Source organism: Comamonas sp. NyZ500, assembly GCF_016772095.1.
In the GTDB taxonomy this organism is placed as follows: Bacteria; Pseudomonadota; Gammaproteobacteria; order Burkholderiales; family Burkholderiaceae_C; genus Comamonas; species Comamonas thiooxydans.
Window position 1 is genome coordinate 1 of record NZ_JAEIJE010000011.1, and the last position, 56,614, is coordinate 56,614.

The following is a 56,614-nucleotide window of genomic DNA, read 5'->3' on the forward strand; positions in this document are numbered from 1 at the left end:
AGAAACTGCTCGCTGCCGGGGTCGCCATGCAGGATATGGTTCTCACCGCCTTCTTCGTAGTTCAGCACGAACTGAACGGCCACGCGGGCTTTGCCGGGCCATTCGAGATGGGGCGTGTTGCGGCCGTAGCCAATCAGGTCGCGTGGGTAGGAGGCGGTGGAATCGTAAGTCATAGGGATACGGATGAAAGTGCCATCGACAAATCGTGCGTTGGCAAAGTACGGTTAAAGGACAGACCTTCTTCCATGTGATCGAGGTGCAACTGCATCAGCTGCACCGCATGTTCGGCATCGCCCGCAGCCAGTGCGGTCACGATGTCGGCATGTTCTTCGTGCGAATGCTCGGCCGCCGATGCAGACTGGTACATCAGGGTGATCAATGCGCAGCGGGAAATCAGCTCGCCCAGCAGTTGAGCCAGCACCTCGTTGCCCATGAGCTCTGCCATGCGCACATGGAAGTCGCCCAGCAGCTCGGTGCACTGGCCCACGTCATTGGCTTCCATGGCCTTTCTTTCGGCCGCCACATGCGCTTTGAGCTCCAACAAGCGGGAGGGTATCTGCTGCGCGGCGAAATTGCGCACCATTTCGGCTTCGAGCATGCGACGCACAGCAAAGACCTGGCGCGCTTCTTCGACCGAGGGCGTGGCCACAAAGGCACCGCGCGTGGGCTCGAGCGTGATCAGCCGGTTCTGTGATGCCTGAAACAAAGCCTGGCGAACCAGAGTGCGGGAAACACCAAAATGATTGGCCAGCTTCTGTTCCGACAACTTGGTGCCGGGCATCAGTCGATGTTCAACAATTGCTTTGGTCAGACTTTCTGCAATGGACCAGGTGAGTGAGGTTTCCATTGCTTCATCATAAATCTTGAACTCAACACTTGTATACAAGGTTGATTGAGGAAAAGCTAGGTGTTCTCCCTTAAGGTATATCGGACGTTTCTTGAGGCAATCGCAGGAGAAGAAAGACGAATAGCCCGCCAGGCATATTTAACTTACGCTCCTCCTTCAGCCAGCTCCGCAACATGCTCTCTGGAGCGCAAGATTTATCACCTGCCATTGCGGGCATGGTCGAATTTATTGACTCTTCCTATCCTCAACTTCGTAACAGCTCGGTCGCATAAAATCAATTTAATGAGTACTCCAGTCATCACCAAAACCAAGATCGCCGAGCGTCTCATAGAGTCGATCCTGACAGCCAAGCTTCGTCCGGGAGAGAAACTGGGTGAACAAGACATTGCGGACTTGTTTCAGGTCAGCCGCACCCTGGTCCGCGAGGCCTTGATGCACCTTCAGACCCGGGGATTTGTGGAGGTCCGCTCCAGGGTTGGCTGGTATGTTGCAGAGCCTTCGTTTGAGGAGGCTCAGGAAACCTATGCAGCGAGGCGCGTCGTTGAGCCGGGCATGCTGCGTGATGCTGGTCAACCCTTGCAGGCAACACTGAAACGCCTGCGCAAGCACATCGCCGAAGAGCGCAAAGCCATTGCCTGTGGGGACGCAGAAGCCCGCAGCTGGCTGCTGGCCGACTTTCATATTTGCTTGGCAGAGTGTCTGGGCAATCGGTTCCTGACTTCTATGATGGTCGATCTCTCGGCACGGACAACTCTTATTTCAGATCTATACCAGTCGAAGACCGAGGCCAGAGTCTTCAATGACGATCACGCCGCCATTGTTGAGGCGCTGGCGGCTGGAGACAATCTGCGGGCTGAACAATTAATGATTGCTCACATCGATGCATTGGCATCGCGCCTTGATGAAAGCCTGATCGGTCGTCGCGGAGCACGCAACCGACTCCGCTCCATTCTGGCTCCTGAAGATTCGTCTTCAGCCAAATAGGCGTTTCAAAGTCGATGGGAGTCCTTGGCGGGATCCGGCCTGGTTGAGCCGCTCGGCCGCTTTGCCGATCTCGAGCTCCCAACACTTTGCGGCGAGCCAATATTGAGGCTTGAAGTGCTTGTCCCTACCAGGGAGCGATTGAGCTCGCCATCTGTGCCGGTGATGACTTACGCATTCGCTGATCGTGCCCGGCAGCATTCATCAAGGAGCCGCCTCGGCCCATGGTGATCATGGCACCGGCGCTATGCCAGTTCCTCGACCAAGACCTGGAATGGCTCGCGTTGCGGATAGACGCCGGAACGGTTTCAATCAGGGCCATGAAACCACATGGATAGCCATTGCATCGTGGAATGCTCTTCCAGCAAGAATTGCCAACGCCACCGATCGCAACAAAGCGCTGCTCTCCGCATTGCCCGCCAAATGGACTATCCATCTATCTCGACTGCTGCCGCCCTTGGTGAATGCAGCGGTCATTGTCCTGCCCGGCATCGCAACGGATCTCGAAGCCATGGGAGCATCAGCGCCGATTGCTCATTGGCGAGCGATATTGCTGCGATGGATGCGGGCTGAATGCCGGCTTTGCAACAACTGAGCAGTGACTACTGGTACTCATTCCGGTGTGTGACTTCGAGAGTATTTTCTATGGCCTCTTGATACGCACAGCAACCTGGCTTTGCTCAGCGCGGATCGTGGAGAGGTTCATAGATAGGTATCTACGCAAAACAGCCATGATCAAAGTGTAGGTTTCAGCACCTCGCCCAGGAAAGAAATGCACGCCAGGGCTTGCTGCGCCTGCTACTGACCGTTCGTCCTCCCATCTGAGGACTCCATCGAATCAATGTCTCTGGCCTATAGAACCAGGGTTCCTACTAGCATCTTGAATTCATGTCTTGTATACATTGCATGCATGTCAGTGATGTGTTCAAAGCATTTATGGACAAGCTTGCTGAAGCTGTGGACATGAGGCAGATTCGATTCGCTTCATAAGCATCACAGCTCTTCAGCAGCGAAAACATGGCTGCAGGCCTGCGTCGCCCGTAGCCGCTAATAACGGTAGACAAGCATGACCTGCTCAGCCGAAATGAGGTCATGGCAAAGGGGCTCCACGGAGCACCCTGATGGAAGGCGGCATATGAACAACCTAGTACTGGACACCCATGGTGAGTCATTAACCTCGGGGGCCAACACCACAAGCTCAAAGCGAGATAAAGGCTTGCCGGCCGGAGTTTCTCCGGCGCTGTACAACCACGATCTGGCACCTACCTCGAAAGAGGGTCGTACCTGGGGGAGCTACAGCCTGTTCACTCTTTGGGCCAACGATGTACACAGCCTCGGCAACTACGCGTTTGCCATTGGTCTTTTCACGCTTGGGCTGGGAGGACACCAGATTCTGATGGCGCTTCTGCTGGGGGCGGCATTTCTGTTCGTGCTGCTGTCCCTCTCGGGCTTTATGGGGACCCGTACAGGGATTCCCTTTCCGGTGATGAGCCGCATCAGCTTTGGTACACGCGGTGCGCAGATTCCAGCATTGATCCGCGGCGGAGTCGCCATTGCGTGGTTCGGCATTCAAACCTACCTGGCATCCATGGTCCTCGACGTGATGCTGATCACGCTGTTTCCCGGCTTGCAGTCGCTGAAAGAGCAAGTCGTGCTGGGCCTGCCATTGCTGGGCTGGATCAGCTTTTCCATCCTGTGGATAGTGCAGGTTCTCATTGCCTGCTGGGGCATGGAGAGCATCCGAAAGTACGAAGCCTTTGCCGGACCTGTAATTCTGTTGACTTTCATTTCCCTGGCAGGATGGATCTTCTACAGCGCCAAATGGACTCTGCATTGGTCTGCCCCATTTGCAAGCAGTGGCGGAGCCATGTGGCTGCAGATCCTGGGCGCTGCTTCGCTATGGGTGGCGATCTACGGCACCTTCGTGCTGAACTTCTGTGATTTCACACGTGCAGCCACCTCAAGCAGTGCCGTGGTGAAAGGCAATTTCTGGGGCATTCCGATCAATATGCTGATCTTTGGCTTGATCGTGGTCATCCTGACAGGCGGCCAGCTTGCCATTGATGGCACGCTGATTCAAAGCCCGACCGACATCGTCCAGAACATTCCCAACAAGCCGCTGTTGATGTTGGCCAGTCTTTCGCTGCTGATTTTGACCATCGCCGTGAACCTGATGGCCAATTTCGTGGCTCCTGCCCTGGCGTTGGCAAACCTCATGCCCCGGCATCTGAACTTCCGCCGGGCAGCGCTTGTCAGTGCGGTTCTCGGTTTCGTGATCCTGCCCTGGAATCTCTACAACTCTCCGCTGGTCATCGTCTACTTCCTGGGAGGGCTGGGTTCATTTCTGGGACCGCTGTTCGGCATCGTGATGGCTGACTACTGGCTGATCCGCAAACAGCGCGTGAACGTTCCGGCTCTCTATACACACGACCCTGCAGGCCCTTATCACTACCGCAATGGCATCAACCCCAAGGCAATTCAGGCCCTGATTCCTTCGTCCCTGATCTCGCTGCTCTTTGCATTCCTGCCGACGCTGCAATCGCTGTCCCAGTTCTCCTGGTTCATCGCAGCCGGACTGGGTGCCTTGTTCTATTGGATGGTTGCACCGAAAGGTCTCACCTACGAAGACCAGGATGGCGAAGCCATTTCCGTAGCCTCCGCCAAACACTGAGAAGGAAAGTTGAAAATCATGCGCATTTTGATCGTGAACGTGAACACCACTGAGTCGATGACCCATGCCATTGGCATGCAAGCTCGGAAGGTTGCTGCGCCTGGAACAGAGATAGTCGCGCTGACCCCGCGCTTTGGTGCCGAATCGGTCGAGGGGAATTTTGAGAGCTATCTTGCCGCGGTCGGCGTCATGGATGCCGTGATGAGCTATGGACAACCCTTTGATGCAGTCATTCAAGCCGGCTACGGTGAACATGGCCGCGAGGGCCTGCAGGAGTTGCTGGACGTTCCCGTGGTGGACATCACCGAGGCAGCGGCCACCGCGGCCATGTTCCTGGGCCACAAATACTCGGTGGTCACGACGCTGGATCGGGCTGTGCCATTGATCGAGGATCGGCTCAAGCTTGCCGGCCTGGACGAGCGCTGTGCATCGGTTCGCGCCAGCGGCATGGCTGTGCTGGAGTTGGAAACTCAACCCGAGCGCGCGGTTGAAGCGATTGTTCGTCAAGCCAGCCTTGCCGTCAGCGAAGACCATGCTGAAGTCATTTGCCTCGGCTGTGGAGGCATGGCTGAACTGGATGCCAGGATTCGTGAACTGACCGGTGTACCAGTGGTCGATGGAGTAGCCGCGGCCGTGACCATTGCCGAGTCGCTCGTGCGCCTGGGCCTGAGCACTTCCAAGGTCCGTACCTACGCTCCCCCCCGAGCCAAGCGCGTGACCGGCTTCCCATTCACTAGCCAAGTGGCAGGATGAATTGCCCGGAGTTGTGTAAATTGTCCTGGCCCCTTATTTCCATGCAAATAAGCGTTCCTTGTGAGCAGCCAATGCTATCTCGAAGAATTTGGCGGTGAAGCGTTGAAACAGATCCGGGCAGGCCTGCCGGTCAGCGATGATGAGTCCTGACTTGGCCTCATAGTTCCGTCACGGCCTGCTGCAGGCAGGCCAGCAATGCCTGCACCAGCGGATTGGCCGGTGTACGCCGCCACATGGCGAGCATCTCTGATGATGGGTGCGAGCCTTTGAGCGGGCGGAACACCAGGCGCGGCATGCCCACGCGTGTCAGCGCCTGGGGTACCAGTGCCACGCCCTGACCCAGCGAAACCAGCGAGATCACCGACAGCCAGTGCCGTACCTCGTGGCGTACTTCGGGTGCGAAGCCATGGGCCAGGCACATCTCGTAGATGCGCTGGTGATAGGTAGGCGAGACCAGGCTGGAGAACAGGATCAGACGGTCGTTTTTGAGTTCGGCCAGATCGATGGCGGCGCTGGCCTGCAGCGGGTGGCGGTCGGGCAGGCAGACCACGAAAGGCTCTTCCATCAGCAGCCGGCTGGCAATTCCTTCGGGCGGCTGTATGGAGTGGACCAGGGCCATGTCCAGCCGCATTTGCTGCAGGTCCAGGATTTGCTCTGCGCTGTTGGCCTCAAGCATGTCCACGCGCACCAGGGGGTGGTCGTGCTGGAACCGCTCCAGCGCCTGTGGCAAACCGCGGTACAGGCTCGACCCCACGAAGCCCAGGCGCAGATGGCCGCGCGTGCCCTGGGCCACGTCGCGCGTTTCCTGTGCGGCCTGCTGACTCAGAGCCAATAGCTGGCGTGCCTTGTCCAGCAAATGTTCACCGGCCGCAGTCAACCGTACGCCCTTGCTGCTGCGCTCGAACAACTGGGCCTGCAGTTCCTGCTCCAGCTGCTTGATGGCAACGGACAGCGGCGGCTGGGAGATCGACAGCCGCTGCGCCGCACGGCTGAAATGAAGTTCTTCGGCGAGGGTGACGAAGTAGTGCAGCAACCTCAGTTCCATGATTTATTGATATTTAAAAAGTATTGATAAAGATTTTAATAATATTTGACGTGAATATATGAGGGTGCTGAAATTCGTGGCAGTCCTTGCCTCAATTGCCGGATTTGTGTGCGGTACATATCGCCTGAATTCGTCATGGCCGAACCCAGAGACGGCAAGCAAGGTAAGCCCTGTAGCGAGGTTGTCGTCCTCTTTCCGATGAGAGGGGGCTCAGCTCCTCAGGGATATTCGAATTCAGCAGGAGACGTTCATGTCCGCCAACGATAAGAGCCAGGTGCATGCCGTGGCCCAGGCTGTCCGCGCTGCAGCCCATCCCGTGCCTGATCGCCACGGTGCCAATTTCTACGCCACCGATCCTGAGTTGCAGTCGCTGCTGGCGCTTTATCTGCCAGCCGATCTGCTGGCCCATCTGCAGCCCTATCTGCAGCGCATGGGTGAGCTGGCCGGTGGGCGCATCGACGAGCTGGCCGGCGTTGCCGACAGGAATCCGCCCACGCTTGAGCATCGCAGCCGCGCGGGCCAGGACAGCCAGCGCATCATCAAGCATCCAGCCTATGAAGAGCTTGAGCGCATCGCCTACGGTGAGTTCGGTCTGCAAGCCATTTCGCACCGGGAAGACATGCTGGGCTGGAGCGGCAAGATGCCGCCCATCGTCAAGTACGCACTGACCTTTCTGTTCGTGCAGTCCGAGTTCGGCCTGTGCTGCCCGTTGTCCATGACCGATTCGCTCACGCGCACGCTCAAGAAGTTCGGCGCGCCCGAGCTGGTCAAAAAATACCTGCCGCAGCTGCTGTCGCTTGATTGGGACGAGCAGGCCCAGGGCGCCATGTTCATGACCGAGCAGGCCGCCGGCTCCGACATCGCCAACACGCTGACCGTGGCCCGCCCGCAGGCCGATGGCTCCTGGCTTCTCTCCGGCGACAAGTGGTTCTGCTCCAACCCCGACGCCGAGTTCGCCATGGTGCTGGCGCGCGTGGAGGGCGGCCAGCCGGGCATGAAGGGCATCTCGCTGTTCCTGCTGCCGCGCTACCTCGATGATGGCAGCGCCAACCACTACCGCATCGTTCGCCTGAAGGACAAGATGGGCACCAAGTCCATGGCCAGCGGCGAGATCCGCATGGACGGCGCCGTGGCCCACCTGGTGGGCGAGCAGGGCAGGGGCTTCGTGCAGATGGCCGACATGGTCAACAACTCGCGCCTGTCGAACGGCGTGCGCTCCGCCGGCATGATGCGCCGCGCTGTGGCCGAGGCCGAATTCATCGCCCATGAACGCATTGCCTTTGGCAAGCGCCTGGAGCAGATGCCGCTGATGCAGCGCCAGCTGGACAAGCTGCGCGTGCCCGCCGAGCAGGCGCGTACCATGGTGTTCCAGACCGCGCAGACGCTGATGCGCTCCGATGCGGGCCAGCCGGATGCCTATGCGCTGCTGCGCATTCTGACGCCGCTGATCAAGTTCCGCGCCTGCCGCGATGCACGCAAGGTCACCGGCGATGCGATGGAAGTGCGCGGCGGCTGCGGCTATATCGAGGAGTGGAGCGATCCGCGCCTGGTGCGCGATGCCCACCTGGGCTCCATCTGGGAAGGTACAAGCAATATCGTGGCGCTGGACGTGATCCGCGCCATCAAGCGCGAAGGCTCGTTGCCTGTGCTGCAGCAGTATCTGCATGGCTTGCTTGATCATGCCCGCCTGGTGCTCGGTTACCGCCAGGCGCTGGAAGATGCATTGGCCCGCGCCAGCATCCTGGCCGACAGGGCCGCTCGGGACGGCGGCGAAGTGCTGGCCCGCCAGGCCGCCACAGCGCTCTACAACTGCACCACGGCCATCGCCATGGCCTGGGAAGCAGCACAGACCGGATCAAACGAGCGCCTGCGCCTGTCGCAACTGGTGCTGCTGCACCGTGTGCTGCCGCGCGATCCGCTGGACGATGCGGCTGCCGTGCCGGCGCAGTGGCTGGAGTGATTGCCGGCGGCCTTGAAATAAGTAAAAGAAACGGCTGAAACGCTTCGTGAAAAGGCGTTATCGGCTCTCGGATTATTTCTGCAAGGAGACAAATATGCGCAATCACGCAAGAGAGCGCCGAAGGCTGCTGGCCGCAGCCTCGGGAGCAGTGCTGCTGGCGGCAGCCCATTCGGCCGCACAGGCTCAGGGTGACTCCTATCCGGCTCGGCCGATACGCCTGGTGGTGCCCTATGGCGCTGGCGGACCGACGGACGCGCATTTGCGGGTGGTGGCACAGCAAGCCTCGCAGCTGTTGGGGCAACTGGTGGTCATAGAGAACAAGCCAGGCGCCAACGGCACGTTTGGTGCGGTGGAGCTGGCGCGGGCTCAGCCGGATGGCTACACCCTGGCGGTGCTGCCTGCCAGTGTCTATCGCGAACCGTATCTGAACCGGGTGAGCTTCGACCCCCTGAAGTTGAGCTACGTGATCGGCATGACCGACTACACCTTCGGGCTGGCTGTGCGTCGGGAAGCACCGTGGAAGAGCTGGAAGGAGTTTGCCGAAGATGCGAGCAGGCGTCCCGGCCAGATCTCCGTCGGTGCGGCCGGTCCGGTGCAAACGCCCAGCATCGTACTCAGTGAGCTGGTGCAGTCCACGGGCCTGCAGCTCAATCGCGTGCCCTACAAGGGAGACTCGGAGCAGGCCAGCGACCTGCTGGGCGGCCACATCGATGCGGGCGTGCTCTCCGGCGTAGCCTCCCAGCATATCCAGTCGGGCCGATTGCGCTACCTGGCGATGTTCACGTCCAGCCGTGTTCCGCAGTTCCCTCAGGTGCCCACTTTGAGGGAGCTGGGCGTGGACGCGGTGATCGAGTCGCCCTATGGCATTGCCGCCCCTGCCGGCCTGGCACCGGCGCGGCTGCGCATCATTCATGACGCCTTCAAGGCGGGGCTGGAGTCGGCGCAGGGGCGCAAGATCCTCGAACAACTCAATCAGCCGCTGAACTACCGCAGTCCGCAAGAGTTCGAGCAGTACGCGAGGAGCGCCTACGCACGCGAGAAGACGCGCATGGAGCGCTTCAAGGCCGTTGCCAGCGGCACCCCGCAGTGATTTTCCCGGTTCATCGGCAACACCCTTCCAAGGAGACAGACATGCATAAAGCCAGACGCGCAGCGCTGGGCCTGATGGCATCCGCCGCCCTGTCGGCAGCACTGCCCGCACTTGCCCAGGAAAAATACCCGACACGCCCCATCACGTTCCTCGTGCCGTTTCCGCCTGGCGGCCCAACCGACGCCATGGCACGCATTCTGGCTGCCGAGCTGACCAAGGAGCTGGGCCAGAGCGTGATCGTGGAGAACAAGGCCGGCGCCGGCGGCAATATCGGAGCGGACTTCGTGGCACGTGCCAAGCCTGACGGCTATACGCTGATGTTCGGGACTTCGGGTCCGCTGGCCATCAACAAACCGCTGTACAAGTCCATCAGCTACGACCCGCGCACCAGCTTCACGCCCATCATCTACGTTGGCTATCTGCCCAATGTGCTGGTGGTTCGGCCGGATTTGGGCGTCAGCAACGTCAAGGAGCTGATCGCGCTGGACAAGAGCAAGCCCGGCAAGCTCAATTTCGCGTCTTCGGGCAATGGCGCTTCATCCCATCTGGCGGGTGTGCTGTTCAACGGCCTGGCCGGCACCCAGCTGCAGCATGTGCCCTACAGGGGCACCGGGCCGGCGCTTAACGACCTGCTGGCCGGTCAGGTGGACATGAGTTTCACCGACATCCTCACGGCCATGCCCTATATCAAGGCCGGCAAGGTCAAGGCCCTTGGCGTGGCCACGGCCAAACGCTCCAGCGCCATGCCCCAGATCCCCACGATCGCCGAGCAGGGTCTGGCCGGCTACGACGTGAGCGTGTTCTTCGGCGTGGTCGGCCCCAAGAGCATGCCGGTGGAGCGGGTGGAGTTGCTCAATCAGGCCTATGCCAAGGCGCTGGATTCCGAGAATGTGAAGAAAGCCTTTGCGGCCCAGGGCCTGGAGCGCGGCGCGGATACCCAGCCCGCCTATCTGGCCGGCTTCGTGAAGAGCGAGCTCGACAAATGGAGCGAGGTGGTGCAAAAGGCCGGCGTGAAGCTTGACTGATGGCGCTGTCGGCAGACATGCCATCGAAGGGTGGACGTGTTAGAACTTTTCGAAACTCCTCGCCTCGGCCGTGAGGAGGACACTGTTGCGCACTGCCTGCCATTGCCCGAGAGCCCACGCAAGACATGAGCCCGGGTATTTCAACTATCCATAGCCATGACTTCTTCAACTTCCCTTCTGCTCGCCCAACTGCAGTCCGTTGCTGCCGAGTTCGTGGAGATCCGCCGCAGCATTCATGCGCATCCCGAACTTGCCTTCGAAGAGACGCGTACCAGCGATATGGTGGCCGAATCCCTGGCTCGCTGGGGCTATGCCGTGCACCGCGGCCTGGGTGTCACCGGTGTGGTCGGCGTGCTCAAAAAGGGCTCGGGAAGCAAGTCGCTGGGCATACGCGCGGACATGGATGCCTTGCCTATCCATGAAAGAACAGGCCTGGACTACGCCAGCCGCCTGCCCGGGAAAATGCACGCCTGCGGTCATGACGGACATACAGCCATCCTGCTGTGCGCGGCAAAGTACGTTGCCGAGAAGCTTGATTTCAACGGTACGCTGAACCTGATCTTCCAGCCGGCCGAGGAGAACGAAGGCGGCGCCATGCGCATGGTGGACGAGGGCCTGTTCGAGCTGTTTCCCTGCGACGAGATCTATGCGCTTCACAACGCACCGGGCCTGCCCGTGGGCCAGATGGCCATCAGCCAGGGACCGGCCATGGCCTCGTTCGACCGCGTGACCGTTACGCTGCGCGGGCGCAGCGCCCATGGCGCCATGCCGCATCACGGCATAGACAGCATGCAGTGCGCGGCCAGCATCGTGCTGGGTCTGCAATCCATCATCACGCGCGAGATCGATGCCCAGCAGGCGGCCGTGATCACGGTGGGCTCCATCCAGGCCGGCGAGGTCTTCAACATCGTGCCTGAAAGCGCCGTGCTCAAGATCGGCGTGCGCGCCCTGCACCCGGACGTGCGCAGTTGGGTGGAGACGCGCATCAAGGCCTTTGTGCAGGCCCAGGCCGAGAGCTATCAGCTCAGCTGCGACATCGACTACGTGCACAAGTACCCGGTGCTCGTGAATTGCGCAGCCCAGACCGAATACGCGCGGCAGGTGGCCATACGCCTGCTGGGCGAGGACAAGGTGGGCGAGCGCACGCCGACCATGGGCAGCGAAGACTTTGCCTACATGCTGCAAAAGCGCCCCGGCGCCTATATCCGGCTGGGCAATGGCGTGGGCGAGGACGGAGGCTGCATGGTGCACAACCCACTGTACGACTTCAACGACAAGGCCCTGCCCATAGGTGCGGCCTTCTGGACGCACTTGGTGCAAAGCTATCTGGCCTGAGCGGTCGCACCTTGAACGGGAGAGAAGAGATGAACACATGGAACCGCCGCGGCTTTATGCGGCACACGCTATGGCAGACGGCTGCCCTGGCGGCAGGTTCGAGCTGGGTCCGGGCTGCAGAAAGCTTTCCGGCCAAGCCTCTGGTCCTTATGGTGCCTTTTCCCGCAGGCGGGGCCAGCGATGTGGCGGCGCGCATCTTTGCCGAATCCATAGGCCGCAGCATCAGGCAGCAGGTGGTGGTGGAGAACCTGGGCGGAGGCACGGGCCTGATTGCCGCAGCCAAGGTGCTCAACGCGCCTGCAGACGGCTATATGTTCTTCCATGGTTCGGCCAACGAGATCTTCCTGGCGCCCATGCTCAATACGGCAGCGCGCTACAAGCCGGGCGACTTCACGCTGGCCGCTCCCACGACGGAGTCGCCCATAGTGCTCATGGTCAAGAGCGGGCTGCCGGTCAACAGCTATGACGAGTTCATCGAATATGCACGCGCCAGCAAGAACGGCCCGCTGACCTATGGCACGGTGGGAGTGGACTCCATGTACAACCTCATGGGCGATGCTCTCGCAGCCAGACTGAGGCTGCCGTTTTTGCATGTGCCCTACAAGGGCGGCGCGCCGGCCCTGCAGGACCTGGCAGGAGGGCAGGTGGACTTCGCCATCCTGCCTTATCAGGCAAGCTTCGAAGGCATGGCCAAGCAGGGGCGCCTGAAGATTCTGACCAGCTTTTCCAAGGTCTTGCCCAAGGAGCTGACCCATGTGCCGCTGATATCGCAAAGCCGCCTCAGCCCCGACTTCGAATACACGGTCAGCGCTGGCTACTTCGTGAAAAAGGGCACCCCTGCCGACCGCGTGGCCGCGCTGCGCAGCTCCATAGGGCAGGCGCTGGTGAATCCGGAAATCCGCGCCAAGCTGGAACTGGAGGGCAAGCACCTGCGCCAGCCTGTTGCCTCGCAGCTAGAGGCGGACCAGAGCTTCCATGCCATCCATCAGCGCCTGAGCGCGCTGGTGCGCAGCGTGGGCCGAAAGCCTCTGGCCTGAGACATGGGCTGCCGCGACTGGCGGTGCAAGCCCACGAGCAATCTTTGATCAACACGCAGGCCATGGGCCCGCATTCTGTCGGAAAGTGAAACATGCACAATCCAGCCACGATTGGCGCCGGAGCCCTACAGGGCGTCAAGGTGCTTGATCTGTCACGCATTCTCGGCGGGCCGTTCTGCGGCCAGATACTGGGCGACCATGGCGCCGATGTGCTCAAGGTGGAGCCGCCGCAGGGCGATGACACCCGCACCTGGGGGCCTCCGTTTCGCGACGGCGTGGCCTCCTACTACTTCGGCTTGAACCGCAACAAGCGCCTCCAGTTTCTCGACCTGTCCGCGCCCGAAGGCCAGCAGCGCGTGCGCGCCTTGATGGCCGAGGCCGATGTGGTGGTGGAGAACTTCAAGGTCGGCACCATGGAGAAATGGGGCATAGGCTATGAGCAGATGCGCGAAGAGCTGCCGCATCTGATCTGGTGCCGCGTCACGGGCTTCGGCGCCGACGGCCCTTTGGGAAGCCTGCCCGGCTACGACGCCGCCATCCAGGCCATGGCCGGCATCATGAGCATCAATGGCGAAGCCGACGGCGACCCGCTGCGCGTGGGACTGCCGGTGGTGGACATGGTGACGGGGTTGAATGCCACCATAGGCGTGCTGCTGGCCCTGCACGAGCGGGGGCGCAGCGGACAGGGGCAACTGGTGGATGCCTCGCTCTACGACTCCGGGCTGTCGCTGCTCCATCCCCATGCGGCCAACTGGTTCATGGGGCGCAAGCTGCCGCAGCGCTCGGGCAACGCACATCCCAATATCTATCCCTATGACGTTCTCAGCACAGGCGGTGCCCCCATCTTTCTGGCCGTAGGCAACGACAGGCAGTTCCGGTTGCTGTGCCAGCATGTCGGGCAGGAGGGACTGGCGCAGGACGAGCGCTTTGCCAGCGCAGGCCAGCGCTCCGTCCATAGAGCCGAGCTCAAGCCCTTGCTGGAGCAGGCGTTTGCGCCCTTAGATGGCTTGAAGCTTGCCGACGAGCTGATGGCCATCGGCGTGCCTGCCGCGCCGGTGCTCGATGTAGCTCAGGCGCTTGAGCATCCGCATACCGTACACCGCGAGATGGTGGTGACGATGGGCCAATACCAGGGGCTGGGCGCTCCGGTCAAGCTCAGCCGCACGCCGGCCAGCTACCGCTTTGCGCCCTTGAGCGAAGGAGAGGAGTTTCTGCCGGACGCCGGCGCCTGAGATTGCTTCGGCGCGACTCCAGCCCGCCCCGCGCGGGCTTTCTTTTCTTGCGCCCATGTGAGCCGGTTTGCGTTGCCGGCGCCCTGTCCCACCCTTTTCATGGGCATTGTGTGCACAATGGAATGCAAAAGCGTTTTCCCTGTGTTCTGTCCATGGAGAGTCTCACGATGTCGCATGCTTTTGCCAAAACCCTGAAGTCCTTTGAACTGGCCGAGGGCAAGAAGGGCAAGTTCTATTCCTTGCCGGCCCTGGCCAAGCAGTTCCCGGAGATCAAGCGCCTGCCGGTCTCGATTCGTATCGTGCTCGAATCGGTGCTGCGCAACTGTGACGGCAACAAGATCACCGAGGAGCATGTGGCGCAGCTGGCGCGCTGGCAACCCAAGGCCGAGCGGGTCGACGAGATTCCGTTTGTCGTCGCGCGCGTGGTGCTGCAGGACTTCACCGGCGTGCCCTTGCTGGCCGACCTGGCCGCCATGCGCAGTACGGCTGCCAAGCTGGGCAAGAAGCCCAAGTCCATCGAGCCGCTGGTGCCCGTGGACCTGGTGGTGGACCACTCCATTATGGTGGACTACTTCGGCACCAAGAAGGCGCTGGACCTGAACATGAAGCTGGAGTTCCAGCGCAACCAGGAGCGCTACCAGTTCATGAAATGGGGCATGCAGGCCTTCGACACCTTCGGTGTCGTGCCGCCGGGCTTCGGCATCGTGCACCAGGTCAATCTGGAATACCTGGCGCGCGGCGTGCACAAGGCCAGGAGTGGCAAGGGTGATGCGGTGTACTACCCCGACACCCTGGTCGGCACCGACAGCCATACCACCATGATCAACGGCATAGGCGTGGTGGCCTGGGGTGTGGGCGGCATCGAGGCCGAGGCGGCCATGCTGGGCCAGCCCGTGTACTTCCTCACGCCCGATGTGGTGGGCTTCGAGCTGACGGGCCAGTTGCGCGAAGGCGTGACGGCCACCGATCTGGTGCTCACCGTCACGGAGCTGCTGCGCAAGGAAAAAGTGGTCGGGAAGTTCGTCGAGTTCTTTGGAGAAGGAACGCGCAGCCTGTCGCTGCCGGATCGCGCCACCATCGGCAATATGGCTCCTGAGTATGGGGCGACCATGGGTTTCTTCCCAGTCGATGAAAAGACCATCGAGTACTTCAAGGGAACGGGACGTACCAAGAGCGAGATTCAGGCCTTCGAAGCCTACTTCAAGGCCCAGCAGCTGTTTGGCGTGCCCAAGGCCGGCGAAATCGACTACTCGCATGTGGTCAAGCTGGATCTGGGCAAGGTGGCCCCGAGCCTGGCCGGGCCCAAGCGCCCGCAGGACCGCATCGAGATCGGCCATGTGGCAGGGCAGTTCGACGAGCTGTTCAGCGCTCCCGTGGCCCAGAATGGCTTCAATCTCCCAGCCGATCAGCTGGTGCGTCGCCACGTGGTGAGCCCCGATGGTCCCGAGGCCTTGCAGCCCGAGAGCAAACCCCTGTCGGCCGGTGCGGAGCGCAACAAGGCCGAGATGGTGAGCAACACGCCCGAGACCGGCAAGGTCGAGGCCAGTGCGATTGCTGTTGATGCCAGTCATGCGGTTGCAGCGCCGGAAAAGAGCTTCGATATCGGCAGCGGCGATGTGCTGATTGCAGCCATCACCAGCTGCACCAATACCTCCAACCCCAGCGTCATGCTGGCGGCGGGCCTGCTGGCCAAGAAGGCGGTGCAGGCAGGCCTCAAGGTCAAGCCGCATATCAAGACCTCGCTGGCCCCGGGCTCTCGCCTGGTCACCCGCTATCTGACCGAGGCGGGCTTGCTGCCCTACCTGGAAAAACTGGGCTTTGCGCTGGCAGGCTACGGCTGCACCACCTGCATCGGCAATGCCGGTGATCTCACCCCCGAGATCAATGCCGTCATCACGCAGAACAATCTGGTCTGCTCGGCCGTGCTCTCGGGCAACCGCAATTTCGAGGCCCGCATTCACCCCAATATCAAGGCCAACTTCCTGGCCAGCCCTCCGCTGGTGGTGGCTTATGCGATTGCCGGCACGGTGCGCAAAGACCTGATGACCGAGCCCGTGGGCAAGGGCAAGGGCGGCAAGGATGTGTATCTGGGCGACATCTGGCCCAGCAGCGAGGAGATTCAGGAGCTGCTCAAGTTCGCCATGAATGGCAAGGCCTTCCGCAGCAATTACGAGCAGGTGGCCAGTGAGCCGGGCAAGCTCTGGGAAAAGATTCGGGGGGTGACGGGCTCCACCTACACCTGGCCCGAGAGCACCTATATCGCCGAGCCGCCGTTCTTTGCCGACTTTGCTCTGGATTTGAAAGCGCCATCCGCAGATGGAGAAAGCGCTGCAGGTCAGAAAGGCTCAAACTCCAGCGCGGTGCACGGTGCCCGCGTCATGGCCTTGTTCGGTGACTCCATCACCACCGACCATATCTCGCCTGCAGGCTCCATCAAGGAGTCTTCGCCGGCAGGCAAGTGGTTGCTCGAGCATGGCGTGCAAAAGGCCGACTTCAACAGCTATGGCTCGCGCCGGGGCAACCACGAGGTGATGATGCGCGGCACTTTTGCCAATGTGCGTATCAAGAACCTGATGATCCCCGCCGCAGGCGACGGCTCGCGCGAGGAGGGCGGTGTCACCCTGTTCCGCGACGACCATGGCCGGGCCGAGAAGATGGCCATTTACGACGCGGCCATGAAATACCAGGCCGCAGGCCGTGCCACGGTGGTGCTGGCCGGCGAGGAATACGGCACGGGCTCCAGCCGCGACTGGGCGGCCAAGGGCACGCAACTGCTGGGCATCAAGGCCGTGGTGGCGCGCAGCTTCGAGCGCATTCACCGCTCCAATCTGGTGGGCATGGGCGTGTTGCCGCTGCAGTTCAAGGGCAATGACAGCTGGCAAACCTTGGGTCTGACGGGCGAGGAGTTCATCGATGTGATCCCGGCCGCCGACCTGGCGCCGCAAAGCGATGCCCAGCTGGTGATCACCAGGCCCGATGGCAGCAAGAAAACCGTGACCGTGAAGCTGCGCATCGATACTCCCATCGAGGTGGACTACTACCGCCATGGCGGCATCCTGCCTTATGTGCTGAGGCAGCTGCTGGCTTGATTGCGCCCGCTTGCCAGGCAAAAAGGCCTGTCCTCCTCGGAGGCAGGCCTTTTTCGTGGGCTGGCGCGAGCCCTATTTCATCGAGTGCAGGCCAAACATATTGCCTTCGGTATCGATGGCCAGGGCAATAAATCCATAGGGGCCTATGGAGACTTTGTCGCGGTGCAGGCTGCCGCCGTTGCGTGCAACGCGGGCGGCCTGCTCGGCGCAGTCTTCACAGACGAAATAGACCAGCGTGCCGCCGCCGCCAGAGGGGCATTCCGGCATGCGGACCAGCGCTCCGGTGGCACCAGCGTTATCCGGCTGCCCTGGGAAGGCCCACATCTCCATATCGGGGTGCTCGCCGCCTTCCGGCATGGCCAGCGCTTGCAACTGACAGCCCAGCACGGCTTCGTAGAAGCTCCTGGCGCGCGACATGTCCTGCACGTAGATCTCGAACCAGCCAACGGGATTCATAGCCATCTTCAGCTCCTTGTCTGCTCATCGGTGGAATTACAGATGCTGAGGCCGCAGAGGCTGTGATGCAAGCAGACCCGGCCCTTAACAGGGGCTTCGAACCTGGAACATGGGGCAAGGGCCGGGCGCAGGCTGCAGGGCGCCGGCCCGCGCTCTCAGGGCTTTCTCTGGGCGGCAAGCTTTCTGGCCTTGCGGCGATGCCACCAGAGCCAGATTCCGCTGATGCCCAAGCCGCCCAGCACCAGGCCGTTGAGGCCGGCCAGGATTTCCATCAGCACGCCACCCAGCTCGCCCGTGTGCAGCGGATAGGCCACGGCCACCGCCGCAGCGCCGGGGTCGAGTTCATTCCAGCGCCTGACGTCCAGCACGGCACCGTTGCGCGGGTCCAGCCATACCGAGCTGATGCCGTTGGGGTGCGGCTCGCCCGGGGCGCGAAAGCGGATGCGTACGGCCTGCTTGGCATTGGGCGGCAGCTGCACGAAGCTGGCCTGGGCATCGGGCATGGCCGCGCGGGCCGAGGCCAGCATGGCATCCACATCGGCTGGCAGCGCTTGGGCGGCGCCTTGCACAGCCAGTGCGGGCAGCTTGGGTGGCTTGACTGCCGTGCTGCTGCTGAGCACATTGAGCCAGTCGCCCAGCGGTCGCCATGCCATATAGGCACCGGTGATGACCGACACCGCGATCAGCAGGCCCATGATCACGCCGCCGATGCGGTGCATGTCGAACAGGGCGCGCACCAGGCTTTTGTTGAGTTCTATGTGCCAGTTGCCCGGCCAGCGCTTGGGCCACCAGAGAATGACGCCCGTCAGCAGCAGAAGCACGTAGGCCAGGGTGGTCCAGGCCAGTATGGCCTTGCCATTGGCGTCGAGCAGCAAGGTGCTGTGCAGCTTGAACAGTGTGTTGACAAAGCCCTCGGTCTCGCCGCGGCGGCCCTGCTCCGCTCCGGTGACGGGGTCCAGGTAAATGGTGCCGCGCCAGTCCGCCGCCTGAACGCGCAGCCACAGGCTGTCCTGTGTCTCCTGAGGCAGCCGGAAGCGCAGAGTGGCCTTGCTGCCGAACTCCTCATGGGCTCTTGCCAGTATCGGCGTCAGTGCTGCGGCCTGCTGCGCATGCGTCGTGCGGGCCTGGAACAGCTCGGGGTGCGCCATGCGGTCCAGTGGCTGGCCGATGATGAGCAGGGTGCCGGTGAGCCCGGCCAGAATCAGAATCCAGCCCAGGCCCAGGGCAAACCAGCGATGCAGCCGCAGCCACAGAGAACGTAGCGAAGTCATTGCGCGTGATGGTGTGATGCCCCGCGAGGTGGACTCGCGGGGCCGCCGCTTAGAACGGCAGGGTGGCCTGAACGTACAGGGTGCGTGGCATGCCCACGTATTTGCCACCGCCGTTGTTGTCGGTGGAGCGGGTGAAGTAGCGGCGGTCAAACACGTTCTTCATGCCCACGGTCAGGCGCAGATTGTTCAGCTCCTTGCCGGCCTGATAGCTGGTGCGCAGGCCCAGGATGGCAAAGCCCGGGATATCGCCCAGATTGCCATTGGCGTCTTCCTGCGTGATGTAGGGATTGGGCTTGGCGCTGGTGCCGGGCGTGCCGGGCGAGCGTTGCTTGGACTGGGCGTTCAGATCGGCATTGAAGGTCCAGCGCTCCATCGCGTAACGTGCCGACAGGCCGGCCGTGTGGCGCGAATAAAGCGGCAGGTCGCGGCCTGCGAAGGGACCGGCCTGGCTGGTGGCCTGGGTGAAGGTATAGCTCATGCCCAGCGACAGGCCCTTGAGTGCCGGGTAGTTCTTGCCGAAGTCATAGCGCAGCGCCGATTCCAGACCACGGTGGCGCGTGGCACCCAGATCGGTCCAGATGCCGTTGCCGGTGCCGTCGCCCGGGCGGTCCAGGAACAGCTCCTTGTTGAAGTCGATGTTGAACAGCGTCAGTTCGCCATTCCAGGTGTCGCTCTTGTAGTGCGTGCCCAGCTCGTAGGTCTTGGCCGATTCGGGATAGAGCTGGTTGTTGGACGACTGGGCCAGCTGTGCGTACTGCTGGGGCCCGAAGGACTTGCCGGCATTGGCGAACACCGACCAGTGGCTGTCGACGCGGTAGAGCACCGACAGCGTGGGCAGCCATTCGTTGGCGGCCGCCGTCGGGTAGATGGCCGCTGCGGTCGCGCCCTTGTAGTCCACCACATTGTTGAAGGAGCGGATGCGCTCGTAGCGCACGCCGGGCGTGATGGTCCAGTTGCCCACATCGATGCGGTTGTCGATATAGAAGGCATTGGCCGTGGTGCCGCCCTGGCTGGTCTGGGTGGTGTTCAGCGGCAGGGCCATGGCATCGACCTGGCCGGGCACATAGAAGCCCGAAGTGGCCAGCGCCGTTTCTGAGCTCTTTTCCTTCAGGTAGCGATAGCCAACGCTGACTTCCTGCACCACGGAGCCGGTCTCGAAAATGCGCGAGTAGCGCGGCTCCACGCCGTAGTAGCTGTAGTCGCGCGGTGCGGCCGTGAGGCTGCGCTTGCCGGCATTGGCGCCGGTGGCATCGCGTTCGATATAGCTGCCGCGGAAGGAATCCACGTAGTAGCTGAGCACTTCGAAGTTGTTGCGACCGTCCTTGTAGCTGTACTTGAGCGAGCCGTCGGTGCGGCGGCCCGTGAACTGGTCATAGTTGCGCGTGCTCTGGAACGGGTCGGCGGCGTACTGGGCCGTGGTCAGACCGCCGGGCATCTGGCCCTTGCCCTCGAAGTGGTGCAGCGAAGCGGAAATGCTGCTGTTGTTGCTGAGCTTGTAGCTGCCCTTGACCAGCAGATCGTCGATGTCGGTCTTGTCGTTGCTGCTGCGCCAGCCCTTGCCGTGCGTGCCCGAATACAGCACGGCCAGGCCCAGGCCCGACTCGTTGGTGCCGCCCACAAAGAAGCTGGGCGTGGTCTTCACGTTGCCGCCGTGGCTGTAGATCTCGGTGCCGATGGAGGCTTCGGCCGCAAAAGTCTTGGGAATGGCGCGCGTCGTGAAGTTGATGATGCCGCCCACATTCTGCGGGCCGTAGCGCACCGAGCCTGCGCCGCGCACTACGTCGATGGAGTCCAGATTGCCCAGCGCCACGGGCGCCAGCGACAGCTGGGGCTGACCGTAGGGAGCGTAGGAGACGGGCACGCCGTCCTGCAGCACATAGGAGCGTGGCGACAGGCGTGCGGTCAGACCGCGCACGCTCAGGTTCAGAGAGATATCGCTGCCGCCCGTGCCGTTGCTGTCCTGAACCTGCACACCGGGCACCAGGCGCAGCGCTTCGCGCAAGGTGGCGGCACCGCTTTCCTGGATGCGCTCGCGCTCGACGATGGTGCGGGCGCCTGGATGCTCCAGCACCTTCTCGGCGCTGGACATATCGCCATCCAGCCAGTTGCCGGTGACGGTGACCGAGTCCAGGGCGGCTTCGGCAGTGGCGGTGCTGGCCGTCTGTGCATGAACGGGGCTGGCGAGCACGCCAAGGGCTGCGGCAACGGCAGCGGCGGCGCTGCTCAGGCGAAAAGCGGGGGAGTCGGAAAGATGGAGGTTAGCCATGGGTGTTGTAGGGGAGTGCACACAGCACCTGGCTGGCATGAACAGCGCGCTGCCCCAGCCTTGCGCTGGCGGCATCTCTTGTCTTCAGTCGGGGCCGGAGGGGACTATGTGGCGTTTATTGGCAGGCGCAGATATTAATGAGAATTGCTGTCATTTGGCTGTATGTGGTTATGTTGAGACACAAAAAAAACAGCCTCCCTGTCCGGCAATCTGGCCGTTCGGGGAGGCTGCGTGCGGGAGCTGGACGCTGGCACGGCCCTGCGAGGGCTCAGACGTATTTCCCTGTCAAGCCGCCGTCGGCCACTATTTCCGTGCCCGTGATGTAGCTGGCGGCATCCGAAGCCAGGAAGGCGCAGACGTTCGCCACCTCCCACGCAGTCCCCATACGTTGCAGTGGCACCTGCTGTGCCCGCGCAGCCTTGGCTTCGCCCAGGCCGTCGGAGAACATATGTGCCACATTGGCGGTCACGCGTGGCGTATCGATCAGACCGGGCACAACCGTGTTGGCTCGAATTCCGTGCGGCGCGTACTGCTGTGCAATCATGCGCGTCATCTGGATGACGGCAGCCTTGGTCGTGCAATAGGCGAGATGCGGATAGCCGAGATAGCGCAGTCCCGCGACCGAAGCGATCGAGATGATGGTGCCGGAGCCACGCTGCACCATCGCCGGCAGAACCGCCTGGCAGCTCAGCATCAGACTTTTCACGTTCACGCTGTGAATGCGGTCCAGGTCATCTGCGCTTGTTTCCAGCGGTCCACCCGTCTTGCCTATGCCTACGTTGTGATGGAGCACGTCGATGGCCTGGTGCCTGGCAGTTATGTCTCTGAAGGCCGAGAAGATGTCCTCTTCGCGCGCCATGTCGGCCTGATAGGCAAAGGCGCTGCCACCTTCGGTTTCGATCAGGCGCACGGTCTCCTTGGCAGAGGCAAGATCGCGGTCGATCACGCATACCGTCGCTCCCTGTCGTGCATAGGTGATGCACGAGGCTCGGCCGATGCTCCAGCCAGGAGCGATGGAGCCGCCACCGGCGACGGCGACCGTGCGGCCAGTCAGATCAAGCAGTGCGCGCAAAGGTGGTGCCGTATCGGGAGTTGTGTCGGACATTTCACTGTTTCCCTGCCGCAGCGGGGCTTATGTATGCAATGGCATGTTCGACGGTTTCCCAGATGAATCGGCCCGAAGGGTTCTGCTGCTCTTCGGCGATATGCGCAACCAGTCCTGCCGCGCGCGAGATCACGGCAAACCCGCGCATGATTCTGGTGGGCACGCCGATCTCCCCCAGCAGGGCAGCCACGGCGCCCGTGGCATTGATGGTGATCGCGCGGCCGGCACTTTCGTCCACGGCCTGGGACAGCATCTCCAGGGCGCGAATCCTGTCACCTTTCAGATCCGCCTCCTCGCGTCCCATCTCCAGCAGCTTGTAGGCGCGGGGGTCGACCGGCTTGTGAAGGTGGTGTCCGAATCCGGGGACGGGCGACTTCTGCGACTGGTAGTGACTGGCGATGCTGCGGGCTTCCTCCATGGGACTGGAGGCCGCGATGATGCGGTCGAGCAGTCTCGAGCAGTTCTCCATGGTGCCGACAAACGAGCTGCCCACGGCCAGCAGGCCCGCAGAGACGGCTCCCTGCAGATTCTCCGGTGCGCTCATGTAGACGACGCGGGTGGCAATGGCGCTGGGAGTGAGGCCATGCTCCATCAGCACGATCAGCACCACATCGGTGATGCGCAGGTCCACGGGGCGTGGGCTGCGTCCGAGGATCTGCATGAGCATCACTTCCGTGAACGTCTTCTTGCCCATGAGATCCTGCACGAGATCGGCATCGCCGTAAGTCAGGCTGGTGAGCGTATGCGTGCACAGGCTGGTGGTAGGGGGCTGTTTCATTTGCTTCATGGCTTGCTTTCTTCAGGTGTTGCTGCCGCTGGCAATGGCGAGGTCGCGCACGGCATTCTTGAGAACCTTGCCCACGGGAGAGCGTGGTAGTTCGCTCATGAAGTGGATGCGTTTCGGGGTCTGGACGGGGCCGAGCCGTTCGCGCAGAAAGGCCGCGAGATCGGCTTCGGTGGCCTGTTGCTCGGGTCGCAACTGGACGGCCGCCTGGACGCTCTCACCCCATTTGTCGTCGGGAATGCCGAAGACGGCGCATTCATGCACGGCCGGGTGCTGGGCGAGGGCGTTCTCGACCTCGATCGGGTAGACGTTGAAGCCGCCCGTGATCACCATGTCCTTCAGGCGATCCTTCAGATAGAGGTAGCCGCGTTCGTCGAACATGCCGCGGTCGCCGGTGTGCAACCAGCCGTCGACCAGCGTCTCTGCCGTCTTCTCGGGCAAGTTCCAGTACCCGGTCATCACCAGCGGCCCGCGCGCGACGACCTCGCCCACCTCGCCGGTTTCAAGCAAGAGTCCATCGGGAGACATGATGGCCACGTCGCTGTACCAGGTGCGTCGTCCGACCGCTGCCCAGTTGGCTTCTTGCTCGAAGTCTTCAGGGCGCATGACGGTCAGAATCTGGGGGGCCTCGGTCTGTCCGTAGGTGGTGCCCAGCACGGGGCCGAAGAAATTCCTGACCTCGCGGATCTTCTCCGGGGGCATAGGTGCACCGCCGTAGATCAGACGCTTGAGGTGAGGGAAGTCGGCGCGCGTCGTGTCTTGCAAGCCCATCAGCATGTACACCAGGGTTGGCGGCATGAAGCACACCGTGCCGCCGCGATGCTTGAACGTGTCGCGCACCGCCTGTGCACCAGTGCCGTCCATGATCACGTGGCAGCCCCCCTGCGCAAGAATCGGAAGCACATAGGTCGAGGTGCCGTGGGTGATGGGGGCGGCCATGACATAGCGGTCCTGTTCATCGAATGACCAGGCATGGATCTGATTGACGATGTTCGCCATCCACGCGCGGTAGGGCTGCATCACCCCCTTGGGCGCTCCGGTAGTGCCTCCCGTGAACTTGATGGCTTGCGTTGCGTCTTCGTGTAGATCGAAGCTTGGAATCGGTGCGCCTGCGTGCCGGGATATCAGCTGTGCCAGAGTGGGCTGCTCTGCCTCGGCCGTGCCGATCAGGATGCGCCGAGCCCGTGCATCGCTGACCAGATCCCCGTAGCCCGCCTCGACAATCAGGATGCTGGCGTCGACGATGTCGGTGATGCGGCGGATCTCGGATTGCGTGCTCTTGGGGTTCAGGGGCACCCACACCTTGCCGCAGGCCAGCACGGCCAGAAGTGCAACGATATGCTCGGCGCTGTTGGTGGCACAGATGGCCACGCGCGATTGCGGTCTGGGGTCCAGCGCCAGCAATCCGCTGGCCGTGGCGCAGACCTGCTGTGCCAGTTGTTCGAAGCTCAACTGCTCACGCGGCGTGTCGATGGCGATGCGCTGCGGCCAGCGCTGCACCGCGCGCCAGAAGAAATCGATGGGATACATAAGCCTTGTCCTGGTGAGTTAGTTCGCCTTGGCGCCCGATGCCTTCACGACCTCGCTCCAGCTCTTGAGTTCGCTGGCGACGAATTTGCGCATGTCGTCGGGCGTTCCTGGTGCCGTGGTCGCAACCAGTTCAGCCAGTCTTTGCTTGATGCCGGGGTCTTTCAGTGCCTGGTTGAGTGCGGTGTTCAGACGCTTGATGACGACTTCCGGCGTGCCAGCCGGAGCGGAAATGCCGAACCAGGATTGCACTTCGAAGCCGGGGAAGCCCGATTCGGCCAAGGTCGGCACATCGGGCAGCAGGGGGGAGCGCTCCTTACTGGTGATGGCCAGTGCGCGCAGCTTGCCTGCCTTCACATGCGGCATGGACGAGGGCGAGTTGTCAAACATGGACTGCACCTGCCCGCCAAGCAGGTCGGAGACAGCTGGCGCACTGCCCCGGTAGGGAACATGCAGCATGTTCAGCCCGGTCTTCATCTTGAACATCTCGCCGGAGAGATGGATGGAGGAGCCGCTACCCGAGGAGGCGAATGTCAGGCCGTCGCTGGAATTCTTCGCGAACCTGACATAGTCCTGCACCGAGTGGATCGGCAGGCCCGGATTGACCACCAGCAGATTGGGAATCTTGGCGATCAGGCCTACGGGCTCGAAGTCCTTGACGGGGTCGTAGCCGAGCTTGTTGTACAGCGATGCATTGATGGTGTTGGCGATCGTGTAGACGTACAGGCTGTACCCGTCGGCAGGAGCGCGGGCGACGATTTCTGCGCCTACATTGCTGTTGGCGCCGGTACGGTTGTCCACGATGATCGACTGCCCCAGCTCCGTGCCCATCCGGTTGGCGACTAGGCGCGCAACGACATCGGTGGCGCCGCCGGCCGCATAGCCGACGACTAGCTTGAGGGGCTTGGTGGGCCAACTGGTTTCCACGGCCGGTGCCGCTGATGCCAGGCATGAGCCCAGCGTTGCGGCGATGGCGATGCAGATGTTTCTGCGATGCCTTTCCTGCTTCATCATTGTCTCCTTGAAAGGGTTATGGGGGGTCTTCAGCGCTGTCGAACCCCATATGCCGAGAGCCATGGCTTGTTGGCGATTGTTTCAATGAAGCGGGGAAATGAATGAATGAAAACGTCTGCCTGCCGGACGAAATCACTAGGCGAAAACCCTCTGCAGGAGAGGAGAGCAAGACCTTGAGCCGTGGCTTGGCGGTGATGGATGCCGTGCTTGCCGGGCCGCAGGAGGGGATGCGTGTGGCCGAGCTGTGTCGTCAGACCGGTCTTGAGCGCGCCACCATCTATCGCCTGCTGGCGGCATTGCAGGAGGCTCGCTATGTGACGCTGGTCTCACGTTATCGCTACGGGCCCGGCGAGCGCTGGAGGGCGCTGGTGCCCTGCAGCAAGCAACGCGAGGATCTGGCGCAGCGGCTTGCGCCGGTTCTGGCCGCCATCAGCGAAGGGTGTGGGGATGCCGCATTTGCCGTGGTGCGCGACGGTGGTCTGTCCCACTGTATTGCGCGGCATGTGGGCAGCTATCCCATCCAGATTCTGGTGATACAGGTGGGGACGCGCCAGCCCCTGGGGGTCGGTGCCGCCGGGCTGGCGCTGCTCTCGGCGCTGGCAGACCGCGAAGTGGAAGCGGTGCTCGACGTCAACGCGCCAGCGCTTGCCTTGTACGGCGGCATGACCCAGCAGCGCCTGAGGCTGCTGGTGCAGGCCACGCGGGAGCGGGGCTGGTCACTGGTGGGCAACCATGCGACCCAGAATGTGCTGGCGGTGGGCATGCCGGTCTGCGATGCCAGCGGCGATGTGCTGGCAGGTATCAGCGTGGCTGCCACCGAAAACCGCATGCCGCGCGAGCGCCAGCGCCGGATCGTGCAGCTCATGCGCAAAAGCCTGCGCGCCCATGGTTTCGACGCGTTCTGAGCGGCAGGCAGGGGCCATCGCAGCTGCTGCGGCTTAACCCTGTTCGGCCAGCAGGTCCTGCAAGGTCTTGACCTGCAGGCGCAGGCGCTCGTTCTCGGCTTCCAGCTCGGTGACGCGGGCCTGCAGCTCTTCGGGGCTGGCGGCTGGCACGGCTTCTGCCGATTCTTCGGCTTCGGGCTTGGCGGCCTTGGGCTTTTTCTTGGCATCGCGCACGCGCTTGGCGGCCTGCTTGAGGGCGTCGGCACCTTCGGCGGCCACGGCTTGCTGCTCTTCCTCGGGCAGGGTGGCGACCACGGCAGCGGCATTGAGCGAGAGTTCGCCGGCCTTGACCGCGGCCACGACTTCGGGCGCGGCCTTTTCCTGGATGGTCTCGATCATCTTGACCTGACCGGCCGACAGTCGGGCGGCGCGTGCCAGGGCTTCACGTGTGTCCAGCGCTTCGTCGGGCACCTTGGCCACGCTGGCCAGAGCCTGGGCCACCACGGGGTCGGTCTCGCCTTCCCAGGGGGCTTCCTCGCTGGCTGGCTGGGCGGCCTTGGCGGCGTTCACGGCAGCGGCTGCCGCAGCGCGTCGCTCGGCAATGATCTCGCGCTTGCGCAGCGCCAGCACGCCGCGCTGGAAGTCGGAGACAGAGCGGCGGCCCAGATGCTGGTCGATCATCCACAGATGCACGTCGTCCATGTTCTTGAACTGCGTGGCCTGCACGGTGTTGAAGGGCAGGCCGTGCTTGCGGCAGATGCCGTAGCGGTTGTGGCCGTCGATGAGCAGATCGCCCCAGACCACCAGGGAGTCGCGGCAGCCTTCGGAAAGGATGCTGCGCTCCAGCGATTCGTGCTCGTCCGGGGTCAGAGGGTCGATATAGGCTTTCAGGCCTTCGTCAATCTTCAGTTCCATGTGTGTTCTTCAAATTGAGGAGCTGCTTGCGCTTGTTGTCGTTGGGTCTCAACATGAATTCAATTTGAATCCAAGAGAAGACGAGCGAAAGCAGCTATAGAGAAAAGAGCAACGCCCCAGCGTATGGGGCGTTGGAAAAGCAAAGCCGGTCGAGCTTACAGCAGACGCGAAATCAGCGCACCTTCCACAGGGCCTTCCAGCGGAATGCGCACGCGCACGGGGTTGCCTTGTGCGACTTCCACGGGCTGGCCTTCGAGGTTGAACATCTTCTCCAGCTTGACTTGGCGGTTGCCCTGGGGATGAATCACTTCGATGGTGTCGCCCACGGCGAAACGGTTCATGGTTTCAATCTCGGCCATGCCGTCGGCATAGCCGCGCACCGCGCCCACGAAGTGGCTGCGCTGCAGCACGCTGTGGCCGGTTTCGTAGTTCTGGTAGTCGTTGGCAGGGCGGCGCTCCAGCAGGCCGCCGGTATAGCCGCGGTTGGCCAGACCTTCGAGTTCGGTGATCAGATGCGGGTTGAACGGACGGCCGGCCACGGCGTCGTCGATGGCGCGGCGGTAGGTCTGGGCCGTGCGGGCCACGTAGTACAGGCTCTTGGTGCGGCCTTCGATCTTGAGCGAGTCCACGCCGATCTTGGTCAGGCGCTCCACATGCTCCACGGCGCGCAGGTCCTTGGAGTTCATGATGTAGGTGCCATGCTCATCTTCCATGATGGGCATCATCTCGCCGGGGCGGCCTTTTTCCTCGAGCAGATAGATGGCATCGGCCTTGGGGTGGCGTTGCTGGTCGCCGCAGGTGCTGGTGAACTGGTTGTCCAGATCGTTCTTGGCTTCTTCGAAGTTGAAGCCGTTTTCCATGGTCTGGCCCAGCGCCTCGCCGGTGTTGGGATCCACGGCCGCGTCATGCGTCTTGTAGTCCCAGCGGCAGGCGTTGGTGCAGGTGCCCTGGTTGGGGTCGCGGCGGTTGAAGTAGCCCGACAGCAGGCAACGGCCCGAGTAGGCGATGCACAGCGCGCCGTGCACAAACACTTCCAGCTCCATGTCGGGGCATTCCTGGCGGATCTTCTCGATCTCGTCCAGGCTCAGCTCGCGCGACAGGATGATGCGCGAGACGCCCATCTTCTGCCAGAACTTCACGGTGGCGTGGTTGGTGGTGTTGGCCTGCACGGACAGATGGATTTCCTGCTCGGGCCATTTTTCCTTGACCATCATGATGAGCCCGGGGTCGGCCATGATCATGGCGTCGGGCTTCATGGCGATGATGGGTTCGATGTCGCGCAGATAGGTGCGGACCTTATCGTTGTGTGCAATCAGATTGCTGGTCAGGAAGAACTTCTTGCCGCGTGCATGCGCCTCGGCAATGCCCTGGCCGATCTGCTCCAGGCGGAATTCGTTGTTGCGCGCGCGCAAGCTGTAGCGCGGCTGGCCGGCGTAGACGGCGTCGGCACCAAAGTCGTAGGCGGCGCGCATCTTGTCGAGCGAGCCGGCAGGCAGCAGCAGTTCGGGGGCTTTGAGGGTCATGATGGCGCTATTGTCCCGCATAGCGCTTTTCACCGTGGCTTGCTAAGGCTACGCGGTCTGTAGCAGCTGCGCGTGCAGTTGCCGCGCAGGCAAGGACAGCGATGCCGACCCAGCCGGCGTGCACAGCAGCAGCTGGCGCTGCGCCCAGGCGTCGGACAGCGGCACGGCCGCCACGCCGGTGGCGGCGCCGTGACGCTGCACGGCAGCTAGCGGCAGCACGGCAATGCCGACGCCCTGGCCCACGAGCTGGCACAGACCTTCGAAATGCTGCAGCTGGACCTGGATGCGCAGCAGCCGGTCATTGATCTGCAAGGCCTGTTTCTGCAGCAGCTGCTGCAGGGCGGATTCGCGTGGCAGGCCGACCCAGTTCTCGTTCAGCAGCTCGGCCAGTTTCAGTTGCGAGCGTCCGGCCAGCGCATGGCCCAGCGGCAAGGCGGCGGCCAGCGGGTCCGGCCTCCAGGGCTGGCAGTGCAGGCCAGCCAGCGCCGCCGCGTCTTCGGCATCCCAGGCGGCCACGCCGATATCGCACAGGCCCTGGCGCAGTCCGGCCAGCACTTCGCTGCTCGGGCATTCCTGCAGCTCCAGGGCAATCTGCGGGTGCTGGCGCAGAAAGCCGCTGACGGCCAGCGGCAGATGCTCGCGCACGGCCGAGGTATTGCCGCGCAAACGTATCTGCCCGGCCAGGCCGGCGCCGAATTCGCCCATGGCCCCGCGCAGGAGCTGCATCTGGCTGAGCACCTGGCGTGCATGCTGGCCCAGGGTGTGACCAGCAGCCGTGGGCTGCACGCCGCGTGCCTGGCGAATGAGCAGCGCCGTGCCCAGAAGCGCCTCCATGCCGCGCACGCGCTCGCTGGCCGAGGCCAGCGTGAGATGGCTGCGCTGTGCCGCTGCCGTCAGCGTGCCGCTGTCGAGGATGTGCACAAACAGCTGGAGGTCGGTCAGGTCAAAGCGCATGGGATTCAAGCCTAAGGTTTATACGAAGTCTGGATTTGAATAATCCCGTTGGTAAAGAGTCTTGTGTCGAAGGATTATCAGCGCTAAGCAAGAGAAAGATAGATCTTGCCGGTGTTTAAAGATTCGGATAATACGAAGGATTGATGATGTGGAACGAAGGCTGGATGGCTGCGGCAACCATTGCCGTGTTTGGCCTAGCGGGTTGTGTCAAAGGCGTGGTGGGTCTGGGTCTGCCCACGGTTTCCATGGCCTTGCTGGCGGTGTTCATGCCGCCTGCGCAGGCAGCGGCCTTGCTGCTTTTGCCGTCGCTGGTGACGAATCTGGTGCAGATGCGGCCCGTGGCGGGTTTGCGTCCCCTGCTGCAGAGACTGGGCTGGATGCAGCTGGGCATTGTGCTGGGCACGCTGGGCGGCGTGGCCCTCTGGGGCGGAGTCGGCAGCCTGCCCGCAGCCAGGCCGGCTCTGGGCCTGGCGCTGGTGATGTACGCCCTGTGGGGGCTGTCGGGCCTGCGCTGGCAGACGCCGGCGCCGCACCAGGCCTGGCTGGGCGCGGCATGCGGCTTGCTGACGGGCGCCATCACGGCGGTTACCGGTGTCTTTGTCGTGCCAGCCGTGGCCTTTTTGCAGTCGCTGGGCCTGTCCCGTCCCGCACTCATGCAGGCCATGGGCCTGTGCTTTACCACTTCCACGCTGGCCCTGGGTGCTGGTTTGCTCTGGCAGGGTCAGGGCCTGGGTGCGCAGGCGCAGGAGATGGGACTGGGACTGGGACTGCTGGCTTCGGCCCTGATGCTGATTCCGGCGCTGGCCGGCATGCACTGGGGCGAGTTGCTGCGCGAGAAACTCTCGCCCGAGCTTTTCCGGAAGCTGCTGATGCTCAGTCTGCTGGTCCTGGGGGTCTACCTGTGCTTCTAAGTGGCCGGGGCAGCAGCGACATTGCCGCCGCCCCGGCGTTCGGGAGGAGGGCGGCAATGTCATCTCGGGGCGGTTAAAGGCGGAAGACCTTGACGGCCTGACCGCGCTCGACCTCCCAGTGCTGCTGGCTGCGCAGGCGCTGTGCCTGCCCCTCGCTGCGCGCATTGTGCTGTGCCAGCTTGATGGCCAGCAGCTCGCGCGCCAGCCGTTTGTTGGCATGCTGGCTGCGTTCGCTCATGACCTTGACGGCAATCCCGCTGGGCACATGCAGGGCGTGGACGGCCGAGTCCGTGGTGTTGACATGCTGGCCGCCCTTGCCCGAAGCCTTGCAGGACTGGAACTGGATCTCGCCGTCCATGGCCAGCTGGCGCGGGGGCTCGCAGCGCTGCACGGCGACGAACCAGTTCTTGCGCGGATGCCGGGGCCGGAAGGGGCTGGCGAAGATCCACTGGATGGTGCCCAGCCATTCGCGCAGGGCAGGTGTCTCGCGCTCGCAGCGCAGCAGCACCGACCTGTAGCCGGCCGGGGTGCGGAACTCCTCCAGCACCTCGACCGCGAGATCCTCGGCGGCGCAGGCCTGCAGCAGCTTGCGCAGGGTCAGCTGCAGCGCGTATTCGCACTCTGCGGGACCGTGGGCCGAGCTCAGTTGCATCAGCAGCATTGCAGGGCTCCCTTCTTGTAGGTCAGCAAGGGCTTGAGGCGTGCAACCAGCTCTACCAGGCCGGCTTGTTGCAGACTGGCGACCACGGAATCCACATCCTTGTAGGCCTGGGGGGCCTCCTCGTAGACCAGCTCGCGGTCGGCGCAGACCACGGCGCTGCCAAAGCGCGTGCGCAGCAGCTCGTCCAGCGTGAAGCGGGGCCGCAGCCGGCCCATGCAGTCCGTGCGAGCCCATTTGCGGCCGGCGCCGTGGGCCAGCGAATCCAGGGCCTCGTGCCGGCCGGCGACGGGCCGCACCAGATAGCTGTAGTCGCCGCGCGAGCCTGGAATGACGACCAGGCCCCGGTCTGCCGGTGTGGCGCCCTTGCGATGCAGAAAGCCATCCTGGCCCTGCCAGTGGTGGGCAAGCACATGGTTGTGCGTGATGTCGAGCACGGCCTCGCCCTGGCTGCGGATCGCGCGCAGCAGGCGCTGGGCGATGCTGCTGCGGTTGAGCCGCGCATAGTCGATTGCGGCATCGTGCTGCAGCAGGTATTGCCTTGCGGCTTCGCTGCCGGCGGCCAGGCCGTCGTGGCTGAAGCGCTGCACATGCTCGCGCAGTATGGAGCCGCCAAGGCCCCGCGAGCCGCTGTGCACCATGAGGTGCACGCGCTTTTTGTCGAGCGCGCCTTCCTCGTAGAGGGTCTCGACCTGCTGTAGTTCGGCAAAGTGGTTGCCGCCGCCTATGGTGCCCAGACTCTGCAGCAGATAGGCCGGATCGGCGACGCCGCTGGTCTGCGCAATCTGCTGCAGCTGCCCCATGTCCACGGTCTCCAGCAGCTCCAGAGGCAGAGGGCCGTCGATATTTCCCACGGCTTTTTCGAGCTTGGTAGCCGAAGTCCTGTGCACGGCCAGGTCGGTCGCGTACAGGGACATGCCGCAGCCTATATCGCCGCCGACCAGGGCCGGGTAGAAGCGTTCTGTCGAGAAGAATGCCGCGCCCACGGGATAGCCCCGGCCCGGATGCAGGTCGGGAAGACCCACGGCGGCGCGGATGCCGTCCAGATTGGCGGCGGTGGTGTGAAGTTGCTGGATGGCAGCGTCCTCGATCCAGACGCTGCGGTTGGCGAACACCTTGATATAGGTGTCCGAAAAAGAATTGCCCATGAATGGCCCTTGGTCGAATGCATGAAATCAGCGATGGGGCAGTCGCGACATGCTCGGCCGAGGGCATCCGGGAATTCACGCGCAGCACAAGGCCTGGCCCCATGTCGTTCCATGGGCCGGGCGAGGTCTGCAGCGTGGCGGGAAGCGCTAGAAGGCTTTAGGCGTGCACGACTGCAAAGGGATTTGTCGTCTGGGACATGGCTCTCTCCTTTGCGTGAGTGGGTGAAGCGCGCAATCCTGCATGGAGTGCGGCAAAGAAAGGCATGCTATGGACTGGCGGGCGGCGGCGCAAGCCATGCAGCTCGGTGCGTTGCGGATTGGCCACAGATAGAGAAAAGCCCCGCAGGCCGTGCCTGCGGGGCTTGGGGGACAGCGCGGGGTCCAGTCCTGCTTCAGTCCTGAGGTCTGAAGCCGATTACCAGATCCGAGGGCACCTTGCCGTCGATATCGCGCGGCAGCTTGTCGGTCTTGTGCAGGGCGCGCACCACGGCCTCATCCCAGGCCGCGTTGCCGCTGGACTTGGAGATCGTGGCACTGGTGATGGTGCCGTCCGGTGCCGTGCGCACGCGGACCTCGGCACGCGGATTGCCGCTGACCGCATCGGGGTAGACGATGTTGGGCTTGACGCGCGCGGCCACCTTGGCGGCATAGCCGGCCGACGGTCCGCCGCTGGCACTGCTGCCCGCGCCGCCCGTGCGGCTGCCGCCGCTGCCGGCCTGATCGCTGCCGCCGGAGCCGCCGGCCAGTCCTTGCAGGCGTGCCAGCTCGGCCTTGCGACGGTCATCGGCTGCCTTGGCATCCCTGGCGTCCCTGGCCGCCTTCTCCTTGGCTTCCTTGGCGGCTTTTTCCTTGTCGGCCTTGTCCTTCTCGGCTTTTTCCCTGGCAGCCTTGTCCTTGGCGGCTTTCTCGGCTTTCTCTTTCTCAGCCTTTTCCGCTTTTTCCTTCTCGGCCTTGTCCTTGGCCACCTTTTCGGCCTTTTCCTTTTTCTCGTGCTCGAGCTTTTCCTTGCGTTCCTTCTCCGCCTTTTCAGCCTTCTCGGCCTTTTGTTTTTCCAGCTGCGCCTTTTCGGCCTTTTCCTTCTCGGCCTTGTCCTTTTCGGCTTTTTCCTTGCGCTCTTTTTCGCGCTGTTCGCGGGCTTCCTGCTCGGCCTTTTCCTTCTTCAGCTGCTCCTGCTTTTTCTTTTTGGCCAGGGCAATCTCGGCCTCATGATCGTCGTCATGGGCCTGAGCCTTGGGGGCAGGCGCAGGAGGAGGCAGCGGTGCCACCACGGGCTCCGGCGGAGGTGGTGGCGGCTCGGGAGCCGGAGCCGGCTCCGGCGTGGGCTCCGGAGCGGGAGGCGGCGGTGTCACGGCGGCTGCGGAAGCCGGGGCGGAACTGCTCCAGACCTCGGCTTCGACCATGGCCTCGTCGGCTTCTTTGGGGGGGCGCACCGTCCACAGCAGGGCCGCGATCAGCAACCCGTGCGCGGCCAGGGCGAGCGACCATGAGCGCGCCCGGCCTTTGGGGCGGGGCGGGGCAAACTGATCGCGATCTTGCTGGTTAGGCATGGTGAATTGGTGGTCTGCGCGGGCTGCGGCTTCAAGGCATCAAAGTCGCGGCCGGCGGCAGAGCTTCCTGTAGGGGATCAATTGCTGGAAGAGGAAACGACGCCGAAGGCAATGCGCTTGACGCCGGCCTTGGACAGCGTGGTGTGCGCCTTCATGACGTCGTCAAAAGGCAGACCCTTGTCGGCGATGATCTGGATGGCGCTGTCCTCGCCCTGGCCTTGCTGCCAGGACTGGGCCAGACCCTTGAGGTCGTCGAGCTTGATGGTCTGGTTGTTGCTGCCGTTCTTGAACTGGATGCTGCCGTCCTTGTCGAGCAGCACATAGGCAATGTTCTTGGTCGGCGGGCGCGAGGACTTGCCCGCGCTGGGTACGTTGATGGAGCCCGGCGTGAGCATGGGGGCCGTCACCATGAAGATGATGAGCAGCACCAGCATCACGTCGATGAAGGGCACCATATTGATTTCGTTGACGGTGCGGCGATTGCGACCGCGTGAACTCATGGCTGGCATGGATCACACTCCTTACAAATAGGCTGCTTGGCGCGCAGCCGTCCTGCTTGCGCGAGGCTCAATCCAGAGGCGCAGTGCAAAGGCCCGCGGGCCTTGTGTCCTGTCAAGGCCAGAGGCCTGAAGCGACTCGGGAACCGTTTCATCTCAATGGCCGGAGGCGGAGCCGCTGGCGGTGGCACCGACATTGCGCTGCAGGATATTGGAGAACTCCTCGATGAAGGTCTCTTCCTGGCTGGCGATACGGTCGATGTGGTGGGCGTAGCGGTTGTAGGCCGTCACGGCGGGGATGGCTGCAAACAGACCCATGGCGGTGGCGACCAGGGCCTCGGCAATGCCGGGGGCCACGGTGGCCAGCGTGATCTGCTCCATATTGGCAAAGCCGGTGAAGGCGTGCATCACGCCCCACACGGTGCCGAACAGGCCGACATAGGGCGAGACCGAGGCCACGGTGCCCAGGAAGGACAGGCCGGATTCGATCTCGTCGAGTTCGCGCTGAAAGCTTGCGCGCATGGCACGGCGCGTGCCGTCCATCAGCGTGGCGACATCGCCGATGCGGCGCTCGCGCAGCTTCTGGTACTCACGCATGCCGCTGGCAAAGATGCGCTCCATGGGGCCGCCGGTCTTGGCGTTCTGCGCGGCAGAGGCATAGAGGTCGTTGAGGCTGGTGCCCGACCAGAAGTCCTGCTCGAAGTTGTCGTTGAGCGAGCGCACTCGCTTCAAGGTCTGGGCCTTGCGAAAAATGGTGGCCCAGCTCGCTATGGATGCGATCACCAGGATCAGCATGACCAGTTGTACCACCCAGCTGGCCTGCATGATGAGGCTGAGGATGGACACGTCTTGGGAGTTCATGAAAGTTGCTCCAGGATATGGTTCGGAATTCTCGCGGGGCGCATGGTCTTGCCATCCACCCACCCAATTCGGATGGAGCCCGTGCACAGCGGCGTGGGCTCTTGGGCGTGACTGTCGGAATGGACCAGCAGCGCCTGCTGCTCGATTGTGAGCGAAGCGCGGCCGGCACTTTTCAAGCTAGCGGTAACAAAGAGTTGGTCATCGAGTCGCGCCGGGTGCAGATATTCAAGCTGCGCAGACGTTACGACAAAGATGCCGCCGGTTTGTTCCCGCAACTTTTGCTGGGCGATGCCCAGCGAGCGCAACCACTCGGTGCGGGCACGCTCGAAGAACTTGAGGTAGTTGGCATAGAACACGGCGCCGCCGGCATCGGTGTCTTCCCAGTAAACGCGCATCGGGAATGTGAACACCCCGGCTGCGGCGGCTTGCATGGCATCGGCCCCGTCAGGCAAAGGCGCTGGTTGGCTCTGCATCATCACGGATTCAGCAGAAGAGCTTTTTCATGCGAGCAATGGCTTCCTGCAGCTGCTCCATGGAGTTGGCGGTGGAAAAGCGCACATAGTTCGCCGTCTCGGCCTGACCGAAGTCGCGGCCGGGGGTGATGGCCAGGTGAGCCTGGTTCATTAGCGCATAGGCAAAGTCCCAGCTGCCTTTCACGCCGAGCTTTTCGGCGGCAGCGCGGCAGTCGGCCCAGGCGTAGAAAGCGCCGTCGGGCTTGACGGGCACGGGCAGGCCTATCGATTCGAGAGCCGGGATGAAGTAGTCGCGGCGGGCCTTGAACTCGGCGCGGCGGCGTTCGTATTCGGCAATGCTCTCGGGCTCGAAGCAGGCGAGGGCCGCATACTGCGATACGGTGCAGGCACAGATGAACAGATGCTGGGCCAGCATCTCGATGGGCGCGACCAGCGACTCGGGCACGACCATCCAGCCCAGGCGCCAGCCCGTCATATTGAAATATTTGCTGAAGCTGTTGATGGAGATGATGTCATCGCCCAGCTTCAGGGCCGATTGGCCAAAGGCTTCGTCGTAGGACAGGCCCAGGTAGATTTCGTCGACGATGGTCAACCCGCCTTTGGCGCGCACGACGTCGTGGATGCGGCGCAGCTCATCGGGAGCAATCGAAGTGCCCGTGGGGTTGGACGGCGAGGCCAGCATCACGCCGCGCGTGCGCTCGCCCCAGGCTGCTTCGACCTTGGCGGCGCTGAGCTGGAAGCGCTCCGCCGCCGAGGAGGGGATGAGCACCGGCTTGCCCTCGGCCGCCGAGACAAAGTGGCGGTTGCAGGGGTAGCTGGGATCGGGCATCAGCACCTCGTCGCCCTCGTCGATCAGAGCCAGACAGGCCAGCTGCAGCGCGGCCGAGGCGCCGGCCGTGATGATGATGCGGCGCGCCGGCACATCCACGCCGAAGCGGCTGGCGTACCAGGCGCTGATGCGCTCGCGCAGCTCGGGCAGGCCTGGTGCCTGGGTGTATTGCGTGCGGCCGTCGCGGATGGCGCGCTCTGCCGCTTGCTGCACCAGAGGCGGGGCGCTGAAGTCCGGCTCGCCAATGTTCAGATAGATCATGGGCGTGCCGCTGGCGCTGGACTGGCGGGCCACTTCCTGCGCGTGCTTGGCCATTTCCATGACGTAAAAAGGCTCGATACGTTGGGCGCGGCGGGAAAGCTCGATGACGGACATGGACGACGTTATTCTTTCAATCAATCAGCGTTCGGGTGCAGTCTGGTGCCGGAGGATGCAGCCGGTATAGCAGCCTGGCACCCATAAAAAAACTGCAACCAGCCAGCCGGTGCACGATAGCACCTGCGGCCCTGTTGCAGTATTTGCATTGACTATGCATGTGGCGCCAGCAGGGCCGCGCAGGCACGGCGCTGCAGCTCAAGCGGTTCAGCTGGCGGACTTGTTGGCGCGGTCATGCGCCACTTCGGTGGCGCGCAGCTCGGGAGCCAGTCCGTTGAGCACGGCGTTGACATACTTGTGACCGTCGGTGCCGCCGAATTCCTTGGCCAGCTCGATGCACTCGTTGAGCACCACGCGCCAGGGCACGTCGGGGCAGTTCTGGAACTCGTACACACCAATCCACATGCAGGCATGTTCGATGGGCGAGATCTCGGTCAGGCCGCGATCGAGCTTGGGCGTGATCAGTGCGTCCAGTGCAGCTTCGTTTTCCACGCAGCCGCGCAGCAGTGCATCGTAGTGCACCACGTCGGCCTTGTGAAAGCCGGCCAGATCGCGCGTGAAGCGGTCGATGTCGAGCACCGCATTGCGGCCCACGATGTGCTGATACAGGCCTTGCAGTGCGAACTCGCGTGCGCGGCTGCGATTGGATTTGGAGCCCGCCTTGCGTGCGCCGGTGCTGGTCAGGCCGGTGCGCTTCTGGGGAGGGCGGCGCGAGCCGGACTCGCTGGATTGTTCTTCACTCATGATCGTCGTAGGAGTTGAGCAGATTGGCCATTTCCACGGCGACCTGGGCGGCGTCGCGGCCCTTGTCTACCTGGCGGGCAATGGCTTGCTCCATGTTTTCAGTGGTGATGATCGCGTTGGCGATCGGCAGGCGGTAGTCCAGGGACAGGCGTGTCACGCCTGCGCCCGATTCGTTGGCTACCAGCTCGAAGTGGTATGTCTCCCCACGGATGATGCAGCCCAGCGCCACCAGGGCGTCGTACTGATCGGTGTCGGCCAGTGTTTGCAGCGCCACGGGCACTTCGAGTGCGCCGGGGACGGTGACATGGTCGATGTTCTCGCTCTTCACACCCAATGCCAGCAGCTCATCGCGGCAGGAGGCAAACAGGGTGTTGGTAATGCTTTCGTTGAAGCGTGCTTGCACGATGCCGATCTTCAGTTCGGCGCCGTTGAGGTTCTGGCCTTGGCCTTTTTCTGCGTTTTGCATCTGGTGTTCCGTCTCTTATTCTTTGGGGATGTAACCCGTGATTTCCAGGCCGTAGCCCGCCATGCTGGGCATGCGGCGGGGCTGACCCATGAGGTGCATCTTGCTCACGCCCAACTCGCGCAGGATTTGCGCGCCCACGCCATAGGTGCGCAGGTCCATGCGGCCACGCTCCGGCGCCTGGGCCGAACGGGCCTTGCCTTCGAACTGGGTCAGCAACTGCTCGCCGGACTCGCTGCAGTTGAGCAGCACGGCCACGCCCTGGCCATTGCCGTTGATGTACTTGAGGCTTTCGTCCAGGCACCAGGAATGCTGGTTGCGGCCGGTTTCGAGCGCATCGAGCACCGATAGCGGCTCGTGCACGCGCACGGGCACGGTGGTGTCGGGCTGCCATTCGCCCTTGACCAGTGCCAGATGCACGGAGCCGCTGGGCACGTCGCGGAAGGCATGGGCGATGAATTCGCCATGAGCCGTCTGCATGGGGCGGCTGCCCACTTTCTGCAGCAGGGATTCGTTGCGGCTGCGGTATTCGATGAGGTCGGCAATCGTGCCGATCTTGATACCATGCTCGGCGCAGAACAGCTGCAGATCGGGCAGGCGGGCCATGGTGCCGTCGTCCTTCATGATCTCGCAGATCACGGCCGAGGGCGTGCAGCCTGCCAGCGCGGCCAGATCGCAACCAGCCTCGGTATGGCCGGCGCGCATGAGCACGCCGCCGTCCACGGCCTGCAGCGGGAAGATATGGCCGGGCTGCACCAGATCGCTGGGCTGGCTGTTCTTGTTCACGGCCACCTGGATGGTGCGCGCGCGGTCGGCGGCCGAGATGCCGGTGGTCACGCCTTCGGCGGCTTCGATGGAAATGGTGAAGGCCGTGCTGTACACGGTGCCGTTGCGCGCGGCCATGGGCGGCAGCTTGAGGAATTCGCAGCGCTCGCGGGTCAGCGTCAGGCAGATCAGGCCACGGCCGAAGCGGGCCATGAAGTTGATGGCCTCCGCCGTGACATGGTCGGATGCCAGAACCAGATCGCCTTCGTTCTCACGGTCTTCTTCGTCAACGAGAACGACCATGCGGCCGGCACGCATTTCCGCCACGATTTCTTCGACGGGCGAGATGGGCACAGGTTGGAGGGAGCTGTTCATGGAATGCCTTCTTGGACGTGAACTGGATGCGATGCACTGCAGTCGGCGGCTGGCGCATGACACGCACCAGTGAGGCATTGCCGACGCCGCCATGGGCGCAGGCAGGACTTCCAAAGAACGTGTGAGGCGGGAGGCCGCCTGGGCGGAGCCGCTTTCTGCAGGACAAGGCCTTGCGGAAAGCGCTCATTCTATTGCAGAGCGGGCTTTGAGCGCGCAAGCCGACCCTGAAACCATGATGCAGTGCAAGAACCGGATGCAGTTCCAAGGCGTGGCATCCGGCAAGAGCCGCCCCGCCGCATGGCCCGCCCCAGCAATGATGCCGTCCCCCTTGGGGGGAAGCGGCAAGGCTGCTCAGGGGGCTTACAAATACTCATGATCCTTGAGCACCACATCGCTGTCGGGATAGGCACAGCAGGGCAGCACATAGCCTTCGGCCTGCTCTTCGGTAGTCACACCCGGCCACTCGATGTCGTAGTGCACGCTGCCCGACACCAGCTGGCCCATGCAGGTGCGGCAGGTGCCGTTGCGGCAGGAACTGGGCCAGTTCACGCCGCCGCTCTCCAGCGAGTCCAGCAGGGACTGGTCGGCCCAGGCGTCGACCTGCTGGCCGCTGGGCTCGCACTTGGCGATGAAGAAGGGAGGGGCAAAAGCAGAGTCGTTGGACATGAGGCGCTGTAGTGATTCTTTGCAAAACCCGTTGTTTTAGCCGGTTTTCCAAGGCCGTGGGCCCGGTGCGGATTGCCTGTTTTTTCAGCGCTGAAAAATGAACCTTTTGAAATCAATGACTTGCCTGACTTATTCATGGGGCGAGTGCAGTTGTTCACAAGGATGTCCAGCGTAGGACGGGATAAGTGGCTGGTTGTCGGATAGGATCTGATCAAAAAACAGGCAGTTTGAAAAATTCAATATAAATCAATTGCTTGAGCCATTGCTGCAAAAGCTATTCAGGCTTGTCCACAGGCTTGTTGAGAAAAATTGGGGAAAAGCCCGTCGCTTGTGGATGACTGATTTTTGCTATTAATAGAAGAGCTTGTAGCGAATGCAGGCATTGAAATTTGAATAGTTTTAATATTGAAACCAAGTTATTTTTTGCGGTAAATGCTCCCGGATTGATAGCATTCTCCAGACTTACCCGCAGGCAGTCGCAAACGCTACGCTGCGCTGCAGCATGGGCGCTTAAAGTGGCTGCATCAATGCACAAGCAAGGAGCAGCACATCATGGCAATGGATTTTCAAGGTCGTGTGGCCATCGTGACGGGAGCGGGCGGCGGTCTGGGGCGTCTGCATGCGCTGGCCCTGGCCAGGCGCGGTGCCAAGGTGGTGGTCAACGATCTGGGCGGCGCGGTGGACGGCTCGGGCGGTTCGGCCACGGCGGCGCAGCAGGTAGTGGATGAAATCCGCGCGGCGGGCGGCGAGGCGATTGCCAACGCGGCCTCCGTGACCGACTTCGACGCCGTGCAGGCCATGGTCAAGCAGGCCATCACGGCCTGGGGGCGCGTGGACATTCTGGTCAATAACGCCGGCATTCTGCGCGACAAGAGCTTTGCCAAGATGGACATGGCGGACTTCCGCCTGGTCGTCGACGTGCACCTGATGGGCGCGGCCAATTGCTGCAAGGCGGTCTGGCCCTATATGCAGGAGCAGAACTATGGCCGCATCGTGATGACGACCTCGTCCACGGGCCTCTATGGCAATTTCGGCCAGGCCAACTATGGCGCGGCCAAGCTGGCCCAGGTGGGCCTGATGCAGACGCTGGCCATCGAAGGGGCCAAACACAATATCCGGGTCAACGCGCTGGCCCCCACGGCGGCCACACGCATGACGGCGGGTCTGCTGCCCGAGCCGGTGCTGGAAGCCTTGAAGCCGGAGGCCGTGGTGCCTGCCATGCTGGTGCTGGCGCATGAGAGCGCGCCCACGCGCACCATTGTCTGCGCCGGCGCAGGCGGTTTCGAGGCCGCTCATATCACCATGACCGAAGGCGTTTATCTGGGCATGGGTGAGACCGTTCCCGAAGAGTTGGCCGCGCGTCTGGCTGAAGTCACGGCCAGCGAAGGCCAGCAGGTGCCGGCCAGTGGCGCCGTCCAGGGACAAGTGGAAGTGGGCAAGGCCATGAAAGCGCATGGACATTGATCAAGGCCAAGGTCGCTGAATTTTCTGCCCTGTGAGAGTGGCAAGAGCGGCAGGCGATTGCGATTAGCACAGCTGAAAAAAAGCCCTCTCGCGAGGGCTTTTTCTGTTTTGGAGTGAGCATGTGCTCATGTTTGGGTTGCTGTTAACCTGACAAATTTCTGGCAGAGGCCCTGGCTCTTGGCGGCTCAACAGGCCGAAAAACGTGGTTAAGCGGCCAGCCGCCATCGCGTTGCGTCTTGTTTCTCTATCATTCGCCGTCTGGGCGCGATTGGGCAGACGAAGTTTGTCGTCAGCGTCTTCACTAAGAAGGTAAGAACAATGAAGACATCGCAGGCCGCCGTGAACATGCCCACCGCCGAAAGGCTGCTGGGCATTCGTCGCGGCATCGAGAAAGAGGGACTGCGGGCATTGGCCACGGGCTCGCTGGCCCTGACGCCGCACCCGGCGGAACTGGGCTCGGCTCTCACGCACCCGCACATCACCACCGATTACAGCGAGTCCCAGCTGGAACTCATCACCGGCGCGCGCCTGGGTGTCGAGGAATGCCTGGACGAGCTGACCGAAGTCCATCAGTTCGTGCTGCGCAACCTCAGCGAAAGCGGCGAGCTGATGTGGAACTCCAGCATGCCCTGCCGCCTGCCCACCGACGAGACGATTCCGCTGGGCCGCTATGGCAGCTCGCACTCGGGCCGTTCCAAGAGTGTGTACCGCATGGGTCTGGGCCATCGCTATGGCCGCCGCATGCAGACCATCTCGGGGATTCATTACAACTGGTCGCTGCCCGGAGTGAGCAGCGACCAGTACTTTGCGCTGATCCGCAACTTTCGCCGCAACGCCTTTGTGCTGCTGTATCTGTATGGCGCCTCTCCCGCGCTGTGTCCCTGCTTTGTGGAGGGGCGCGAGCATCGCCTGCAGCCGCTGGGCGACGGCAGGCATGCGCTGTACCTGCCCTATGCCACATCGCTGCGCATGGGGCGCCTGGGCTATCAGAGCGACGCGCAGTCCAGCATCAATGTCAGCTACAACGGACTCGACGGCTATGCGGACTCGCTGCACGAGGCGCTGACCCGTCCCTATCCGGCCTACGAGCAACTGGGCGTGCGCAACCCCGGTGGCGACTACAACCAGCTGGGCACGGGCCTGCTGCAGATCGAGAACGAGTTCTACGGCACCATCCGCCCCAAGCGTACCGTCAAGAGCGGCGAGCGCCCGCTGCACGCGCTGCGCGAGCGCGGTGTGGAATATGTGGAAGTGCGGCTCATGGATATCGATCCCTATGAAACCGTGGGCATTGCGCCGGCCACCATGCGCATGATCGACGTCTTCCTGCTGCACTGCCTGCACAGCGACAGCCCCGACGACACGCCCCAGGAAATTGCCGACCTCAAGCACAACCAGCATCTGGCTGCGGAACAGGGCCGCGAGCCGGGCCTGAAGCTGGTGCGCAACGGCCAGCAGGTGCTGCTGACCGACTGGGCACAGGAAGTGCTCGAGCAATGCCGTCCCTATGCCCAGGCGCTGGATGCTGCTCATGGCACAAGCGACTACAGCGCTGCGCTGGATCAGGCCCTGGCCCGCGTGCAGGACGCGCAGTCCACGCCCTCGGCCCATGTGCTCAAGGAGCTCACCAGCGCCTATGACAATCGTTTCATAGACTTCATGACCACGCAGTCCGCCAAGGCGCGCGATGCCTTGCTGGCCATGCCCTGGACGGCCGAGCAGCAGGCGCGCTACGAGCGGATGAGCCAGGAGTCGGTGACCGCGCAGCAAGCCATCGAGGCTGCCGACACCATGACGTTCGAAGAGTGGCGCCAGCGCTATATGGATCCAGCCAGCCTGCTGTAATTCTTGGAATTTGATAGCTGGGAGCGCTTGCAATCTCTGGGTTGCAGGCGCTTTTTTATTGCATTCGGTGCTGCGGCTGTCACGTCACTGTCATCTGTGTTTCATATCGTAACGATCAGCGGAGCACTGCGCTCCGCGCTTGATCGGCGGTGTGCTCATGTTGTTGAAGAAATTCCAGAACCTTTCGGTGGCTCGCAAGATGTGGGCCTTGTTCCTGGGGCTGTTGCTGTGCAATGTGCTGGTGGCAGGCGGCCTGTTCAGCTATCTGCAGAATGTGGAGCAGCGGGTCAGCGCCGCTGTTCAGGCCACGGACAAGCGCATCAATCTTGCGCTGCGCTGGCAGGCGCTGACGCTGCAGAGCGTGGAGGCTGCGCTGGCCAGCGTGCTCTCTTCGGAAGAGCATCTGATTGCTCAGCTCTCGCAGAAAGCTCGCGGGCTGATGCAACAGGCCGGTGGTCTGCAGCAACAGGTGCAGGCCGATGCTCAGAGCGAAGTCGATCGAAGCGGCCTGGCCAGGGTGGAGCAGGAACGCAAGGCAGTGCTCGATATCTACGAGCAGGCCTATCAGGCGCGTGATCTGGGCAAGGCCTGGGAGGCGCAGAAGCTGGTGGACGAACAACTGATTCCCGCCTCCAGGCGCTATGTCCAGGCGCAGGATGCCTTTATCGAGGCTCAGCAGCAGCAGCGTCTGGACGCCGAGCAGCATGGGCGCGAGCAAACTGCCATCGCCAAGCGCATGGCCATGGGTGTGGGCCTGTTCATGGGCCTGGTGGGGGCGTTGCTGTCGTTGACGACGATTCGCTCCATCACCACGCCCTTGAGCGAGGCGGTGCAGCTGGCGCAGACCATTGCGGCGGGCGATCTCAGCTATGCACCGCCGGCGGCGGAGCGCGGCGACGAGCTGGGTCGGCTCATGCAGTCGCTGGCGCTGATGACTAGGCAGTTGCGCGGCCTGGTAGGCGAGGTTCAGGGGGGTGTGGAGGCCGTGGCTGCCGCATCCAGCCAGATGGCGCAGGACAACAGCGATCTCGCCGATCGCACAGCCCATGCTGCAGAGCAACTCAAGGCCACGGTCAGCAGCATAGAAAACATGGTCACCCTGGTCACCCATTCGGCTGACAGTGCGCGCCATGCCGACCAGAGTGCGCGCAGTGCCGCCGAGGCGGCGGCCAGCGGAGGCAGCGTGGTGCAGGAGGTGGTTCGCAATATGGAGCACATGGCGCAAAGCAGCCAGCAGGTGGCTGCCATTGTGGGGGTGATTGACGGCATTGCCTTCCAGACCAATATCCTGGCGCTGAATGCCGCCGTGGAAGCGGCGCGGGCAGGCACTCAGGGCCGTGGCTTTGCCGTGGTGGCGGCCGAGGTGCGTGAGCTGGCCCAGCGCAGTGCCGAAGCGGCCAAGCAGATCCGCCAGCTCATGGAGCACTCCACCAAACAGATGAAGTCGGGACAGACATTGGCGCTGCAGGCCGGCCAGCGCATGGAACATATCGTGCGCGATGTGCGCACGGTCAGCGGTCTGATCGCCTCGATCACCGAGGCTGCCCAGGCCCAGAACCAGGGTATCGCCCAGATCAGCGAGGCGGTGCAGGCACTGGACCATATGACTAGCCAGAACGCGGGTCTGGTGGCCGAATCCAGCGCAGCAGCGCGCGAGCTATTCCATCAGGCGCAAAGGCTGGAGGCAGGGGCGGGGCGCTTCCGTATCGACTATCAAGCGCTGGATAACGAGATCGCCGATATCGAGATGGACGTCATGGAAAAAGAAGTCCATGTGCCTCGCCTGGCTGCGCTGGAAGCCGAAATGGCATGAGTCCCGGGTAGCGGGTTTCGGGTCTCGGTCAGGCCTCGGTCATGGCTTGGGCCGCATCCTCCAGCCAGAAAGTCAGCGCGCCGTAATAGCCTTCCCAGACGCAGCCGTTGCAGCCGCGCCCGCAGCAACTCGTGGGCTCGGGCGGCGGCTGGCGCAGCGTCACCGCCGCTGCTGCTGCGCGCTGCTGCCACAGCGCAATCTGGCTGCGCGCCTGTGTCAGCGGCTGCAGCAGGGCTGTGTCGCTCATTTCTTGAAGCGAACCCAGAGAAACTGGGCTATGAAGGCCAGACCCAGCACCAGAGCAAACCAGCCCACGATATGGGACTGGGCAAACAGCTGGGCAATGCCGCTTTCAGGCTTGAACACAGGGGCCAGCAAGATGATGATGCCGATCAGTGCAATCGTCAGGCCCTTGATCAGAATTTCGTTGCGGGCTTTGGACTTTTGGGGGGCGGAGGGCAAGGGCATAAGCGAGCTGGCAGGTCAGAAAAGCAGAGGGAGATTATCCTTGCGCGCCTGAATTCACTGACATAAAAGGGTGTTTGCGCCCATTGCGTGCTCGCACCCTGCAAAAAAGAAAGATCTCCGCTTATGGCCATCCAATGGTTTCCCGGTCACATGCATCTGACGCGTCAGGCCATCACGGAGCGCGTCAAGGAAATCGATGTGGTCATCGAGGTTCTGGATGCGCGCTTGCCCGGCTCCAGCGCCAACCCCTTGCTGCAGGAGATGACGGGCCACAAGCCGCGCCTGAAGATACTCAACAAGCAGGATATGGCCGATCCGGTCCAGACCAAGGCCTGGATGGACTGGTACAACGCCCAGAGCGAGACGCGCGCCATTGCGCTGGACGCCTCGGAACCTGCTCCCACCAAGCGTCTGATCGAGCAGTGCAAGCTGCTGGCGCCCTCGCGTGGCGGTCTGGCCAAGCCCATGCGGGTGCTGATCTGCGGAGTGCCCAATGTGGGCAAGTCCACGCTGATCAACTCCATGAGCGGCAAGACCCAGGCCAAGACCGGTAATGAGGCCGGTGTGACCAAGCTGGAGCAGCGCATCGTGCTGGCCGATGACTTCTACCTCTGGGACACGCCCGGCATGCTGTGGCCGCGCATCATCGTGGAGAAAAGCGGCTACAACCTGGCGGCCAGCGGCGCCGTGGGACGCAATGCCTACGACGAAGACCTGGTGGCGCTGGAGCTGCTTTTGTATCTGCAAAAGCACTATGCCACCATGCTGGAGGCGCGCTACAAGCTGGGCATTTCGGCCGATGAAATTGCGGCGTTGCACGATGACGAGTTGCTGACAATGATCGGCAAAAAGCGTGGCGCCGTGATGAGCGGCGGCCGCGTGAACCTGCAAAAGGCGGCCGAGCTGGTGCTGACCGACTTCCGTGATGTGAGCATTGGCCGCATCACGCTGGAGACTCCGGCCGAATTCGAGGTCTGGCTTGCCGAGGGCCAGCAAAAAGATGCGGAGCGCCAGGCCAGGAAAGATGCGCAGACCAAGGCACGCCGAAGCGCGCGGCGGCAGCAGCAGCGTTAGGCTGCAGGCGACAAGCCCGATGCGGCGAGGGCTTGCATGCACTCAAGCCGGGCAGGCCGCGCGTCTGGGCTTTCAAGACCTGGCTCGCCGGACGATTGAACTAATTGGCAACTGCCCCTAGCATTCATCATTCAGTCTGAATGCCAAAGGGCTTGCATGCAGCGTCACTTCGTTGAGGCCAGATACCGGTTGCCCATGCGCCGCATGGTGTGGCTGGGCTGTCTCTGGATGTGGGTCCTGGGCGCTGCAATGAGTCTGGTCTGGTTGCTGATGCCGGCGATGGACGACATGGATCTGGCGCTGTCCGGCGGCGTCATGCTGCTGTCGCTGTTGTGCATGGGCCTGGCCAAGGCCAGGCAGTGGGTCTGGGCCGTGTCCTGCTTTGTCTGGGGCAACTGGCTGTTGAGCTTGCTCTGGGTTTGGCACATGGGAGGGCTTTATGGGCCGGCCGTGATGGCATTTCCTGCCTGGCTGGCTGTTGCGCTCTGGGTGCAGGGCACGCGTGCCGCCCTGACGATGCTGGGGCTGTCCTCCATCGTCGTTGCCGCTCTATGGTGGCTGGCGCCACATATCGGCACGCCATTTGCAGCTCTATCGGCAGCCGAGCATCTGCTGGCGATGGTTCATTTGCTGGGCATGATGATGCTGGTGCTCATCATTTGCTTGCAGGCAAGAGCCAGCCTGGGGCGGCGCGTGCAGAAAAGCCAGGAAATGCTGGCCGCACTGGAGGCCAGCCAGAACGAGCTGCGCAAGTTCTATCGGGCGGTCGAGCAGAACCCCGAGAGCATCGTCATCACCGATCCCGAGCTGAAGGTCATCTATGTCAACGAGGCCTTTCTGCTGCGCTCGGGCTATGCGCGCGAGCAGGTGATCGGCCAGTCTACCGAGCTGGTGTCCACCATGGGCATGGACCGCAGTCACCGCCAGCGCGCGCTCAAGCAACTGGCCAAGGGCACGCTATGGCGTGGCGAGATGACCAATCGCACGAGCAAGGGTGAGGCCTTGCGGGAGTCGGTGCTGGTGACGCCGATTCGCACGCCTCAGGGAGAGGTCGTCAATTATGTGGAGCTCAAGCGCGATCTCTCCGAGCGCGTTCTGGCCGAGCGCCGTATCCACGACCTGGTCTACCTGGACTCGCTCACGGGGCTGCCCAACCGCCATTCGCTGACCTTGCATCTGCGCGAGCTGGCCCTGGTTCGGCAGGATGCCTGCCATGGCTTGCTGCTGCTGGACGTAGATCGCTTTTCCGTCTTCAACGATGTGCATGGCATGCAGCACAGCGACGAGCTGGTGCAGGCCATGGGGGCCAGGCTGGTCGAGGTGCTGCCTGACGATGCCTGGATTGCGCGTGTTGCGGCTGCGGAGTTTGCTATTGTTTTTGATGGCCTGCACAAGCATGCCGAAGGTGTGGAGGAGCAATTGCTGCTGTATGCGCAGACCTTGAAGAAGGCCTTGCAAAAGCCGTTTTCTCTCAACAGCTGGGTGGAAACCGAGTTTGTCAGCTGCTGCATTGGCGGTGCCGTGCTGGAGCCGGCCATCAAAGGCGGCAACAGCCATGACGTGCTGCGCTTTGCCAGCGTGGCCTTGCATGAGGCCAAGCTGGGCGGTCCGGGCAGCGTGGTGCTGTTCGAGCCGCGCATGGCCCAGGATGTATATCGGCGCGTGCGCATTGCCCGGGATTTGTACCACGGCATCTCCGACGGGGAGTTGCGTCTGTATCTGCAGAGCCAGACCGATGCGCGCGGTCGCTGCGTGGGTGCCGAGGCGCTGGTGCGCTGGCAGCACCCCGAATGGGGGCTGGTAAGCCCGGGAGAGTTCATTCCGGTGGCCGAGGAGTCCGAGCTCATCGTGCGTCTGGGCGACTGGGTGCTGCGTCAGGCCTGCATGCTGCTGGCCAGGCCGGTCATGGCAGAGCGTGGACTGCGTCTGTCGGTCAACGTCAGCGCTCAGCAATTTGCACATGACGACTTCATGGCGACGCTGGACAAGGTCTTGAGGGAAACCGGTGCCAATGCTCGCCAGCTGACACTGGAGATCACCGAAGGCACCTTGCTGCGGGATCTGGATCAGGCACGTCGGCGCATGCTGGCACTGCGTGGCCTGGGCATAGAGATTTCTCTCGATGACTTCGGGACCGGCTATTCCAGTATGTACAGCCTGCAGCACCTGCCGATTCAGGAGCTCAAGATCGACAGAAGCTTTGTCAGCGGCAGCCATCGCTCCGAAAAAGATGCAGCTCTGGTGGAGGCGATGTTGCTGGTGGCGCGGCGCTTGCAACTGCGCGTGGTGGCCGAAGGTGTGGAACTGTCCGAGCAGGCGCTGCAGTTGACGCAGTGGAACCCGGACATCGTGCTTCAGGGCATGCTGCTCGGCATGCCCATGCCGCAGCAGCGTTGGCTGGTCGAGGTGTTGGGCGAGCCCGATGCCGCTGCCAAGATATAAAAAAAGCCCACAACCGTTGCTGGTTGAGGGCTATCAGCTATGAATAGCGTAGTTCTTGGCTGTCGTCAGGCGGCCGGCTGCTCAAAATAGCGACGTGCCAGCAGATCCCAGAATCTGGAGCCGTGACCGATGTTGTCATCGTTGAAGTCGTAGGCCGGATTGTGCAGGCTCACGCCGGGCTGGTCGCCCTTGGCATTGCCAATCCAGCCATAGGCGCCGGGGACGGCCTCCAGCATGAAGCCGAAGTCTTCGGAGGTCATGGCGGGCAGCACATCGTCAAAGGCGTTGTCGTCGCCGACCACTTCACGCATCACGGCGGCCATGAACTTGGCTTCGCGGGCGTGGTTGGTGGTGTTGGGGTAGGCGCCGGGGCGCAGCGTGAACTCGGCCGTGCACAGATGGGCGGCTGCCACGTGGCTGCTGATGCGTTTGAGGCCTTCGACAAACATCTCGCGCGTTTCCTTCTTCAGGGTGCGCACGGTGCCGGCGATGATGGCGTCATCGGGAATGATGTTTTCCACGGTGCCACTGGTGATCTTGCCCACGGTGAGCACGGCCGAGTCCAGCGGATCGGTGCTGCGCGAGACCAGGGTCTGCAACTGGCTGACGATGGCGCAGGCCACGGGAATCGGGTCCAGCGTGGTGTGGGGCATGGCCGCATGGCCACCCTTGCCGTGGACCCTGATCTGAAAGCGCAGGGTGGAGGCCATGATGGGGCCAACGCGCACGGCCATCTGGCCGGCCGGCAGCGATGGCCAGTTGTGCAGCGCAAACACGGCTTCGCAGGGGAATTTCTCGAACAGGCCGTCATCCATCATGGCCTTGGCGCCAGCGCCTCCTTCTTCGGCTGGCTGGAAGATCAGGTGCACCGTGCCGTCAAAGTCGGGTTGCTGAGCCAGGGTGGTGGCAGCGCCCAGCAGCATGGTGGTGTGGCCGTCGTGGCCACAGGCATGCATGCGGCCCTTGTTCTGGCTGATGTGCCCGAAGGTGTTGATTTCCGTGACGGGCAGGGCATCCATGTCGGCGCGGATGCCGATGCTGCGGCCGGGGTTGTCCTTGCTGCGGCCCTTGCCGTAGATGCTGGCGACGATGCCAGTCTGGCCCAGGCCACGATGCACGGTCAGGCCCAGGGCCGTGAGGTATGCGGCGACCTTGTCGCCGGTGCGGTGCTCTTCGTATTTGAGCTCAGGATTGGCGTGCAGGTCGCGGCGAAAACTGAGCAGCGTACCGAGGTGAGGAGTGATATCGGGTGTAGATCGCATACAGGGGCCGCGGAGCACCCAGCGCTGTAACTGTCGTGGCAGGCAAGCGTTGCGGGCCTGCCGGTGACCGCAGCATTTCAATAGCAAGACCCCCATCATAGGCGTATGCGAAGAGTGGGGGCTTAGGTAGATACCGAAATCAGGGATTTCAGCGCTTGTGCTAACCGAGGAAAAAGCAAGCGGTGACTTACCAGGCGTGAAGCCTCTTGTGGGTAGCCGGATGAGCCCTGCCGGTCGTGTCTGGCAGGGCGAAGCACCCGACGAAGCAGTCAGCCGTGAACCCGCAATGCCCGTGCGTCGCCTCGTTCCGGCGCAAACGGCGAAAATGCCCGGTTATGACCGCACAGAACGCCAAAATTTCCCTGTTCCAGCAGTTGCTGGTACGCCCCGATCGCAACGATCCCAAGCCCCTCATCCTCTACCATGGCCGTCGCTGCCCCGACGGCTTTGGCGCGGCGCTGGCGGCCTGGCTGTTCTATGAAGGCCAGGCCGAGTTTCGCGGTCTGGATCACGGCGAGATTCAGACGGCCGACGACCTGGGCGATCTGGCCGGTCGCGCCGTCTATGTGCTGGACTTTGCCTTCGAGCCCACGTTGATGGCCGAGATCGAGTCGCGCGTGGCCAAGCTCGTGGTGCTGGATCATCACAAGAGTGCGGCCGAGAAACTCAGCGGCTACCAATGCCAATGCGGCGTGGTGCATTTCGATATGAGCAAGTCCGGCGCGCGTCTGGCCTGGGAGTTTTTCCAGGCCGACAAGCCAGTGCCTGGTCTGATTCGCTACATCGAGGACCGCGATATCTGGAAATGGGAATTCCCCGAAAGTGCGGCGTTTCTCGCGGCTCTGGACATGGAGCCCGTGCGCAGCTTTGAGCGCTGGGCCGAGATTGCGGCCTTCACGCCCGAGCAGGAAACCGTCTACATGGCCCGTGGCGGCGCCATGGACGAGAAATTCCAGAAGCTTTGTGCCGATATTGCCGACGGCGCCCAGGTGCTGGTCTTCAACGGCAGGCAGGGCCTGATGGTCAACTGCCCGGGCATGTTCCACAGCCAGGTGGGTGATTTGCTGGCGCGCCAGAGCGGCAGCTTTGCCCTGATGTGGCATGCCAATCACAAGGGCACCAAGGTGGGCCTGCGCTCGCGCTCGGAGTTCAACTGCATTCCTCTGGCGGAAAGCTTTGGCGGCGGCGGCCATGCCCAGGCCTGTGGCTTCAAGATGGGCAACGAGCGTCTGGTGGAGTTGCTGCAGGGTGAGCTCAAGGCCGAACCCGAAGCACAATACGAGTTTGCGGCCGCGCCAGGCCTGCAGTTCGACGAAGAGGGCAAGTGGATTCGCGCAACGCCCAAGTCTGCGTAGTTGCAGAAAATCATAGCTGCCAACGCTTGAGATACAAGCGCTGACAGCTGTTTCTTATGCTATGGATTGCCAGCCCGGCAGTGCCAGCAGCTTTTGCCAGTCCCTCGCTTCCTGCAGCTGAGTCAGGCTGGACCAGTCGGCCTCGAAGTGCATGAGCTGCCCGCTCACGGGGTGGGCAATCTCCAGTGCCCTGGCATGCAGCCATAGCCGCTGTTGACCCAGGCGTTCGGCCCACCAGCGATTCAGCGGCCCCTTGCCATGGGTGGCGTCGCCGATGATGGGGTGGGCCACATGCTTGAGATGGCGGCGTATCTGGTGTCTGCGGCCCGTGGTCGGCAGGGCTTCGACCAGGCTGATGCGGGTTTCGGGGTGTCGGCCGTCATAGCTTTCGGGCCAGGACAGGCGCGCCAGACAGCGCAAGTGCGTGTACGCGTCCTGCACCGGGGCATCCTCGGGTGCATCGTCGGGCTTGAGGGGATGATCGACTTCCAACGTTTCGGGCAGCCAGCCGCGCACCAGGGCCCGATATTCCTTGCGGGTTTCATGGGCTGCAAAGCTGGCAGCCAGAGCCTGGGCCGCTTGCTTGTGCAGTGCCATGAGCAGCACGCCGCAAGTTCCCTTGTCCAGCCGGTGCACGGGCCAGACATGGTGGCCCAACTGGTCGCGCAGCGTCTGCATGACAAAGCGGGTCTCGTGAGCATCCAGGCCCGTGCGATGCACCAGCCAGCCGGCGGGTTTGTAGACCACGACCATATGCTCGTCCTGCCAGAGTATGTGCAAAGGCGGATTGGCAGAGCCGTCGGGCAGGGCGGTATCGGGCATGTGGAAGGCAGACAGAAGAGGGCGAGCCGCACTCTAGCGCACAGTGCAAAGCTTTGCTGACCAGGGTCTGCCTGCCGACAGGCCGCTTCGTGGCCGAGAATCGGTGCGGGCCGCTCGACGTCGGCTCATTTTTTTTGAAGTAGCTGCCAGCGCTTGACGGATCAATGCTGGCCGCCATTTGGAGGCTTGATCTTGTGTCTGTGATGTTCAAGGGCGTGGTGGTTTCGGTCCTGGCGTCCGTGCTGTTCGCCTCGCTGTATTACCTCTCGCCTTTTCTTGCCCCGCTCGATGGCGAGCAGATCTTTGGCTGGCGCGTGCTGGTGACGTTGCCCTTTACCACTGCCCTGCTGTTCGCTCTCAAGGAGGTGGCGGCGGTACGCGACTTGCTGGCGAGAGCTCTGGCCCAGCCCCGGTTTGGAATGCTGCTGGTGCTGAGTTCGGCGCTGCTGGGCGTGCAGCTATGGATTTTCATGTGGGCACCCATGAACGGGCGTGCGTTGCCAGTGTCGCTGGGCTATTTTCTGCTGCCGCTGGTGATGGTCGTGGCCGGGCGTGTGCTGTTTGCCGAGCGTCTGACGCTGGGCCAGAGCCTGGCTACGCTCCTGGCGGCTGCGGGCGTGGCGCATGAGTTCTGGCAGGCCGGCGGCATGTCCTGGGAGACCTGGGGGGTGGCGCTGGGCTACACGGTGTATTTCTCGCTGCGCCGCTGGCTGCAGACCGATACCCTGGCCGGTCACTGGATAGACATGGCGCTGCTGGTTCCGGTGGCCATTGCCTTCACGCTGCGCACGCCCGACAGTTGGCCGCTGGTCGCGGGTCATCCGACGTTATCGGGCCTGCTGCCCTTGCTGGGCATCGTCAGCGCCGTGGCGCTGGCGCTGTACATGATTGCCAGTCGCTGGCTGCCGCTGGGTCTGTTCGGTCTGCTGTCCTACGTGGAGCCGGCCCTGCTGGTCGTGGTGGCCTGGCTGCTGGGCGAGAGCATGGAGCCGCAGCAGCAACTGAGCTATGCGCTGATCTTCGCCGCCGTGGGCCTGCTGATCGGCGATGGCTTGCGGCATTCATGGCGTGGGCGTTCACACACATCGGACTGAGATTGCAGCAGTTCCAGCCCCAAGTTGGTGCATCACAGGGCAATAATTGAAGCTTTATTTTGTTTGAAGGAATAGCTCGTCATGGCATCGACCCCATCCCCTATCCGCGTTGCTATCGTCGGTTACGGCAATCTGGGCCGCGGCGTGGAAGCTGCTGTCGCCAAGAACCCCGATATGCAGCTCAAGGGGATTTACACCCGTCGCGACCCTTCCCAGCTTCAGCCCCTGAATGCAGGTACGCCTGTGCATTCCATGGATGTTTTGCTGTCGCACAAAGGTCAGGTCGATGTGCTGATTCTCTGCGGCGGCTCCAAGGACGATTTGCCCAGGCAGGCGCCCGAGCTGGCGGCCCATTTCAATCTGGTCGACAGCTTTGACACCCATGCCCGCATCCCCGAACACTTTGCCAATGTGGACAAGGCCGCTCAGGGGGGGCAGTGCACGGCCCTGATCTCGGCCGGCTGGGACCCCGGCATGTTCTCCATCAACCGCGTGCTGGGTGAAGCCCTGCTGCCTGACGGCGCTACCTACACCTTCTGGGGCAAGGGCCTGAGCCAGGGCCATTCCGACGCCATCCGCCGCGTGGAAGGCGTGGCCGGCGGCGTGCAGTACACCATTCCTGTGGAAGAGGCCGTCAACAAGGTGCGTTCCGGCGTGCGCCCCGAGCTGTCCACCCGCGAGAAGCACCAGCGTGAATGCCATGTGGTGCTCAAGGATGGCGCCGACGCCGAAGCCGTGCGCAAGACCATTGTGGAAATGCCTCACTACTTCGACCAGTACGACACCACGGTCCACTTCATCAGTGCCGAAGAGCTGGCTCGCGATCACTCTTCCATGCCCCATGGCGGCTTTGTGATCCGCAGCGGCAACACCAGTGCCGAAAACAAGCAGGTCATCGAATACCGCCTGCAACTGGACAGCAACCCCGAGTTCACCTCCAGTGTACTTGTGGCCTATGCCCGCGCCGTGCATCGCCTGGCCCAGGCTGGCCAACATGGCTGCAAGACCGTATTTGACGTGGCCCCTGGCCTGCTGTCGCCCAAGAGCGCCGCACAACTGCGTGCCGAGCTGCTGTAAATCAGCCGCCGCGATCGGCAAAAAGCCTCGCAGGGTCTGCGAGGCTTTTTTGTGTCGAAACGGGTTGCAGCGCCAATTGCCCGATGGTTGGCAGCTATTGATTTTCAAGTGCTTGCGGGGGCTCGAGGCCGCTTACGCGCGCCGCATCTTCGAGCCTGTCCACATCGCGCAGCGGCTTGAACAGTGTCATCCAGCCACCCACCACGCCCAGCGTGCACAGGCTGCCCAGAATGGCGGCGGGAACTGCGCCAAACCAGGACGCGCTGCTGCCTGCGCGGAACTCGCCCAGCTCGTTGGAGGAGCCGATGAACAACATGTTCACCGCATTCACGCGGCCGCGCATATGGTCGGGCGTGGAAAACTGCACCAATGCGCCGCGAATATAGACGCTAACCATATCGGCCGCGCCGGCCACGGCCAGTGCCAGCATGGACAGTACAAACCAGTGCGAGAGCGCAAACACCAGATTGGCCAGTCCGAACACTGCTACGGCGGCAAACATCACCTTGCCCACGCGGCGGTTGATGGGGCGCGATGCCAGCCACAGGCCCATGCAGACCTCTCCCGCAGCCATGGAGGAGCGCAGCAGGCCCAGGCCTTGCGGACCTACCTGAAGCACCTCGTGCGCATAGACGGGCAGCAGGGCCACAACGCCGCCCAGCAGCACAGCAAACAGATCGAGCGAGATGGTGCCAAGGATGATGGGGCGGGTGCGCATGAAATGCAGGCCTTCGGCAAAGCGCTGCCACATGGTGGTTTGAACGTCAGTGACGATCCTGGGGCTGGCAAAGTGCACGGGGACCTGGCTCAGCAGGCCTGCGCCCAGAAGCAGAGCGACGCCGCAGACTGCATAGGTCAGCACGCCGCCGCCGAGCGCGTACAGCAGGCCGCCCAGCACGGGAGCGGCAATCGCCGAGATACGCATCAGCATGCTGTTGGTGGCCAGTGCCTGGGCCAGCTGCTCGCGGGCAACGATCTGCGGCAACAGGCTTTGCAGCGCCGGACCGCTGAAGGCGCGACTGCAGCCAAACAGCACCAGCACTGCATAAATCCAGTGCACATTGTGAGCACCGCTCTCGGCCAGCAGCCAGAGCAGGCCCGAGCAGACCGCGGCCACCAGCCAGCTGATGCCAAGCAGGCGCTTGCGGCTCATGCGGTCGCTGAGATCGCCAGCGGGAATCAGCAGACCCGCCATGGGCAGGAACTGCGCCAGCCCGACATAGGCCAGAGACAGAGGCTCGCGCGTGATGTCGTATACCTGCCAGGCCACCACCACGGCCTGCATCTGCTGGGCAAACATGGCAAGCATGCGTGCCAGCACGAAATTGACAAAAGCGGGATCGCGCAATGGCGGGATGGAGGGGGCCTGAGGCGCTGTAGAGGTGACGGGGGTGGACAAGGTGAGATCCGTGAGTGCGGCTGGGGAGGCGGGAGTGGGCCTGGGCCGACTTCCTGCCTTGGCGACCTGAAATGTCAGAGGGCCGAGTATGCGCGATCGCCTTGTTCTCTGCAGTGCCTGTGGCCGTTATGAGCATTCACTTCTGCTGCGGTTCATATCCGGCAAGCAGGCTGCGGATTGACCTTCATGCCATGCAGGAGAGAAGCCTTGTTTGTCAAAAAATGTTTACCGACGAAGGCATGAGTCACTTTCCCACACGCAAGGAAACGGCGGCGATTCATCATAGCTTCACACAAATGGTTTGGCGTTATGAATAGCGAAGCTTTCTCTCAAGGAGTCACATCATGTCCATGCTTTCGATGCAATACGCAGGAACTCTTCTGGGCCGCGAAGCAGTCATTGAATTCCCGGACAGCCAGGCCC

50 protein-coding genes and 1 pseudogene (1 of these 51 cut by a window edge) are annotated in these 56,614 nt (G+C 62.7%); 22 read left to right on the forward strand and 29 right to left on the reverse strand.

Annotated features, from left to right (window positions below):
* Nucleotides 1-173, reverse strand: a pseudogene (locus JAO85_RS16345) (allantoinase); the annotation flags it as partial.
* Nucleotides 170-847, reverse strand: a complete 678-nt coding sequence (locus JAO85_RS16350; protein ID WP_202788540.1) for a GntR family transcriptional regulator — start codon at nt 845-847, stop codon at nt 170-172. The gene JAO85_RS16350 and the pseudogene JAO85_RS16345, both read right to left, overlap by 4 nt.
* 282 nt (nt 848-1,129) lie before the next feature.
* Here JAO85_RS16350 and JAO85_RS16355 point away from each other — a divergent pair, with 282 nt between their 5' ends.
* From JAO85_RS16355 to JAO85_RS16370, 4 genes are all read left to right on the forward strand, one after another.
* On the forward strand, nt 1,130-1,831 hold the full coding sequence (locus JAO85_RS16355; protein ID WP_003063980.1) for a GntR family transcriptional regulator: 702 nt from the start codon (nt 1,130-1,132) through the stop codon (nt 1,829-1,831).
* A 271-nt stretch (nt 1,832-2,102) separates the two neighbouring features.
* Nucleotides 2,103-2,423, forward strand: coding sequence for a hypothetical protein (locus JAO85_RS16360; RefSeq protein ID WP_202788541.1), 321 nt, complete (start codon nt 2,103-2,105; stop codon nt 2,421-2,423).
* A gap of 540 nt (nt 2,424-2,963) precedes the next feature.
* Nucleotides 2,964-4,499: an NCS1 family nucleobase:cation symporter-1 gene (locus JAO85_RS16365; protein WP_202788542.1), complete on the forward strand. Its 1,536-nt coding sequence runs from the start codon at nt 2,964-2,966 to the stop codon at nt 4,497-4,499.
* Nucleotides 4,500-4,517: 18 nt separating this feature from the next.
* Nucleotides 4,518-5,252, forward strand: a complete 735-nt coding sequence (locus JAO85_RS16370; protein WP_003063973.1) for an aspartate/glutamate racemase family protein — start codon at nt 4,518-4,520, stop codon at nt 5,250-5,252.
* A 157-nt stretch (nt 5,253-5,409) separates the two neighbouring features.
* Here JAO85_RS16370 and JAO85_RS16375 read toward each other — a convergent pair whose 3' ends face one another.
* On the reverse strand, nt 5,410-6,297 hold the full coding sequence (locus JAO85_RS16375; protein ID WP_034378439.1) for a LysR family transcriptional regulator: 888 nt from the start codon (nt 6,295-6,297) through the stop codon (nt 5,410-5,412).
* Between the two features lie 250 nt (nt 6,298-6,547).
* On the opposite strand from JAO85_RS16375, the gene JAO85_RS16380 reads away from it, so the two are divergent.
* The 7 genes from JAO85_RS16380 (at nt 6,548) to JAO85_RS16410 (ending at nt 17,065) form a co-directional block, all read left to right on the forward strand.
* Nucleotides 6,548-8,257 (forward strand): acyl-CoA dehydrogenase family protein, encoded by a 1,710-nt coding sequence (locus JAO85_RS16380; protein ID WP_202788543.1) that lies wholly within the window; start codon nt 6,548-6,550, stop codon nt 8,255-8,257.
* Nucleotides 8,258-8,351: 94 nt separating this feature from the next.
* Complete coding sequence (locus tag JAO85_RS16385; protein WP_012839233.1) at nt 8,352-9,347, forward strand: tripartite tricarboxylate transporter substrate binding protein; 996 nt, start codon at nt 8,352-8,354, stop codon at nt 9,345-9,347.
* Between the two features lie 41 nt (nt 9,348-9,388).
* On the forward strand, nt 9,389-10,372 hold the full coding sequence (locus tag JAO85_RS16390; RefSeq protein WP_012839232.1) for a tripartite tricarboxylate transporter substrate binding protein: 984 nt from the start codon (nt 9,389-9,391) through the stop codon (nt 10,370-10,372).
* Nucleotides 10,373-10,528: 156 nt separating this feature from the next.
* Nucleotides 10,529-11,707 carry a M20 aminoacylase family protein gene (locus tag JAO85_RS16395; protein WP_054074676.1) on the forward strand — a complete coding sequence of 393 codons (1,179 nt, stop codon included), beginning with the start codon at nt 10,529-10,531 and terminating at the stop codon, nt 11,705-11,707.
* 29 nt (nt 11,708-11,736) lie between these two features.
* The gene (locus tag JAO85_RS16400) at nt 11,737-12,744 is read left to right on the forward strand and encodes a tripartite tricarboxylate transporter substrate binding protein (RefSeq protein ID WP_202788544.1); all 1,008 of its coding nucleotides are present in this window, start codon (nt 11,737-11,739) and stop codon (nt 12,742-12,744) included.
* Nucleotides 12,745-12,836: 92 nt separating this feature from the next.
* Entirely contained in the window at nt 12,837-13,976 is a 1,140-nt protein-coding gene (locus tag JAO85_RS16405; RefSeq protein ID WP_202788545.1) for a CaiB/BaiF CoA-transferase family protein, read from the forward strand.
* Between the two features lie 167 nt (nt 13,977-14,143).
* Nucleotides 14,144-17,065 (forward strand): aconitate hydratase, encoded by a 2,922-nt coding sequence (locus JAO85_RS16410; protein WP_202788546.1) that lies wholly within the window; start codon nt 14,144-14,146, stop codon nt 17,063-17,065.
* Nucleotides 17,066-17,137: 72 nt separating this feature from the next.
* On the opposite strand, the gene JAO85_RS16415 is transcribed toward JAO85_RS16410, so the two are convergent.
* The 7 genes from JAO85_RS16415 to JAO85_RS16445 all read right to left on the reverse strand — a co-directional run bounded on the left by JAO85_RS16415 (nt 17,138) and on the right by JAO85_RS16445 (nt 25,485).
* On the reverse strand, nt 17,138-17,527 hold the full coding sequence (locus JAO85_RS16415; RefSeq protein WP_012839226.1) for a VOC family protein: 390 nt from the start codon (nt 17,525-17,527) through the stop codon (nt 17,138-17,140).
* Between the two features lie 149 nt (nt 17,528-17,676).
* Nucleotides 17,677-18,792, reverse strand: a complete 1,116-nt coding sequence (locus JAO85_RS16420; protein ID WP_202788547.1) for a PepSY domain-containing protein — start codon at nt 18,790-18,792, stop codon at nt 17,677-17,679.
* Nucleotides 18,793-18,841: 49 nt separating this feature from the next.
* A complete protein-coding gene (locus tag JAO85_RS16425) occupies nt 18,842-21,058 on the reverse strand; it encodes a TonB-dependent siderophore receptor (protein WP_012839224.1) in 2,217 nt (738 codons plus the stop codon).
* A gap of 268 nt (nt 21,059-21,326) precedes the next feature.
* A complete protein-coding gene (locus JAO85_RS16430) occupies nt 21,327-22,163 on the reverse strand; it encodes an SDR family NAD(P)-dependent oxidoreductase (protein WP_202788548.1) in 837 nt (278 codons plus the stop codon).
* A 1-nt stretch (nt 22,164) separates the two neighbouring features.
* Complete coding sequence (locus tag JAO85_RS16435; protein WP_202788549.1) at nt 22,165-22,950, reverse strand: citryl-CoA lyase; 786 nt, start codon at nt 22,948-22,950, stop codon at nt 22,165-22,167.
* A gap of 12 nt (nt 22,951-22,962) precedes the next feature.
* Entirely contained in the window at nt 22,963-24,477 is a 1,515-nt protein-coding gene (locus JAO85_RS16440) for a class I adenylate-forming enzyme family protein (RefSeq protein WP_039048766.1), read from the reverse strand.
* Between the two features lie 18 nt (nt 24,478-24,495).
* Nucleotides 24,496-25,485, reverse strand: a complete 990-nt coding sequence (locus JAO85_RS16445; protein WP_039048829.1) for a tripartite tricarboxylate transporter substrate binding protein — start codon at nt 25,483-25,485, stop codon at nt 24,496-24,498.
* A gap of 104 nt (nt 25,486-25,589) precedes the next feature.
* On the opposite strand from JAO85_RS16445, the gene JAO85_RS16450 reads away from it, so the two are divergent.
* Entirely contained in the window at nt 25,590-26,393 is an 804-nt protein-coding gene (locus JAO85_RS16450) for an IclR family transcriptional regulator (protein WP_052263541.1), read from the forward strand.
* A gap of 33 nt (nt 26,394-26,426) precedes the next feature.
* On the opposite strand, the gene JAO85_RS16455 is transcribed toward JAO85_RS16450, so the two are convergent.
* The 3 genes from JAO85_RS16455 to JAO85_RS16465 all read right to left on the reverse strand — a co-directional run bounded on the left by JAO85_RS16455 (nt 26,427) and on the right by JAO85_RS16465 (nt 29,764).
* Complete coding sequence (locus JAO85_RS16455) at nt 26,427-27,287, reverse strand: hypothetical protein (RefSeq protein WP_012839218.1); 861 nt, start codon at nt 27,285-27,287, stop codon at nt 26,427-26,429.
* A 155-nt stretch (nt 27,288-27,442) separates the two neighbouring features.
* The gene (gene yegQ / locus JAO85_RS16460) at nt 27,443-28,831 is read right to left on the reverse strand and encodes a tRNA 5-hydroxyuridine modification protein YegQ (RefSeq protein WP_034407466.1); all 1,389 of its coding nucleotides are present in this window, start codon (nt 28,829-28,831) and stop codon (nt 27,443-27,445) included.
* 27 nt (nt 28,832-28,858) lie between these two features.
* A complete protein-coding gene (locus JAO85_RS16465) occupies nt 28,859-29,764 on the reverse strand; it encodes a LysR substrate-binding domain-containing protein (protein ID WP_202788550.1) in 906 nt (301 codons plus the stop codon).
* Nucleotides 29,765-29,910: 146 nt separating this feature from the next.
* Between JAO85_RS16465 and JAO85_RS16470 the strand changes: the two genes are divergently transcribed.
* A complete protein-coding gene (locus JAO85_RS16470) occupies nt 29,911-30,675 on the forward strand; it encodes a sulfite exporter TauE/SafE family protein (protein WP_202788595.1) in 765 nt (254 codons plus the stop codon).
* A gap of 73 nt (nt 30,676-30,748) precedes the next feature.
* On the opposite strand, the gene prfH is transcribed toward JAO85_RS16470, so the two are convergent.
* From prfH to JAO85_RS16525, 11 genes are all read right to left on the reverse strand, one after another.
* Nucleotides 30,749-31,336, reverse strand: coding sequence for a peptide chain release factor H (prfH, locus tag JAO85_RS16475; protein WP_202788551.1), 588 nt, complete (start codon nt 31,334-31,336; stop codon nt 30,749-30,751).
* Nucleotides 31,327-32,481 (reverse strand): RNA ligase RtcB family protein, encoded by a 1,155-nt coding sequence (locus tag JAO85_RS16480; RefSeq protein ID WP_202788552.1) that lies wholly within the window; start codon nt 32,479-32,481, stop codon nt 31,327-31,329. The genes prfH and JAO85_RS16480 overlap by 10 nt, the downstream gene beginning before the upstream one ends.
* 392 nt (nt 32,482-32,873) lie before the next feature.
* Nucleotides 32,874-34,028: a cell envelope integrity protein TolA gene (tolA, locus tag JAO85_RS16485; RefSeq protein ID WP_202788553.1), complete on the reverse strand. Its 1,155-nt coding sequence runs from the start codon at nt 34,026-34,028 to the stop codon at nt 32,874-32,876.
* Nucleotides 34,029-34,105: 77 nt separating this feature from the next.
* A complete protein-coding gene (locus JAO85_RS16490) occupies nt 34,106-34,537 on the reverse strand; it encodes a biopolymer transporter ExbD (RefSeq protein ID WP_202788554.1) in 432 nt (143 codons plus the stop codon).
* A 144-nt stretch (nt 34,538-34,681) separates the two neighbouring features.
* Entirely contained in the window at nt 34,682-35,386 is a 705-nt protein-coding gene (gene tolQ, locus JAO85_RS16495) for a protein TolQ (RefSeq protein WP_202788555.1), read from the reverse strand.
* Nucleotides 35,383-35,817 carry a tol-pal system-associated acyl-CoA thioesterase gene (gene ybgC / locus JAO85_RS16500; protein ID WP_034359495.1) on the reverse strand — a complete coding sequence of 145 codons (435 nt, stop codon included), beginning with the start codon at nt 35,815-35,817 and terminating at the stop codon, nt 35,383-35,385. Before ybgC ends, tolQ begins: the two co-directional genes overlap by 4 nt.
* Nucleotides 35,818-35,869: 52 nt before the next feature.
* Nucleotides 35,870-37,063 carry a pyridoxal phosphate-dependent aminotransferase gene (locus tag JAO85_RS16505; RefSeq protein ID WP_202788556.1) on the reverse strand — a complete coding sequence of 398 codons (1,194 nt, stop codon included), beginning with the start codon at nt 37,061-37,063 and terminating at the stop codon, nt 35,870-35,872.
* Between the two features lie 207 nt (nt 37,064-37,270).
* Nucleotides 37,271-37,807 (reverse strand): transcription antitermination factor NusB, encoded by a 537-nt coding sequence (gene nusB / locus JAO85_RS16510; protein ID WP_003063915.1) that lies wholly within the window; start codon nt 37,805-37,807, stop codon nt 37,271-37,273.
* Entirely contained in the window at nt 37,800-38,273 is a 474-nt protein-coding gene (ribH, locus tag JAO85_RS16515) for a 6,7-dimethyl-8-ribityllumazine synthase (RefSeq protein ID WP_003063913.1), read from the reverse strand. The genes nusB and ribH overlap by 8 nt, the downstream gene beginning before the upstream one ends.
* Before the next feature lie 15 nt (nt 38,274-38,288).
* On the reverse strand, nt 38,289-39,410 hold the full coding sequence (gene ribBA, locus JAO85_RS16520) for a bifunctional 3,4-dihydroxy-2-butanone-4-phosphate synthase/GTP cyclohydrolase II (RefSeq protein ID WP_003063911.1): 1,122 nt from the start codon (nt 39,408-39,410) through the stop codon (nt 38,289-38,291).
* A gap of 360 nt (nt 39,411-39,770) precedes the next feature.
* Nucleotides 39,771-40,076, reverse strand: a complete 306-nt coding sequence (locus JAO85_RS16525; RefSeq protein ID WP_012839207.1) for a 2Fe-2S iron-sulfur cluster-binding protein — start codon at nt 40,074-40,076, stop codon at nt 39,771-39,773.
* A gap of 552 nt (nt 40,077-40,628) precedes the next feature.
* Between JAO85_RS16525 and JAO85_RS16530 the strand changes: the two genes are divergently transcribed.
* From JAO85_RS16530 to JAO85_RS16540, 3 genes are all read left to right on the forward strand, one after another.
* Nucleotides 40,629-41,540: an SDR family NAD(P)-dependent oxidoreductase gene (locus tag JAO85_RS16530; protein ID WP_003063906.1), complete on the forward strand. Its 912-nt coding sequence runs from the start codon at nt 40,629-40,631 to the stop codon at nt 41,538-41,540.
* A 318-nt stretch (nt 41,541-41,858) separates the two neighbouring features.
* Nucleotides 41,859-43,385 carry a glutamate--cysteine ligase gene (gshA, locus tag JAO85_RS16535; protein ID WP_012839205.1) on the forward strand — a complete coding sequence of 509 codons (1,527 nt, stop codon included), beginning with the start codon at nt 41,859-41,861 and terminating at the stop codon, nt 43,383-43,385.
* 157 nt (nt 43,386-43,542) lie between these two features.
* Nucleotides 43,543-45,198 carry a methyl-accepting chemotaxis protein gene (locus JAO85_RS16540; protein ID WP_237734886.1) on the forward strand — a complete coding sequence of 552 codons (1,656 nt, stop codon included), beginning with the start codon at nt 43,543-43,545 and terminating at the stop codon, nt 45,196-45,198.
* A gap of 28 nt (nt 45,199-45,226) precedes the next feature.
* Here JAO85_RS16540 and JAO85_RS16545 read toward each other — a convergent pair whose 3' ends face one another.
* Together JAO85_RS16545 and JAO85_RS16550 are read right to left on the reverse strand one after the other, a co-directional pair.
* A complete protein-coding gene (locus JAO85_RS16545; RefSeq protein WP_080746229.1) occupies nt 45,227-45,445 on the reverse strand; it encodes an oxidoreductase-like domain-containing protein in 219 nt (72 codons plus the stop codon).
* Complete coding sequence (locus JAO85_RS16550; protein ID WP_003063898.1) at nt 45,442-45,666, reverse strand: hypothetical protein; 225 nt, start codon at nt 45,664-45,666, stop codon at nt 45,442-45,444. Before JAO85_RS16550 ends, JAO85_RS16545 begins: the two co-directional genes overlap by 4 nt.
* A gap of 123 nt (nt 45,667-45,789) precedes the next feature.
* Here JAO85_RS16550 and ylqF point away from each other — a divergent pair, with 123 nt between their 5' ends.
* Both ylqF and JAO85_RS16560 read left to right on the forward strand, forming a co-directional pair.
* Nucleotides 45,790-46,740 carry a ribosome biogenesis GTPase YlqF gene (gene ylqF, locus JAO85_RS16555; protein ID WP_012839202.1) on the forward strand — a complete coding sequence of 317 codons (951 nt, stop codon included), beginning with the start codon at nt 45,790-45,792 and terminating at the stop codon, nt 46,738-46,740.
* 156 nt (nt 46,741-46,896) lie between these two features.
* Entirely contained in the window at nt 46,897-49,182 is a 2,286-nt protein-coding gene (locus tag JAO85_RS16560) for a bifunctional diguanylate cyclase/phosphodiesterase (protein WP_202788558.1), read from the forward strand.
* 65 nt (nt 49,183-49,247) lie between these two features.
* Here the strand turns inward: JAO85_RS16560 and JAO85_RS16565 are convergent, their stop codons facing one another.
* Nucleotides 49,248-50,444 carry a M20 aminoacylase family protein gene (locus JAO85_RS16565; protein WP_202788559.1) on the reverse strand — a complete coding sequence of 399 codons (1,197 nt, stop codon included), beginning with the start codon at nt 50,442-50,444 and terminating at the stop codon, nt 49,248-49,250.
* 335 nt (nt 50,445-50,779) lie between these two features.
* Between JAO85_RS16565 and JAO85_RS16570 the strand changes: the two genes are divergently transcribed.
* A complete protein-coding gene (locus JAO85_RS16570; protein ID WP_003063891.1) occupies nt 50,780-51,799 on the forward strand; it encodes a DHH family phosphoesterase in 1,020 nt (339 codons plus the stop codon).
* 54 nt (nt 51,800-51,853) lie between these two features.
* Here the strand turns inward: JAO85_RS16570 and JAO85_RS16575 are convergent, their stop codons facing one another.
* Nucleotides 51,854-52,621: a pseudouridine synthase gene (locus JAO85_RS16575; protein ID WP_202788560.1), complete on the reverse strand. Its 768-nt coding sequence runs from the start codon at nt 52,619-52,621 to the stop codon at nt 51,854-51,856.
* Nucleotides 52,622-52,824: 203 nt separating this feature from the next.
* On the opposite strand from JAO85_RS16575, the gene rarD reads away from it, so the two are divergent.
* The gene (gene rarD, locus JAO85_RS16580; protein WP_202788596.1) at nt 52,825-53,715 is read left to right on the forward strand and encodes an EamA family transporter RarD; all 891 of its coding nucleotides are present in this window, start codon (nt 52,825-52,827) and stop codon (nt 53,713-53,715) included.
* A gap of 81 nt (nt 53,716-53,796) precedes the next feature.
* On the forward strand, nt 53,797-54,792 hold the full coding sequence (locus JAO85_RS16585; RefSeq protein WP_046461987.1) for a diaminopimelate dehydrogenase: 996 nt from the start codon (nt 53,797-53,799) through the stop codon (nt 54,790-54,792).
* Nucleotides 54,793-54,886: 94 nt separating this feature from the next.
* Here the strand turns inward: JAO85_RS16585 and JAO85_RS16590 are convergent, their stop codons facing one another.
* Complete coding sequence (locus JAO85_RS16590; RefSeq protein ID WP_039048776.1) at nt 54,887-56,191, reverse strand: MFS transporter; 1,305 nt, start codon at nt 56,189-56,191, stop codon at nt 54,887-54,889.
* Nucleotides 56,192-56,535: 344 nt separating this feature from the next.
* Between JAO85_RS16590 and JAO85_RS16595 the strand changes: the two genes are divergently transcribed.
* Nucleotides 56,536-56,614: the start of a hypothetical protein gene (locus JAO85_RS16595; RefSeq protein ID WP_003053278.1), read on the forward strand. The gene runs 269 nt beyond the window's last position; only the first 79 of its 348 coding nucleotides appear in the window; it begins with the start codon at nt 56,536-56,538; the stop codon falls past the right edge of the window.

Coding starts and splice junctions, on each gene's coding strand:
- prfH (WP_202788551.1), bottom strand. CDS start 31,336: ATGCTGCTGATGCAACTGAGCTCGGCCCACGGTCCCGCAGAGTGCGAA.
- JAO85_RS16355 (WP_003063980.1), top strand. CDS start 1,130: ATGAGTACTCCAGTCATCACCAAAACCAAGATCGCCGAGCGTCTCATA.
- gshA (WP_012839205.1), top strand. CDS start 41,859: ATGAAGACATCGCAGGCCGCCGTGAACATGCCCACCGCCGAAAGGCTG.
- JAO85_RS16545 (WP_080746229.1), bottom strand. CDS start 45,445: ATGAGCGACACAGCCCTGCTGCAGCCGCTGACACAGGCGCGCAGCCAG.
- JAO85_RS16400 (WP_202788544.1), top strand. CDS start 11,737: ATGAACACATGGAACCGCCGCGGCTTTATGCGGCACACGCTATGGCAG.
- JAO85_RS16550 (WP_003063898.1), bottom strand. CDS start 45,666: ATGCCCTTGCCCTCCGCCCCCCAAAAGTCCAAAGCCCGCAACGAAATT.
- JAO85_RS16570 (WP_003063891.1), top strand. CDS start 50,780: ATGACCGCACAGAACGCCAAAATTTCCCTGTTCCAGCAGTTGCTGGTA.
- JAO85_RS16420 (WP_202788547.1), bottom strand. CDS start 18,792: ATGACTTCGCTACGTTCTCTGTGGCTGCGGCTGCATCGCTGGTTTGCC.
- JAO85_RS16390 (WP_012839232.1), top strand. CDS start 9,389: ATGCATAAAGCCAGACGCGCAGCGCTGGGCCTGATGGCATCCGCCGCC.
- nusB (WP_003063915.1), bottom strand. CDS start 37,807: ATGAGTGAAGAACAATCCAGCGAGTCCGGCTCGCGCCGCCCTCCCCAG.
- JAO85_RS16490 (WP_202788554.1), bottom strand. CDS start 34,537: ATGCCAGCCATGAGTTCACGCGGTCGCAATCGCCGCACCGTCAACGAA.
- JAO85_RS16455 (WP_012839218.1), bottom strand. CDS start 27,287: ATGGAACTGAAGATTGACGAAGGCCTGAAAGCCTATATCGACCCTCTG.
- ribBA (WP_003063911.1), bottom strand. CDS start 39,410: ATGAACAGCTCCCTCCAACCTGTGCCCATCTCGCCCGTCGAAGAAATC.
- JAO85_RS16560 (WP_202788558.1), top strand. CDS start 46,897: ATGCAGCGTCACTTCGTTGAGGCCAGATACCGGTTGCCCATGCGCCGC.
- JAO85_RS16370 (WP_003063973.1), top strand. CDS start 4,518: ATGCGCATTTTGATCGTGAACGTGAACACCACTGAGTCGATGACCCAT.
- yegQ (WP_034407466.1), bottom strand. CDS start 28,831: ATGCGGGACAATAGCGCCATCATGACCCTCAAAGCCCCCGAACTGCTG.
- JAO85_RS16450 (WP_052263541.1), top strand. CDS start 25,590: ATGAATGAAAACGTCTGCCTGCCGGACGAAATCACTAGGCGAAAACCC.
- JAO85_RS16465 (WP_202788550.1), bottom strand. CDS start 29,764: ATGCGCTTTGACCTGACCGACCTCCAGCTGTTTGTGCACATCCTCGAC.
- JAO85_RS16365 (WP_202788542.1), top strand. CDS start 2,964: ATGAACAACCTAGTACTGGACACCCATGGTGAGTCATTAACCTCGGGG.
- JAO85_RS16505 (WP_202788556.1), bottom strand. CDS start 37,063: ATGTCCGTCATCGAGCTTTCCCGCCGCGCCCAACGTATCGAGCCTTTT.
- JAO85_RS16385 (WP_012839233.1), top strand. CDS start 8,352: ATGCGCAATCACGCAAGAGAGCGCCGAAGGCTGCTGGCCGCAGCCTCG.
- tolQ (WP_202788555.1), bottom strand. CDS start 35,386: ATGAACTCCCAAGACGTGTCCATCCTCAGCCTCATCATGCAGGCCAGC.
- ybgC (WP_034359495.1), bottom strand. CDS start 35,817: ATGCAAGCCGCCGCAGCCGGGGTGTTCACATTCCCGATGCGCGTTTAC.
- JAO85_RS16350 (WP_202788540.1), bottom strand. CDS start 847: ATGGAAACCTCACTCACCTGGTCCATTGCAGAAAGTCTGACCAAAGCA.
- JAO85_RS16575 (WP_202788560.1), bottom strand. CDS start 52,621: ATGCCCGATACCGCCCTGCCCGACGGCTCTGCCAATCCGCCTTTGCAC.
- JAO85_RS16440 (WP_039048766.1), bottom strand. CDS start 24,477: ATGTATCCCATCGATTTCTTCTGGCGCGCGGTGCAGCGCTGGCCGCAG.
- tolA (WP_202788553.1), bottom strand. CDS start 34,028: ATGCCTAACCAGCAAGATCGCGATCAGTTTGCCCCGCCCCGCCCCAAA.
- JAO85_RS16470 (WP_202788595.1), top strand. CDS start 29,911: ATGTGGAACGAAGGCTGGATGGCTGCGGCAACCATTGCCGTGTTTGGC.
- JAO85_RS16525 (WP_012839207.1), bottom strand. CDS start 40,076: ATGTCCAACGACTCTGCTTTTGCCCCTCCCTTCTTCATCGCCAAGTGC.
- JAO85_RS16380 (WP_202788543.1), top strand. CDS start 6,548: ATGTCCGCCAACGATAAGAGCCAGGTGCATGCCGTGGCCCAGGCTGTC.
- ribH (WP_003063913.1), bottom strand. CDS start 38,273: ATGCAAAACGCAGAAAAAGGCCAAGGCCAGAACCTCAACGGCGCCGAA.
- JAO85_RS16430 (WP_202788548.1), bottom strand. CDS start 22,163: ATGTCCGACACAACTCCCGATACGGCACCACCTTTGCGCGCACTGCTT.
- JAO85_RS16530 (WP_003063906.1), top strand. CDS start 40,629: ATGGCAATGGATTTTCAAGGTCGTGTGGCCATCGTGACGGGAGCGGGC.
- JAO85_RS16445 (WP_039048829.1), bottom strand. CDS start 25,485: ATGAAGCAGGAAAGGCATCGCAGAAACATCTGCATCGCCATCGCCGCA.
- rarD (WP_202788596.1), top strand. CDS start 52,825: ATGTTCAAGGGCGTGGTGGTTTCGGTCCTGGCGTCCGTGCTGTTCGCC.
- JAO85_RS16360 (WP_202788541.1), top strand. CDS start 2,103: ATGGCTCGCGTTGCGGATAGACGCCGGAACGGTTTCAATCAGGGCCAT.
- JAO85_RS16540 (WP_237734886.1), top strand. CDS start 43,543: ATGTTGTTGAAGAAATTCCAGAACCTTTCGGTGGCTCGCAAGATGTGG.
- JAO85_RS16410 (WP_202788546.1), top strand. CDS start 14,144: ATGTCGCATGCTTTTGCCAAAACCCTGAAGTCCTTTGAACTGGCCGAG.
- JAO85_RS16565 (WP_202788559.1), bottom strand. CDS start 50,444: ATGCGATCTACACCCGATATCACTCCTCACCTCGGTACGCTGCTCAGT.
- JAO85_RS16415 (WP_012839226.1), bottom strand. CDS start 17,527: ATGGCTATGAATCCCGTTGGCTGGTTCGAGATCTACGTGCAGGACATG.
- JAO85_RS16375 (WP_034378439.1), bottom strand. CDS start 6,297: ATGGAACTGAGGTTGCTGCACTACTTCGTCACCCTCGCCGAAGAACTT.
- JAO85_RS16395 (WP_054074676.1), top strand. CDS start 10,529: ATGACTTCTTCAACTTCCCTTCTGCTCGCCCAACTGCAGTCCGTTGCT.
- JAO85_RS16480 (WP_202788552.1), bottom strand. CDS start 32,481: ATGGGCAATTCTTTTTCGGACACCTATATCAAGGTGTTCGCCAACCGC.
- JAO85_RS16405 (WP_202788545.1), top strand. CDS start 12,837: ATGCACAATCCAGCCACGATTGGCGCCGGAGCCCTACAGGGCGTCAAG.
- ylqF (WP_012839202.1), top strand. CDS start 45,790: ATGGCCATCCAATGGTTTCCCGGTCACATGCATCTGACGCGTCAGGCC.
- JAO85_RS16425 (WP_012839224.1), bottom strand. CDS start 21,058: ATGGCTAACCTCCATCTTTCCGACTCCCCCGCTTTTCGCCTGAGCAGC.
- JAO85_RS16585 (WP_046461987.1), top strand. CDS start 53,797: ATGGCATCGACCCCATCCCCTATCCGCGTTGCTATCGTCGGTTACGGC.
- JAO85_RS16435 (WP_202788549.1), bottom strand. CDS start 22,950: ATGAAGCAAATGAAACAGCCCCCTACCACCAGCCTGTGCACGCATACG.